This window comes from Oleispirillum naphthae, from assembly GCA_027864655.1.
Classification (GTDB): domain Bacteria; phylum Pseudomonadota; class Alphaproteobacteria; order Rhodospirillales; family Rhodospirillaceae; genus Oleispirillum; species Oleispirillum naphthae.
Genome location: JAQAZG010000002.1, coordinates 1 through 54,373, shown reverse-complemented (window position 1 = coordinate 54,373; position 54,373 = coordinate 1). Strand labels below are relative to the sequence as shown.

The 54,373-nt window shown below is 69.8% G+C and carries 56 protein-coding genes (1 of these 56 cut by a window edge); 30 read left to right on the top strand and 26 right to left on the bottom strand.

Going from position 1 to position 54,373, the window contains the following annotated elements; genetic code table 11:
• Window positions 1-995, bottom strand: the 5' portion of a protein-coding gene (locus tag O7R11_RS02475) for an MFS transporter (RefSeq protein ID WP_337995902.1). The gene continues 253 nt to the left of window position 1, outside the view; only the first 995 of its 1,248 coding nucleotides appear in the window; it begins with the start codon at window positions 993-995; the stop codon falls past the left edge of the window.
• A 231-nt stretch (window positions 996-1,226) separates the two neighbouring features.
• Between O7R11_RS02475 and O7R11_RS02470 the strand changes: the two genes are divergently transcribed.
• Entirely contained in the window at window positions 1,227-2,471 is a 1,245-nt protein-coding gene (locus O7R11_RS02470; protein ID WP_337995901.1) for a class I SAM-dependent methyltransferase, read from the top strand.
• 433 nt (window positions 2,472-2,904) lie between these two features.
• Here the strand turns inward: O7R11_RS02470 and O7R11_RS02465 are convergent, their stop codons facing one another.
• Entirely contained in the window at window positions 2,905-3,654 is a 750-nt protein-coding gene (locus O7R11_RS02465; RefSeq protein WP_337995900.1) for a sulfite exporter TauE/SafE family protein, read from the bottom strand.
• 140 nt (window positions 3,655-3,794) lie between these two features.
• Here O7R11_RS02465 and O7R11_RS02460 point away from each other — a divergent pair, with 140 nt between their 5' ends.
• Window positions 3,795-4,685, top strand: a complete 891-nt coding sequence (locus O7R11_RS02460) for a LysR family transcriptional regulator (protein WP_337995899.1) — start codon at window positions 3,795-3,797, stop codon at window positions 4,683-4,685.
• Between the two features lie 17 nt (window positions 4,686-4,702).
• Here the strand turns inward: O7R11_RS02460 and O7R11_RS02455 are convergent, their stop codons facing one another.
• The 4 genes from O7R11_RS02455 to O7R11_RS02440 are packed head-to-tail and all read right to left on the bottom strand — an operon-like array spanning window position 4,703 to window position 8,305.
• Window positions 4,703-5,365: a histidine phosphatase family protein gene (locus tag O7R11_RS02455; RefSeq protein ID WP_337995898.1), complete on the bottom strand. Its 663-nt coding sequence runs from the start codon at window positions 5,363-5,365 to the stop codon at window positions 4,703-4,705.
• 7 nt (window positions 5,366-5,372) lie between these two features.
• A complete protein-coding gene (gene rsmD / locus O7R11_RS02450) occupies window positions 5,373-5,936 on the bottom strand; it encodes a 16S rRNA (guanine(966)-N(2))-methyltransferase RsmD (RefSeq protein ID WP_337995897.1) in 564 nt (187 codons plus the stop codon).
• Window positions 5,933-6,874, bottom strand: a complete 942-nt coding sequence (locus O7R11_RS02445) for a pseudouridine synthase (RefSeq protein ID WP_337995896.1) — start codon at window positions 6,872-6,874, stop codon at window positions 5,933-5,935. The genes rsmD and O7R11_RS02445 overlap by 4 nt, the downstream gene beginning before the upstream one ends.
• Before the next feature lie 12 nt (window positions 6,875-6,886).
• Window positions 6,887-8,305: a hypothetical protein gene (locus O7R11_RS02440; protein WP_337995895.1), complete on the bottom strand. Its 1,419-nt coding sequence runs from the start codon at window positions 8,303-8,305 to the stop codon at window positions 6,887-6,889.
• A 123-nt stretch (window positions 8,306-8,428) separates the two neighbouring features.
• On the opposite strand from O7R11_RS02440, the gene O7R11_RS02435 reads away from it, so the two are divergent.
• The 8 genes from O7R11_RS02435 to rsmA are packed head-to-tail and all read left to right on the top strand — an operon-like array spanning window position 8,429 to window position 16,796.
• Complete coding sequence (locus O7R11_RS02435) at window positions 8,429-8,881, top strand: nucleoside deaminase (protein WP_337995894.1); 453 nt, start codon at window positions 8,429-8,431, stop codon at window positions 8,879-8,881.
• Window positions 8,882-8,904: 23 nt separating this feature from the next.
• On the top strand, window positions 8,905-9,399 hold the full coding sequence (locus tag O7R11_RS02430) for a hypothetical protein (RefSeq protein ID WP_337995893.1): 495 nt from the start codon (window positions 8,905-8,907) through the stop codon (window positions 9,397-9,399).
• The gene (locus O7R11_RS02425; RefSeq protein ID WP_337995892.1) at window positions 9,396-10,103 is read left to right on the top strand and encodes a YfbR-like 5'-deoxynucleotidase; all 708 of its coding nucleotides are present in this window, start codon (window positions 9,396-9,398) and stop codon (window positions 10,101-10,103) included. The genes O7R11_RS02430 and O7R11_RS02425 overlap by 4 nt, the downstream gene beginning before the upstream one ends.
• A gap of 31 nt (window positions 10,104-10,134) precedes the next feature.
• Window positions 10,135-11,283 (top strand): LPS export ABC transporter permease LptF, encoded by a 1,149-nt coding sequence (gene lptF, locus O7R11_RS02420; RefSeq protein WP_337995891.1) that lies wholly within the window; start codon window positions 10,135-10,137, stop codon window positions 11,281-11,283.
• The gene (locus O7R11_RS02415; protein WP_337995890.1) at window positions 11,280-13,676 is read left to right on the top strand and encodes an LPS-assembly protein LptD; all 2,397 of its coding nucleotides are present in this window, start codon (window positions 11,280-11,282) and stop codon (window positions 13,674-13,676) included. Before lptF ends, O7R11_RS02415 begins: the two co-directional genes overlap by 4 nt.
• A 38-nt stretch (window positions 13,677-13,714) precedes the next feature.
• Entirely contained in the window at window positions 13,715-14,974 is a 1,260-nt protein-coding gene (locus O7R11_RS02410; protein ID WP_337995889.1) for a peptidylprolyl isomerase, read from the top strand.
• Entirely contained in the window at window positions 14,971-15,978 is a 1,008-nt protein-coding gene (pdxA, locus tag O7R11_RS02405) for a 4-hydroxythreonine-4-phosphate dehydrogenase PdxA (RefSeq protein WP_337995888.1), read from the top strand. Before O7R11_RS02410 ends, pdxA begins: the two co-directional genes overlap by 4 nt.
• Window positions 15,975-16,796, top strand: a complete 822-nt coding sequence (rsmA, locus tag O7R11_RS02400) for a 16S rRNA (adenine(1518)-N(6)/adenine(1519)-N(6))-dimethyltransferase RsmA (RefSeq protein WP_337995887.1) — start codon at window positions 15,975-15,977, stop codon at window positions 16,794-16,796. The genes pdxA and rsmA overlap by 4 nt, the downstream gene beginning before the upstream one ends.
• A 181-nt stretch (window positions 16,797-16,977) precedes the next feature.
• Here rsmA and gmk read toward each other — a convergent pair whose 3' ends face one another.
• Both gmk and O7R11_RS02390 read right to left on the bottom strand, forming a co-directional pair.
• Window positions 16,978-17,646: a guanylate kinase gene (gene gmk, locus O7R11_RS02395; RefSeq protein ID WP_337995886.1), complete on the bottom strand. Its 669-nt coding sequence runs from the start codon at window positions 17,644-17,646 to the stop codon at window positions 16,978-16,980.
• 11 nt (window positions 17,647-17,657) lie between these two features.
• On the bottom strand, window positions 17,658-18,554 hold the full coding sequence (locus O7R11_RS02390) for a YicC/YloC family endoribonuclease (RefSeq protein WP_337995885.1): 897 nt from the start codon (window positions 18,552-18,554) through the stop codon (window positions 17,658-17,660).
• Between the two features lie 107 nt (window positions 18,555-18,661).
• Between O7R11_RS02390 and O7R11_RS02385 the strand changes: the two genes are divergently transcribed.
• Window positions 18,662-19,429 carry an SDR family NAD(P)-dependent oxidoreductase gene (locus tag O7R11_RS02385; protein ID WP_337995884.1) on the top strand — a complete coding sequence of 256 codons (768 nt, stop codon included), beginning with the start codon at window positions 18,662-18,664 and terminating at the stop codon, window positions 19,427-19,429.
• A 7-nt stretch (window positions 19,430-19,436) separates the two neighbouring features.
• Window positions 19,437-20,648: an MFS transporter gene (locus O7R11_RS02380; RefSeq protein ID WP_337995883.1), complete on the top strand. Its 1,212-nt coding sequence runs from the start codon at window positions 19,437-19,439 to the stop codon at window positions 20,646-20,648.
• Here O7R11_RS02380 and O7R11_RS02375 read toward each other — a convergent pair.
• The 6 genes from O7R11_RS02375 to fabD all read right to left on the bottom strand — a co-directional run bounded on the left by O7R11_RS02375 (window position 20,617) and on the right by fabD (window position 26,417).
• A complete protein-coding gene (locus O7R11_RS02375; RefSeq protein ID WP_337995882.1) occupies window positions 20,617-21,480 on the bottom strand; it encodes an NAD(P)-dependent oxidoreductase in 864 nt (287 codons plus the stop codon). The two genes, O7R11_RS02380 and O7R11_RS02375, sit on opposite strands and share 32 nt — an antisense overlap.
• Window positions 21,481-21,717: 237 nt before the next feature.
• Entirely contained in the window at window positions 21,718-22,743 is a 1,026-nt protein-coding gene (gene mltG, locus O7R11_RS02370) for an endolytic transglycosylase MltG (RefSeq protein ID WP_337995881.1), read from the bottom strand.
• 7 nt (window positions 22,744-22,750) lie between these two features.
• Window positions 22,751-24,007: a beta-ketoacyl-ACP synthase II gene (gene fabF / locus O7R11_RS02365; protein WP_337995880.1), complete on the bottom strand. Its 1,257-nt coding sequence runs from the start codon at window positions 24,005-24,007 to the stop codon at window positions 22,751-22,753.
• A 156-nt stretch (window positions 24,008-24,163) separates the two neighbouring features.
• Complete coding sequence (locus O7R11_RS02360; RefSeq protein WP_337995879.1) at window positions 24,164-24,400, bottom strand: acyl carrier protein; 237 nt, start codon at window positions 24,398-24,400, stop codon at window positions 24,164-24,166.
• A 199-nt stretch (window positions 24,401-24,599) separates the two neighbouring features.
• Window positions 24,600-25,349, bottom strand: coding sequence for a 3-oxoacyl-[acyl-carrier-protein] reductase (gene fabG, locus O7R11_RS02355; protein ID WP_337995878.1), 750 nt, complete (start codon window positions 25,347-25,349; stop codon window positions 24,600-24,602).
• 123 nt (window positions 25,350-25,472) lie between these two features.
• A complete protein-coding gene (fabD, locus tag O7R11_RS02350; RefSeq protein ID WP_337995877.1) occupies window positions 25,473-26,417 on the bottom strand; it encodes an ACP S-malonyltransferase in 945 nt (314 codons plus the stop codon).
• A 223-nt stretch (window positions 26,418-26,640) separates the two neighbouring features.
• Here fabD and rpsF point away from each other — a divergent pair, with 223 nt between their 5' ends.
• From rpsF to O7R11_RS02290, 12 genes are all read left to right on the top strand, one after another.
• A complete protein-coding gene (gene rpsF / locus O7R11_RS02345; RefSeq protein WP_337995876.1) occupies window positions 26,641-27,141 on the top strand; it encodes a 30S ribosomal protein S6 in 501 nt (166 codons plus the stop codon).
• Entirely contained in the window at window positions 27,138-27,374 is a 237-nt protein-coding gene (gene rpsR / locus O7R11_RS02340; RefSeq protein ID WP_337995875.1) for a 30S ribosomal protein S18, read from the top strand. Before rpsF ends, rpsR begins: the two co-directional genes overlap by 4 nt.
• A 127-nt stretch (window positions 27,375-27,501) precedes the next feature.
• On the top strand, window positions 27,502-28,074 hold the full coding sequence (rplI, locus tag O7R11_RS02335) for a 50S ribosomal protein L9 (RefSeq protein ID WP_337995874.1): 573 nt from the start codon (window positions 27,502-27,504) through the stop codon (window positions 28,072-28,074).
• A gap of 311 nt (window positions 28,075-28,385) precedes the next feature.
• Complete coding sequence (locus tag O7R11_RS02330; protein WP_337995873.1) at window positions 28,386-29,888, top strand: replicative DNA helicase; 1,503 nt, start codon at window positions 28,386-28,388, stop codon at window positions 29,886-29,888.
• Window positions 29,889-29,893: 5 nt separating this feature from the next.
• The gene (gene alr / locus O7R11_RS02325) at window positions 29,894-31,036 is read left to right on the top strand and encodes an alanine racemase (protein WP_337995872.1); all 1,143 of its coding nucleotides are present in this window, start codon (window positions 29,894-29,896) and stop codon (window positions 31,034-31,036) included.
• On the top strand, window positions 31,033-31,806 hold the full coding sequence (locus O7R11_RS02320; RefSeq protein ID WP_337995871.1) for an MlaE family ABC transporter permease: 774 nt from the start codon (window positions 31,033-31,035) through the stop codon (window positions 31,804-31,806). Before alr ends, O7R11_RS02320 begins: the two co-directional genes overlap by 4 nt.
• A 7-nt stretch (window positions 31,807-31,813) precedes the next feature.
• Entirely contained in the window at window positions 31,814-32,590 is a 777-nt protein-coding gene (locus O7R11_RS02315; RefSeq protein ID WP_337995870.1) for an ABC transporter ATP-binding protein, read from the top strand.
• 242 nt (window positions 32,591-32,832) lie between these two features.
• Complete coding sequence (gene radA / locus O7R11_RS02310; RefSeq protein ID WP_337995869.1) at window positions 32,833-34,227, top strand: DNA repair protein RadA; 1,395 nt, start codon at window positions 32,833-32,835, stop codon at window positions 34,225-34,227.
• Window positions 34,224-34,901, top strand: coding sequence for a CvpA family protein (locus O7R11_RS02305; RefSeq protein ID WP_337995868.1), 678 nt, complete (start codon window positions 34,224-34,226; stop codon window positions 34,899-34,901). The genes radA and O7R11_RS02305 overlap by 4 nt, the downstream gene beginning before the upstream one ends.
• A gap of 7 nt (window positions 34,902-34,908) precedes the next feature.
• Complete coding sequence (gene purF / locus O7R11_RS02300; protein WP_337995867.1) at window positions 34,909-36,387, top strand: amidophosphoribosyltransferase; 1,479 nt, start codon at window positions 34,909-34,911, stop codon at window positions 36,385-36,387.
• Window positions 36,384-37,097 carry an SDR family NAD(P)-dependent oxidoreductase gene (locus O7R11_RS02295; protein ID WP_337995866.1) on the top strand — a complete coding sequence of 238 codons (714 nt, stop codon included), beginning with the start codon at window positions 36,384-36,386 and terminating at the stop codon, window positions 37,095-37,097. The genes purF and O7R11_RS02295 overlap by 4 nt, the downstream gene beginning before the upstream one ends.
• Before the next feature lie 167 nt (window positions 37,098-37,264).
• On the top strand, window positions 37,265-37,900 hold the full coding sequence (locus tag O7R11_RS02290) for an extensin family protein (RefSeq protein ID WP_337995865.1): 636 nt from the start codon (window positions 37,265-37,267) through the stop codon (window positions 37,898-37,900).
• Window positions 37,901-38,034: 134 nt separating this feature from the next.
• Here O7R11_RS02290 and O7R11_RS02285 read toward each other — a convergent pair whose 3' ends face one another.
• On the bottom strand, window positions 38,035-38,613 hold the full coding sequence (locus O7R11_RS02285; protein ID WP_337995864.1) for a Fic/DOC family protein: 579 nt from the start codon (window positions 38,611-38,613) through the stop codon (window positions 38,035-38,037).
• Window positions 38,613-38,819 (bottom strand): hypothetical protein, encoded by a 207-nt coding sequence (locus O7R11_RS02280; protein ID WP_337995863.1) that lies wholly within the window; start codon window positions 38,817-38,819, stop codon window positions 38,613-38,615. Before O7R11_RS02280 ends, O7R11_RS02285 begins: the two co-directional genes overlap by 1 nt.
• Window positions 38,820-39,015: 196 nt before the next feature.
• Here O7R11_RS02280 and O7R11_RS02275 point away from each other — a divergent pair, with 196 nt between their 5' ends.
• The gene (locus O7R11_RS02275) at window positions 39,016-39,720 is read left to right on the top strand and encodes a hypothetical protein (protein WP_337995862.1); all 705 of its coding nucleotides are present in this window, start codon (window positions 39,016-39,018) and stop codon (window positions 39,718-39,720) included.
• Window positions 39,721-39,824: 104 nt separating this feature from the next.
• Here the strand turns inward: O7R11_RS02275 and der are convergent, their stop codons facing one another.
• From der to O7R11_RS02225, 10 genes are all read right to left on the bottom strand, one after another.
• Window positions 39,825-41,213, bottom strand: coding sequence for a ribosome biogenesis GTPase Der (gene der / locus O7R11_RS02270; RefSeq protein ID WP_337995861.1), 1,389 nt, complete (start codon window positions 41,211-41,213; stop codon window positions 39,825-39,827).
• 229 nt (window positions 41,214-41,442) lie between these two features.
• Complete coding sequence (locus O7R11_RS02265) at window positions 41,443-42,774, bottom strand: PQQ-like beta-propeller repeat protein (protein ID WP_337995860.1); 1,332 nt, start codon at window positions 42,772-42,774, stop codon at window positions 41,443-41,445.
• 2 nt (window positions 42,775-42,776) lie between these two features.
• On the bottom strand, window positions 42,777-43,517 hold the full coding sequence (locus O7R11_RS02260; protein ID WP_337995859.1) for a tetratricopeptide repeat protein: 741 nt from the start codon (window positions 43,515-43,517) through the stop codon (window positions 42,777-42,779).
• 117 nt (window positions 43,518-43,634) lie between these two features.
• A complete protein-coding gene (locus O7R11_RS02255; RefSeq protein ID WP_337995858.1) occupies window positions 43,635-44,189 on the bottom strand; it encodes a thioredoxin family protein in 555 nt (184 codons plus the stop codon).
• A gap of 10 nt (window positions 44,190-44,199) precedes the next feature.
• Entirely contained in the window at window positions 44,200-45,093 is an 894-nt protein-coding gene (locus O7R11_RS02250) for an LpxL/LpxP family acyltransferase (protein WP_337995857.1), read from the bottom strand.
• Window positions 45,094-45,103: 10 nt separating this feature from the next.
• Window positions 45,104-46,075, bottom strand: coding sequence for a tetraacyldisaccharide 4'-kinase (gene lpxK, locus O7R11_RS02245; RefSeq protein WP_337995856.1), 972 nt, complete (start codon window positions 46,073-46,075; stop codon window positions 45,104-45,106).
• Complete coding sequence (locus O7R11_RS02240) at window positions 46,072-47,349, bottom strand: 3-deoxy-D-manno-octulosonic acid transferase (protein ID WP_337995855.1); 1,278 nt, start codon at window positions 47,347-47,349, stop codon at window positions 46,072-46,074. Before O7R11_RS02240 ends, lpxK begins: the two co-directional genes overlap by 4 nt.
• A complete protein-coding gene (locus tag O7R11_RS02235) occupies window positions 47,346-48,071 on the bottom strand; it encodes a lysophospholipid acyltransferase family protein (protein ID WP_337995854.1) in 726 nt (241 codons plus the stop codon). Before O7R11_RS02235 ends, O7R11_RS02240 begins: the two co-directional genes overlap by 4 nt.
• A 268-nt stretch (window positions 48,072-48,339) precedes the next feature.
• On the bottom strand, window positions 48,340-49,368 hold the full coding sequence (locus O7R11_RS02230; protein ID WP_337995853.1) for a glycosyltransferase family 4 protein: 1,029 nt from the start codon (window positions 49,366-49,368) through the stop codon (window positions 48,340-48,342).
• Window positions 49,369-49,372: 4 nt separating this feature from the next.
• Window positions 49,373-50,218, bottom strand: coding sequence for a UDP-2,3-diacylglucosamine diphosphatase (locus O7R11_RS02225; protein ID WP_337995852.1), 846 nt, complete (start codon window positions 50,216-50,218; stop codon window positions 49,373-49,375).
• A 206-nt stretch (window positions 50,219-50,424) separates the two neighbouring features.
• Between O7R11_RS02225 and O7R11_RS02220 the strand changes: the two genes are divergently transcribed.
• The 5 genes from O7R11_RS02220 (at window position 50,425) to O7R11_RS02200 (ending at window position 54,144) form a co-directional block, all read left to right on the top strand.
• A complete protein-coding gene (locus O7R11_RS02220) occupies window positions 50,425-51,309 on the top strand; it encodes a diacylglycerol/lipid kinase family protein (RefSeq protein WP_337995851.1) in 885 nt (294 codons plus the stop codon).
• Window positions 51,310-51,392: 83 nt separating this feature from the next.
• Window positions 51,393-52,031, top strand: coding sequence for a S24 family peptidase (locus tag O7R11_RS02215; protein ID WP_337995850.1), 639 nt, complete (start codon window positions 51,393-51,395; stop codon window positions 52,029-52,031).
• 107 nt (window positions 52,032-52,138) lie between these two features.
• Window positions 52,139-52,516: a helix-turn-helix domain-containing protein gene (locus O7R11_RS02210; protein WP_337995849.1), complete on the top strand. Its 378-nt coding sequence runs from the start codon at window positions 52,139-52,141 to the stop codon at window positions 52,514-52,516.
• 90 nt (window positions 52,517-52,606) lie between these two features.
• On the top strand, window positions 52,607-52,858 hold the full coding sequence (locus tag O7R11_RS02205) for a hypothetical protein (protein WP_337995848.1): 252 nt from the start codon (window positions 52,607-52,609) through the stop codon (window positions 52,856-52,858).
• A 113-nt stretch (window positions 52,859-52,971) separates the two neighbouring features.
• The gene (locus O7R11_RS02200; RefSeq protein WP_337995847.1) at window positions 52,972-54,144 is read left to right on the top strand and encodes a M23 family metallopeptidase; all 1,173 of its coding nucleotides are present in this window, start codon (window positions 52,972-52,974) and stop codon (window positions 54,142-54,144) included.
• Window positions 54,145-54,373 lie beyond the last annotated feature (229 nt).

Sequence of the window (54,373 nt, the reverse complement as noted above, 5' to 3'; positions counted from 1 at the left end):
AGCTCCTGCCCGTAGACGATGATCGCGGGAAACGCCGAGGCGAGGATGAGGCCGATGACCACGGAGAGGATCGGCGTCCAGAACAGGTTGGCGTAGGGCAGCATCAGGGTGAACGGCAGCACGCCGAGGATCGAGCACCAGATCACCATCTTGCGGCCGAAGCGGTCGCCCACCGGCCCGCCGATCAGGGTGCCCACCGCCACCGCGCCGAGGAAGACGAAGAGATAGACCTGCGAGGCGCGCACCGAAACGTGGAACGTCTCCATCAGGTAGAAGGTGTAGTAGCTGCTCAGGCTGGCCATGTAGACGTTCTTGGAGAACACCAGCATCGCCAGCAGGCCGAGGGTGAGCAGCACCTTGCGCTTCGGCAGCACCAGGCTTTCCACCGCCGCCGCGGGCTTCTTCGCCGCGTTGGCGCGCGCCACCTGGTACCAGTCGCCCACCCGCCACAGCACCACCGCGGCGATCAGCGCCGCGGCGCAGAACCACGCCACCGAGCCTTGCCCGTTGGGCACCACGATCAGCGCGGCCAAGAGCGGCCCGAGCGCGGTGCCGGAATAGCCGCCCAACTGGAAAACCGACTGCGCCAGGCCGAAGCGCCCGCCCGACGCCATGCGCGCGACGCGCGACGACTCGGGGTGGAAGACCGAGGAGCCGATGCCCACCACCGCCGCCCCGGCGAGCAGCAGGCCATAGCTCGACGCGGTGGCGAGCAGCAGCAGCCCGGCGAAGGTGGAGCCCATGCCCAGCACCAGGGAGAACGGCTGCGGCTTGCGGTCGGTGTAGAAGCCCACCCACGGCTGCAACAGCGACGCGGTGAGCTGGAAGGTGAGGGTCAAAAGGCCGATCTGGCCGAAATCGAGGCCGTAGTCCGCCTTCAGCATCGGATAGATCGCGGCCAGCAACGACTGCATCATGTCGTTGAGCATGTGACAGAAGCTCAAAGCCAGAAGCACCGCGACGGCGGCGCCTCCGGCGGCGGCGGGCTGGCGCACGGCGGCCTCCGGAAGAAAAATGGGCGGATCGTATGCAATACTGCTGTCACAATGCGGCCCGCCTGTCCACGGGAAATCGAGGGCCGCACCACGGTGCGGCCTGCGCATGGTAAAAATGCAACGAACGGTTTGCATACCGGCGCGGCAAGGCGCATATGCTTGATCACAAGGGATAAGGGCAAGAGGGGACCGAACGCCGTATTCGGGCTTTCCGGTGCGAAGGAGGCCGGTATGTTGTTTGAACTGTTCCTACGTCGTTTGATCCGGTTGGGCGACCTGACGGTGACCAGACCCGACGGTTCGTCCTTTCACATCGCGGGCGGCCCCATCGCCGCCCTGCCCGCCGCCGACCGTCCGGCCCCTGTGCATCTGCGCTTTTCCGACCCGCGGGTCGTCCGCCGCCTGCCCTGGCACCCGGCGCTCGCCTTCGGCGAGGGATTCATGGACGGCGCCATCACCCTCGAGGAAGGCACGCTGCGCGACCTCGTGGCGCTGTTCATAATCAACTTCGAACGGCTGCAGGACTCGCCCCGCGTGCGCCTCTCCGGAGTGCTCGCCCGCCTGGTGCGGCGGGCGCACCAGAACAACCCGGTGAAGCGCTCCAAGGCCAACGTCGCCCACCACTACGACCTGCCGCCCGAGCTCTACGACGCCTTCCTCGATGCCGACCGGCAGTATTCCTGCGCCTACTACCCCACCGGCAACGAAACCCTGGAGCAGGCCCAGGCGGCGAAGAAACGCCACATCGCCGCGAAGCTTCTGCTCCAGCCGGGGCAGCGCGTGCTCGACATCGGCTGCGGCTGGGGCGGCATGGCGCTGACGCTGGCGAAGGACTACGGCGCCGACGTCACCGGCATCACGCTGTCCGAGCACCAGCTCGCCATCGCGCGGCAGCGCGCCGAGGCCGCCGGACTGTCGGACCGCGTCCGCTTCGAACTCGTGGACTACCGCCAGCTCAAGGGCCGCTACGACCGCATCGTCTCGGTCGGCATGTTCGAGCACGTCGGGGTGCGCTTCTACCGCACCTTCTTCCGCGCCGTGCGCGAGCACCTCGCCGACGACGGCGTGGCGCTGCTGCACACCATCGGCCGCAGCGAGCCGCCGGGCGACACCAACGCCTGGATCCGCAAGTACATCTTCCCCGGCGGCTACATTCCCGCGCTCTCCGAGGTGATGGCGGCGGTGGAACGCGAACGCCTGGTGCTGTGCGACCTCGAAGTGCTGCGCCTGCACTACGCCGAGACCCTCAAGCACTGGCAGGACCGCTTCCAACGGCACCGCGCCGAGATCGCCGCGATGCTCGACGAGCGCTTCTGCCGGATGTGGGAGTTCTACCTCGTCGGCTCGGAGATGTCGTTCCGCCACGAGAACATGGTGGTCTTCCAGTTACAGCTTTCCCGCTCCAAGACCGCGGTGCCGGAAACCCGCGACTACATGTGCGCCTTCGAGGCCAGCCACCCGCTGCCGATGCCATGAGTCCGCGCGGGACGTCGGCCATCTTCAGCGACCAGAACACCGTCTTGGCGTTCACCTCGTGCGGCTCGTTGTGAATGGTCTCGCCCGATGCGCAGGCGGCCTCGGCCAGCCGGGCAATCTCGTCATCGCAGCATTCGCCGGAAAAGACCTCGGTGACGGCGTCGACATGGCCCGCCATCACCTCGGAGGCCCGCGCCTTCAGCGTCTTGACGACGACCTTGCCCAACAGGACCAGGGCGTGCCGGCCCAGGCGTGCGGTCTCTTCTCCCAGGGTGTCGATGGCGCCGGCGCCCCGAACGTATCGGGATGGAAAAATCGCAGTTGTCGGCATGGCTGCATCCTCTGCAAAGAAGGCCGACCGCACCGACCGGGCCGATGCGCCGTGCGCGGCATGGCGGCAGGCGAAGACGGAACATACACGCGGAATCGCCGGTCAGAACACCTGACGCAGCGCCATCTCCGCACCCAGCGCCAGAAGGCAGGCGAGGAATCCGCGGCGGAACGCCACTGGTCCGATTCTGCCGCGGAGAACCTGACCCGCCCACATGCCGCCGAGCGCGGGAAGAACCGCAAACGCGGAAAGCGCCAGATTGTCGAGCCGAAGGCTGCCGTGCGCGCCGAGTCCGGCGGCCAGGGCGATGGTGGAGACGGTGAAGGAGAGCCCCAACGCCTGGATCAGTTCGTCCTTTTCGAGTCCGAGGGCCTGAAGGTAGGGGACCGCCGGAATCACGAATACGCCGGTCCCGCCGGCGACCAGCCCCGTCGCCGCGCCGACGGCGGGGGAGAGCCACCGCTCCCAACGCGCCGGGATGCGGAGCTGGCGGGCGAGAAGCGTATAGCCCGCATAGACGACGAGCGCGCAGCCGAGCGCCGCCGTGGTGAAGCGGGCATCGCCCCCGGCAAGCCAGGAGGACCCCGCCAGCGTGCCCGCGACGACCGCAAGCATCATCGGTCCGAGTCTGCGCAGAAGCGGGGAAAAACCAGGCCCGGCGAGAAGCTGCCAGACATTGGTGACGAAGGATGGAACCAGCAGCAGGCTCGCGGCGGCCAGGGGGGAGATCAACGCGCCGAGAATGCCCATCGCCATCGTCGGCAACCCCATGCCGGTCACGCCCTTGACGATGCCCGCCGCGAAAAAGGTCGCGGCGATGGCGGCGAACGGAAACGGTGGCTCCTCGAACATGCGGCGGGTCCCTCCCTGCGATGGCGGCGGCAAAATCCGGACGCCCCTCACGATACGGAAGCCGGGTGCGCCGACAATGCGGATGATCCGTCATCTGCCTTCGTCTGGACCGAAGGCAGATTCGGCGGTATCCTGACCGCATGCGCTTCGACCTGACCGATCTTCGCCTGTTCCTCGCCGTGGTGGATGCCGGCAGCATCACCCACGGCGCGGCGGAGGCCGGACTTTCCCTGGCGGCGGCGAGCGAACGGCTGCGCGATATGGAGACGGTCGGCCGGGTCGTGCTGCTGGAACGCGGGCGGCGGGGCGTGACGCCGACCGAAGCCGGGGAGACGCTGGCGCATCATGCCCGCGCCATCCTTCAACAGATGACGCGGATGCGCGGCGAACTGGGGGAATACGCAAAGGGCGTGCGCGCCACCGTTCGCGTCCTGGCGAACACCGCGGCGATGACCGAATTCCTTCCCGACCGCCTGTCCCTCTGGATGGCCGAGAATCCGCAGACCGACCTCGACCTGAAGGAACGTCAGAGCGGCGAGATCGCCCGGAGCATCGCGGCCGGTCTTGCCGACATCGGCGTCCTCTTCGAGACGGCCGGAACCGAAGGACTGACGCTGCGGCCGTTCGCGGTCGACCGGCTGGTCGTGGTGGCCGCGCACGGCCACGACCTGGCCGCGATGGCGCGGGTGCGCTTCGCCGACCTGCTCGACCGGCATTTCATCGGCCTCGCCGCAGGCGCGCTGCAGGACCATATCGACGCGCGGGCGGCGATGACCGGCGCCCGTCTCAAATTCCGCGTGAAGCTGCGCACCTTCGACGGCATTTGCCGGGCCGCGGGCAACGGCGCGGGCATCGGCATCGTCCCGGAAGCCGCCGCCCGCCGCTGCCGGAGATCGGCGCGGATTGCCGTGATCCGCCTTGCCGACGCGTGGGCGACACGGCGGCTGTCGGTCTGCGCCCGCAGCGAAGAGGAATTGACGCCGCCGGCGGCAAGCCTGTTCCGGCACCTGGCGGCGAATCCGGTTTCCTGAATTCCGGGCAGATCGCCTCAGATCCGCACGCGCCGCCCGGCGTCGCGGCAGCCGTAGCGCGCGAGGAGGCCGGGCTCGGCGGGCAGCGGCGTCGCGCCGCCGTCCGCCAGGAGGATCGCGGTGGATTGCGGGTCGTCGTAGGCGAACACCGCCTGCGGCTCCGCGCCGGTGCAGATGCCCCGCAGCACCCGCCCGCAGCCGCCGTGCGCCATGACGATCGCCGTCCGGTCTGCCGTCAGGCCGTGCAGCCAGTCCCGCAGCCGCTCCGCCACCGCGGCGAAGCTCTCGCCGCCGCCGGGAATGGCGAAGCTCCAGCGGTCGGCCGCCTCCATTTCCTTGTCCTCGCGATAGCGCACGCCGACCTCGGCGCTGGTCAGGCCCTCCCAGCGCCCGTAGGCGCGCTCCATCAGCCGCTCGTCGAAGCGCACCGCCTCGTACGGCAGGCCGAGTTCCTCGCAGAGAATCGAGACGGACTGCCGCGTCCGGGGCAGCGGGCTGGACCACACCCGGCAGAGGGAGAGATCGCGCAGGCGCGGCCGCAGGGACTGGGCGATGGCGCGGATCTGCCCCACTCCGGTCAGGGTCAGCGGCGAATCCTGCTGTCCCTGGTAGCGCGCGACGCGGTTCCATTGGGTCTCGCCGTGGCGCAGCAGAACGATCTCCGGGAAGGCGGCGGTCATGGCGGCGTCACTCCGCGCGGTAGCGGAGGAAGGCGACGGCGGCCTTGCCGTAGATGCGGTGATCGTCCTCGGCGAAGCCCTCGGGCCAGGCGGGGCGGTCGGCGGCGGCGGTTTCCACCACCGCCAAAGCGCCGGTGCGCAGCCAGCCCGCCGCGGCGGCGGAGGAAAGCGCGGCGGCGGCGATGCCGAGGGCGTAGGGCGGATCGAGGAAGACCAGGCCGCACGGCACGTCGGCGCGCGGCAGGTGGGTGGCGTCGGCGGCGAGCACCGCGGTTTCCGCCTGCGCCTTCATGCCCCTGATGTTGGCGGCGAGCGCGGCGAGCGCGGCGGGGGCGCGCTCGACGAAGGTGACGTGCGCCGCGCCGCGGGACAGCGCCTCCAGCCCCAGCGCGCCGGTCCCGGCGCAGAGGTCGAGCACCCGCGCGCCGGTGAGCGAGAAGTCGTGCGGCGGGTAGCGGTGCAGCAGGATGTTGAACACCGATTCCCGCGCGCGGTCGGAGGTGGGGCGCACGTCCTCCCCCGCCGGGGCGGCGAGGAGGCGGCCACGGTACTTGCCGCCGACGATTCTCATGGCTTGCGCGGCCCCTTGCCGCGTTTGCCGCGTTCGTCGCCCTCGGGGTCGAAGCGGTGCGGCCTGGGCAAGCGCCGCTTGCGCGCGCCGGGCCGCGCCTCGGCGGCGGGGGTCTCGGCCTTTTTGCCGGGCGGCGGCGGCGCGCCGTCGCGCTCGCGGCGGCGGCGTTCGCGGCCCGCCTCGGCGGCGGAGGGCAACTGCGCGCGCACCGCGCCGCCCAGGGTCTCGCGCAGCACCTTGGGCGGAATTTCCGCCGCGCCGCCGGGCGGCAGGTCGCCCAGGGTGAAGGGGCCGTAGTGCACCCGGATGAGGCGGTTGACGGTCAGCCCGATCGCCTCCATCAGGCGGCGGATCTCGCGGTTCTTGCCCTCGGTGAGGGTGACCTCCAGCCAGGCGTTGGCCCCCTGTTGGCGTTCCAGCGTCGCCTGCACCGGGCCATAGCGCACGCCGTCCACGGCGATGCCCGCGGCGAGGCGCTCCAGGTCCTCGGCGCGCGGCGCGCCGTGCACCCGCACGCGGTAGCGCCGCGACCACGCGTTGGCGGGGAGTTCCAGCTTGCGCGCCAGTCCGCCGTCGTTGGTGAGCAGCAAAAGCCCCTCGGAATTGAGGTCGAGGCGGCCCACCGAGATCACCCGCGGCAGGCCCGCGGGCAGGTTGTCGAACACCGTGGGGCGGCCCTCCGGGTCCTTGTGGGTGGTGACCAGGCCGATCGGCTTGTGGTAGCGCCACATCCGCGGCGGCGTCTTCTCCGGCAGGGGCGCGCCGTCCACCGTCACCACGTCGCCGGGGGAGACCAGGGTCGCCGGGGTCTCGACGCGGCGGCCGTTGAGCGCCACCCGCCCCGCGGCGATGCGCGTCTCCGCCTCGCGGCGGGAGCACACGCCCGCGCGCGCCATCACCTTGGCGATGCGCTCGCCCTTCTCCGGGGTATCGGTCATCGGGGCCTCCGTTCAGACGCCGCCGCGGCGCGGCGCGGGCGCTTCCGCCAGTTCCGGCGCATTGCCGTGGCCGGGCATCGGGCCGCCCGCCACCGCACCGGCGGAACGCGGCGGCAGGGCGGCGGAAAAACGCGTCCGCACGGGCGGCGCGGGCATTTCGGCGGCGAAGCGCGGCGCGGCCGTCTGCGGGCGCAGGCTGCCCGCGGCGCGGTCGGCGGGCACCTGGGTATAGGCGATCTCCAGCGCCGCGGCGGCTGCGGCGGCGCTCGCCGCGGGCAGCGGCGCGGCGGCGGGCAGGTCCGGACCGCCGCTCCACCCCCAGGGGACGAGGACCGGCGCGCCCGCATAGTCGGCGGAGGCGTCGGCGCGGGCGGCCATCGCATCGCGCAACGCCGCGGCGCGCGCGGGCGCGCCGAGGGGCGGCGCCTTGGCCGGTTCCGCGCCCGCAAGCCCGGCATCCACCCACGGCAGGACGAGGCCGCCGCCCGGCAGCACGGCATGGGCGAGCGCGGCGCGGATATCCTCCGCCGAGGGTTCGGCGCGGCGCACCGCCACCGGGGCATGGCCCTTCGGGTCCGGCTTGCGCGGAATGGAGAGCGGCGACAGGGCGCGGGCGGGCGCGGCGGCGCGCACCACCTCGGGCGTCAGGGAGGCGAAGCGCGCCAGTTCGCGCGTAAAAGCCTGCGACAGGCGGCGGTGCAGCGCGCCCACCGACGCCGCGGCGCGGCCGGGGCGCGGGTAGAACAGGCCGGGATTGCTCGCCGCCGCATCGGGGAAGACATCCGCCGCCGCCGCTTCCGGCGTCCTGGCCGCGGCGCGCAGAAGCTGCACCGCGCCCTGCGCGCCGAGGAAGTGGGCGATGTAGAGTTCCTCCGGCGTCACCTTGCGCCTCAGCGCGCGGCGCAGGGTCCCGCGGTTCTCGCGGGTGTATTCGGCGGCGAGGTGCGCGGCAAGCTCCGGGTCGTGGCGCAGGTTGAGGATCAGCCGCCCGGCATCGCCGGCGGGCACCGAAAGCCCGCCCCTGGGCGAGCGGACGATCAGCGCCGCAAGCTCGCCCTGGCCATAGGCCGCGCCGTGGCGCGCGAACAGATCGAGCCAGGTCTGGCGGGTGAACTGAAAGATCCCCGCGGCGCTGGAGGACGGCGCATCGGCGAAGGAATCGAAACCGCTTTCGCGGTAGGCCTTGGCGAGCAGGTAGGGAAAGGCGACGCCGCTGCTGCGGCTGGCGGCGCGGATCGCGGACAGCACCCGCGCCTCCACCAGGGTGCCGCCCACATCCACGTCGCCGTCGGGGGTGACGAAGGCGAGGTCGGCCGCGGCGAAGGCGTTGCCCATCGCCGAGGCCGGAACGCCTGCGGCCAACGCCGCGAGCAACGCCGCGGCGAAGGCACCCTGTCGTCGTGCCCTGTTCATGGGAATCAGATTAAGCATCGGTTGGTTAGTATTTCCCTAAGCGCGCGCCTGTTCGCCGTCTTGACCGCGCGGCCTCGCTTGCCGCACTGTGACCGCATGCATACGACCGAGTCAACGCCGATTCCCGCCGCAGCGGACTACATGGACCGGGCCCTCGCGCTGGCCCGCGCCGCCGCCGCCGCGGGCGAGGTGCCGGTCGGCGCGCTGGTGGTGGAGGCCGCCACCGGCCGCGTGCTCGCCGCCGCCGCCAACCGCACCGAGGCCGACGCCGACCCCACGGCCCACGCCGAGATTCTCGCCCTGCGCGCCGCGGCCGCCGCCACCGGCGCGCCGCGCCTGCCGGAGTGCGACCTCTACGTCACCCTGGAACCCTGCGCGATGTGCGCCGCGGCGATCGCCTTCGCACGCATCCGCAGGCTCTATTTCGGCGCCTTCGACCCCAAGGGCGGCGCCGTGGACCACGGGCCGCGGCTGTTCTCGCAGCCCACCATCCACCACGCGCCCGAAGTGGTGGGCGGGGTGCGCGAGGCCGCTTGCGCCGCCCTGCTCAAGGACTTTTTCGCGGCGCGCCGCGGCGGCGCGGAGAGCGGTTGATCCGCCGCCGGAAAGCCGCGATCATGACCCCCATGCACAACCTCGGACGCCCCAAGATGCCGTTTGCCTTCCGCCTGCCGCTCGCCCTCGCCTGCGCGGTCGCGCTCGCCGCGCCCGCCGCCGCCGCCGAGGGCGGCGGCGCCGCCAAGACCGCCTTCGGCCCCGGCGAGCGCGAGTTGCAGCTTGCGCCGATGTGGGTGCCGGTGGCCGGGCTGAAGCCGCGGCGGCCGGGCATTCCCGCCTATCGCCCGCTGACCCTGGTCCTCACCTCGGAGGACGGCGGCATGATCGCGATGTGCCACAAGCTGCCCTACCTCACCGAGGCCTTCCTCTTCGAACTCTTCCGCGAGGACATTCCGGGGAAGGGCGGCCACATGGACACCACCGGCCTCGGCGAACGCCTGCTCGCCGCCGCGTCCGCCGCCGCCGGCCCCGGCGTGGTGAAGGCGGTGCAGGCGGTGGACGGCACGCCCTACCCCTCGAAGAGCAACCAGGACATCCTGGCGTTGTGCCAATGACCGAACCGCGCGCCCCGCTTCTGACCGCATCGGCGCGCCGCGCCCTGGACGAACAGGCGCCGCGCACCTGGCAGCGCATGCTCTCCGGGCGCAGCCTCAACCTGATCGACCCCTCGCCCTTGGACATCGACATCGCCGACATCGCGCTCGGGCTGTCGCGCAACGCCCGCTGGAACGGCCAGACCAACGGCGACCACGCCTGGTCGGTGGCGCAGCACGCGCTCTTCGTCGTCGATATCCTGGCGCGCGCGCGGCCGGAGAGTCCCTCCTGGGTGCTGCTCGCCGCGCTTCTCCACGATGCGCCGGAATACGTCACCCACGACCTGATCACCCCCTTGAAGGCCGCGGTCGGCGACGTCTTCCGCGAGATCGAAACCCGCCTGCAGGAGGCGGTGCACCTCGCCTTCGGACTGCCCGCGCGGCTGCCGCGCGGCATCAAGGCGCAGATCAAGCAGGCCGACCTCGTCGCCGGGGCCACCGAGGCGGTGCAGCTCGCCGGGTTCACCGCCGAGGAGGTGAAGGGCCTTCTGCGCATCAAGGCCGCGCCGCTCGCCGGCGTGGTTCTCGAACCCTGGCCGTGCGCCGCCGCCGAGGCCGCCTTCCGCAAGCGTTTCGACGCGCTCTACCGCAGCCACCGCCACGGCCGCGCGCAAACCGCCGGGAAAGCCGAAACCCCGCCCCCTTCCGGAGAATTCCGGTTCTAATGTCGCGGCGCTGCCTCTATACTCCGCCGCCATGATGCGGGGCATAACACGCTATATCCTGAAGCAGCTGACGATCGGCATGGTGCTGGTCACCGTCGGCATGTCCGTGCTGCTGTGGCTCAGCCAGTCGCTGCGCTTCATCGACCTGATCGTCAACAAGGGCCTGTCGGTCGTCCTCTTCCTCAAGCTCACCTCGCTGCTGCTGCCCGGCTTCCTCATGGTGGTGCTGCCGATCGCGGTGTTCACCGTGGTGCTGTTCGTCTACAACAAGCTCGCCTCCGACCGCGAACTGGTGGTGATGCGCGCCACCGGGATGAGCCAGTGGGACCTCTCCAAGCCCGCGCTCGTCCTCGCCGCGCTGGCGATGGCGCTGTCTTGCGCGCTCTCTCTGTGGATCGCGCCCGCCTCGGTGAAGACCTTCCGCGAGATGCAGTGGACGATCCGCCAGGACGTCACCCATCTGGTGCTGAAGGAGGGCGAGTTCACCGACATCGGCGACGGCATCGTGGTCTTCGTCAGCGACCGCGACGCCGACAACGTGCTCACCAACGTGCTGATCTCGGACTCCAGCATGCCCGGCAAGGCGATCACGGTGATGGCGGAAAAGGGCGCCCTGGTCTCCGGCTCGGCGGTGCCGCGCATCCACCTGATCAACGGCAACCGCCAGGAATACGACCCGGCGACGCACGCCTTCACCATCCTCTATTTCGACTCCTACACCGCCGAGTTCGGCGATTCCCACCCCTCCGACGAGGTGCGCTTCCGCGACGCGCGCGAGCGCACCCTGACCGAGCTGTTCACCGAAACCACGGCGGACTCCGGCAAGGGCGGAATTCCCCTCAAGCCCATGGACATCCGCCGCTTCCGCGTCGAAGGGGTGCAGCGCCTGCTGTTGCCGCTGCAGGCGGTGGGCTTCGCCCTCCTGGCGCTCGCCGGGTTGCTCGGCGGCATGTTCAACCGCCGCGGCCAGGGCCTGCGCATCGCCGCCACCGTCGGCGTGATGGTGATTTTCCAGGCCGCGGCGCTCGGCATCAACAACCTCGCCGGGCGGTCGCTGCTGTTCCTGCCGCTGCTGCCGTTCTTGACGCTTCTGCTGATTGTTATTCCCGCCTACCTTTTGTACCCTGTGCACCGGCGCGCCCGCGAAGCGGGCCTTTCAACCGGGGTGACGGGATCGTGAACTTTTCCAGCCGATTGGCGGCCCTGCCGGTGCTCCTCCTGTCCGCCTCCCCGGCGTTCGCCGCGGACCCGACGTTCGCCTCGGCCTATGCGGAAGGCCCCCTCGGCCCCACCGCGCTGATCGACCCGGCCGCGCCGCCGCAGCCGCCCGCGGAAACGCAAGGGCAGCCCGGAGAGGCGCAGGAGCAGGCGCAGACCGCCGCGCCCCGCAACGACCGGGGGCCCGACACCGAGGCGCCGGTGGCGCTTGCCGCCGACGAGGTCACCCACGACAAGACGCTGAACATCGTCACCGCGCGCGGCGACGTGGAGATCGAGCAGGCGGGCTACGTCCTCTATGCCGACACGGTGAGCTACAACGTCGGCCAGGACATCGTCACCGCCACCGGCAACGTCTCGCTGATCACCCCCCAGGGCGACGTGATCTTCGCCGACTTCATGCAGCTCACCGACAAGATGAAGGCGGGCGCGATGCGCGACCTCCTGATGGTCGCGAGCGACCTGTCGCGCACCAAGGCGCGCGGCGCGAAGCGCTCGGTGGGCAAGGCCGGGCAGCAGGTCAACGAGCTGGACCACGGGGTCTACAGCCCCTGCGACGTCTGCGCCGGCAAGAAGGACCCGCTCTGGCAGATCAAGGCCGCCGAGGTGATCCACGACGAAGGCACGCACGAGGTGGTCTACCACGACGCCTGGATCGACATGTTCGGCTACCCCGTCGCCTACACCCCCTATCTCTCCCACGCCGACCCGACGGTGAAGCGGCGCAGCGGCCTGCTCTACCCGAGCTACGGCAACTCCTCCACCCTCGGCACCTTCGTCCGCACCCCCTACTACTGGGTGACCTCGGAGAATTCCGACGTCACCCTGACGCCGATGCTGACCTCGGACATGCCCTCGGTGATGATCGCGGAATACCGCCAGAACCTCGCCGACGGCAGCTTCATCCTCGACGCCAGCGGCCGCATCGGCGGCGAGACCCCGGGCTACAGCTACACCGACGACTACGGCGTCCTGCATCAGAGGCCGGAGCGCGACGGCGACCGCGGCCACCTCCGCCTGCGCAGCGAATGGGACATCAACGACACCTGGCGCTCCACCACCGACCTGCGCGCCGTCTCGTCGGACACCTACCTCAGGCGCTACAAGCTGGACAACCGCACCGACTACATGACCGGCAAGAACGCCCCGCGCCTCGAGGACGGCTCCTTCCTGACCAGCCGCGCCACCCTGGAAGGATTCGCAGGCGACGACTACGCCCGCATCGAGGCCGTGGCCTTCCGCGAGTTGCGCGCCCTCACCGACCCGGTGAAGAACCCCTTCGCCCTGCCGCGCGCAAGCTGGAGCCACACCGGCGAGCCCGGCGTCAAGGGCGGCTACTGGACCACCCAACTCTCCACCGCGGCGCTCACCCGCACCTCCGGCACCGACAGCTACCGCATCTCCGGCGACGCCATCTGGACGCTGCCCTACGTCGCGCCCTCGGGCGAGCACTACACCCTCACCACCGCGCTGCGCACCGACGTCTACGAGGTGGACGACTATCTGAAGACGGACGGCAGCACGTTCACCGGCACTGCCGGCCGCATCGTCCCCGAGGCGTCGCTGCGCTGGAGCTGGCCGTTCGCCAGCGCGGGCGAATACACCACCCAGGTGATCGAGCCGGTGGTGGTGGGATCGATCTCGCCGCGCGGCGGCAACCCCACCACCATCCCCAACGAGGACAGCCGCGACCTCGACTTCGACGACACCCAGGTGCTCTCCGCCAACCACTTCATCGGCCGCGACCGCATCGAGACCGGACCCAGGGCATCCTACGGGGTGAACTGGAACACCTACATGACCGGCACCTCGAACGTCTTTTCGGCCTTCCTCGGCCAGACCTGGCGGGCATACCGCGATGCGGTGTTCGACGAAACCACCTCGGGTATCCGCGAGGGCCTGTCCGACTACGTCGGCCGCCTGCGCTACCAGTACGGCAACAACTTCTTCGCCAACTACCGCTTCCGCCTGAACCAGAGCGACTTCGATGTGGTCGGCAACGACATCACCGTCGGCGGCGGCGGCGAAGCCTTGCGGCTCTCCATGAGCTACATCAACGACCGCCGCCTGGTGCAGCAGTACGACAACCTCACCGAGGATGTGGAGCAGGTCGCCTTCTCCGCCATGGCGTACCTCACCCGGGACTGGTCGTTCGGCGTCTCCACCAGCCACAGCCTCACCGGCGACGCCGGACCGCGCGCCCTCTCCTCGTCGGCGATCTACGAAGACGAATGTTTCCGGCTGCGCTTCACCGGAAGCAAGGACTACACTTCCGACCGCGACGCAGAGAGCGGCTGGTCCGTCCTCATGATGCTCACCTTCAAGACCATGGGCGACACTCAGTTCAGCCTCTAGACAGAAAACGGGCAGACGCGATGAAACCTCTTGCGACCATGAAACGTTGGGTAGCCGCCCTCACCGGGGCCCTCTTCGCCGTCATCGCCGCGCCGCACCCGGCCCCGGCGCAGGACGCCCTGCGCATCGCCGCCGTGGTCAACGACGACGTGGTCTCGGTCTTCGACCTCGCCACCCGGCTGCGCGTCGCTCTGTTCTCCTCGCGGCTGCCCGACACCACGGACAACCGCCGCCGCCTCGCGCCCACGGTGTTGCGCAGCCTGATCGACGAGCGCCTGCAGACGCAGGAGGCCAAGCGCCTCAGCGTCGCGCTCTCCGACGACGATCTCGCCCACTCCATCGCCCAGGTCGAAACCGGCAACCGCATGCCCGCGGGCGGGCTGAAGCGCCTCGCCGCCGAGCTCGGCGTCCCCTACGACACCATCACCGAGCAGATCCGCGCCCAGGCGCTGTGGGTCAAGGTGGTCGGCCGCCTCTACAACGCCAAGAGCAATCCCTCGGCGGAGGATATCGCCGAACGCAAGGCGCAGCTCGCCGCCACTCTCGGGCGGCCGCAGTACCACGTCTCGGAAATCTTCCTGCCGTTCGATGCGGGGCAAAACGAGGCCGACCTCCTGGCCCTCGCCGGCAAGCTGGTGGAGCAATTGCGCAACGGCGCGCCCTTCGCCCAGGCGGCGCACCAGTTCTCGCGCAGCCCCACGGCGGCGCGCGGCGGCGACCTCGGCTGGGTGCCGCAGGGCCAGCTCGAACGCGAACTCGACGCCGCGCTGGGGCAGATGGCCCCGGGCGACGTTTCCACGCCGATCCGCACGACGAGCGGCTATTACATCCTGCACCTGGAGCAGCGCCGCGTCGTCACCACCCCGGACGCCGGAGAGACCCGCTACCGCCTGTCGCAGATCAAGCTGCCGATCTCCGGAAACAAGGCGCTCTCCCCCGCCGACCGCGACAAGGTGGTGGACTACGTGCGCGCCTCGCTGCGCGGCTGCCCGGCCTTCGACGCCTACGGCAAGACGCTTTCCACCCCCGGCACCGGCCCGCTCGGCACGCTGCTGCAGAAAAACCTTCCCGCCGCGCTGGCCGCCACCGTCACCGCGCTGCCGGAGGGCGAGCCGAGCGCCCCCCTGGACCTCGGCGGCGTCGCCACGCTCTTGATGGTGTGCGAACGCACCGCGCCCTCGGCCCTGCCCGACGACGAGAATATCCGCAGCATGCTGCGCCTGGAACGCCTGGAACGCGCCGCCGAGCGCCACCTGCGCGACCTGCGGCGCACCGCGGTCATCGACATCCGGATATGACCGCGCCGCCGCTCGCGCTCAGCATGGGGGAACCCGCGGGGATCGGCCCGGACCTGATCCTCGAGGCGTGGCGGCGCGCCCGCGGCGGGGCGATCCCCGCCTTTGCCGCGATCGCCGACCCGGCGGTGCTCGCCGCCCGCGCGCGGCGCCTCGGGCTTTCCCTGCCGATCCGGCCCATCGCGGCCCTGGCGGAGGCGGCGGAGGTCTTTTCCGCCGCGCTGCCGGTGCTGCCGGTGACCGCGGCAAACCCGGAAGTCATCGGCGTGCCCGACCCCGCCAACGCCGCCGCCGTCACCGGCGCGATCCGCCGGGGGGTGGAACTCTGCCAGGCCGGGGAGGCCGCCGCCCTGGTCACCGCGCCGATCCACAAGGCGGCGCTCGCCGCCGCCGGATTCCCCCACCCCGGCCACACCGACTACCTCGCCGAACTCGCCGGGCCCGGCTGCCGCGCGGTGATGATGCTCGCCTGCGACGCGCTGCGCGTGGTGCCCGCCACCGTGCACTGCGCGCTCGCCGAGGTGCCCGCCCGCCTCGCCGCGCTGCCGCTCGCCGAAATCGCACGCATCGTGCTCGCCGCGCTTGCCCGCGACTTCGGCATCGCGCAGCCGCGCCTCGCGGTCGCCGCGCTCAACCCGCACGCCGGGGAGGACGGCCTGATGGGCGACGAAGAGGAGGACCTGATCGCCCCGGCGATCGCCGCACTCGCCGCCGAAGGCCACGCCGTCGCGGGCCCCTTCCCCGCCGACACCCTCTTCCACGCCGAGGCGCGCGCCCTCTACGACGCGGCGCTCTGCATGTATCACGACCAGGCGCTGATCCCGATCAAGACGCTGGACTTCCACGGCGGCGTCAACGTCACCCTGGGGCTGCCGTTCATCCGCACCTCGCCGGACCACGGCACCGCGCTCTCCCTCGCCGGGACCGGGCAGGCCCGCCCCGACAGCCTGATCGCGGCGCTGCGCATGGCCGATGCGATGGCGCGGGCACGCGCGGGGGCGGCATGAGCGACACCCTGCCGCCGCTGCGCGAGGTCATCGCCGCGCACGGCCTGCGCGCGAAAAAGAACCTCGGCCAGAACTTCCTCCTCGACCTCCACCTCACCGCGCGCATCGCCCGCGCCGCCGGGCCGCTCGATGCGGGGACGATCATCGAGGTCGGCCCCGGCCCCGGCGGGCTGACCCGCGGCCTCCTCTCCGAAGGCGCGGAAAACCTCGTCGCCATCGAGCGCGACGACCGCTGCCTCCCCGCCCTCGCGGAGATCGCCGCCGCCTACCCGGGCCGTCTGCGGGTGATCGCGGAAGACGCGCTTTCCATCGACTACGCCGCCCTCGGCCCCGCGCCGCGGCGCATCGCCGCCAACCTGCCCTACAACATCGGCACCGTGCTGCTCACCCGCTGGCTGGCGAACCCGCACGACTTCGCCAGCATCACCGTGATGCTGCAAAAGGAGGTGGTGGACCGCATCACCGCCCCGCCCGGCGGCAAGGACTACGGCCGCCTCTCGGTGCTCTGCCAGTGGCTGTGCGAAACCTCCGCCCTGTTCGAGGTCCACCCCGCCGCCTTCACCCCGCCGCCCAAGGTCACCTCCGCCGTGCTCCGCCTCGAACCCCGCGCCGAACCGCTCGCCCCCGCGCCGCGCACCACCCTGGAACGCGTCACCGCCGCCGCCTTCGGCCAGCGCCGCAAGATGCTGCGCGCCGCGCTGAAGCCCCTGGGCGGTGCGGAGCTGTGCCTCGCGGCGGGAATCGACCCCGAGGCGCGGGCGGAAACCATCCCGGTCGAGGGCTTCTGCGCCCTGGCGCGGGCGCTGGCGGAAAACTAGAACTTTGCGAGGGGTCTTGGACCCCTCGCGCACCCCATAACTTTTGGTTTTTGCACGCAGCGCGAGAGAGCCGTCACGCGGCGTGACGGTCGATGGCCGCTGCGCGGCGAAAAACAAGGTAAAGGGGTCCGGGGACCGAGTCCCCGGCGGGTCCAGGGCGGAGCCCTGGCCTGGTGTTACCCTACATCTGGTCGCGCAGGGCGCCGATGAAGTCGGACATGCCGGTGAGGCGGGCGCGTTTCTGGCGTTCCGCGTTGAGGATGGTGAGCGCCTGGCGGGTGCTCGCCGCCGCATCGCGGTTGATGATGATGTAGTCGTACTCGATCCAGTGGCTCATTTCGTCCGCGGCCTTGGCCATGCGGCCCTGCAACACGGTTTCGCTGTCCTGCGCGCGGGAGCGCAGGCGGCGCTCCAGCTCCGCCATCGAGGGCGGCAGCACGAAGATGCGCACCAGGTCGTTGGACATCTTTTCTTCCAGCTGTTGCGCGCCCTGCCAGTCGATATCGAACAGCACGTCGCGGCCCATGGCGAGCCAGTCCTCCACCGGCTTCTTCGGCGTACCGTAGTAGTTGCCGAACACCAGGGCGTGCTCCAGCAGTTCGCCCTTGGCGACCATCTCGTCGAAGCGCGCCTTGTCGATGAAGTAGTAGTCGCGCTTTTCCTGCTCGCTCGGCCGCTGCGGCCGGGTGGTCACCGAGATCGAGGCGGAGATCAGCGGATCGGCGGCCAGGAGGTTGCGGGCGATGGTGGTCTTGCCCGCCCCCGACGGCGAGGACAGCACCAGCAGGAGGCCGCGGCGGCTGACCAGGGAAGCGGGGGAAACGCCCCCGGCGTTTGGCGAGGACGACATGGACAGGCCCCTTATTCGATGTTCTGGATCTGCTCGCGCAGACGGTCGATCGTGGTCTTGAGGTCGAGGCCGATGGCGGTGAGCTCCGCATCCGCCGACTTGGAGCAGAGCGTGTTGGCCTCGCGGTTGAATTCCTGGCAGAGGAAGTCGAACTTCCGCCCGATGCCCTGCCCCTGCGCCATCAGCGCGCGCGCCGCGGCGATGTGGCTGGTCAGGCGGTCCAGCTCCTCCCGCACGTCGAAGCGGGTGATCAGCAGCGCAAGCTCCTGCGTCAGGCGCTCCTCCGGCAGCTCGGCGGCGTCCAGCAGCTCGGCGAGCTGGCGGGCAAGGCGCTCCTTGCGGGTGTCGGCGCGGGCCGAGGCGGTGGTTTCGGCGCGGGCGATCAGGTCCGCGATGGCGTCCACGTGCTCGGTGACGACGGCGGCGATGCGCCCCCCCTCCTCCGCCCGGGCGGCGGCGAGCGCCGCGACGGCGCGGGAAAAATCGGCGAGCAGTTGCGTGTGCAGCGCCGCCTCGACGGTGGCGTCGGCGGGGGTCTCCGCGGCCTCGACCACGCCCTTGACCTGCAGCAGGCCGTCGAAGGCGGGCGGCTCCACCTGGCCGGGGAAGCGGGCGCGCATCTCGGTGGAGGCGGCGATCAGGGTCTCCAGCCAGGCGGCGTTGAGCGACAGGCCGGAGGAGGCGGCGGCGCGGGCGACGGAGAGCGAAACGCTCACCGAGCCGCGCGAGAGAACCGCGGCCAGCGCATCGCGCAGCGGCTTTTCCATCGGCTCGAAGCCCGAAGGCAGGCGGAAGCGCGCGTCCAGACCCTTGCCGTTGACGCTGCGCAGGTCCCACACCCATTCGGTGCCGCTCCCGGCGTCGCGTCCCTCGACCCGGGCGAACCCGGTCATGCTGTGCAAGGTCACTGAATCGTCCCCCGTTTGCGTATCCCATGGCGAAATCGCGTTTCAGGGTTATAACCGTGAAAACGACGCTCTGTCACGTTCCAGACGACGATAAAAGGACGCCAGCCGTGCCGCACGCCCCCACCACCATCGTCATCACCGGCGCTTCCGGCGGCCTCGGCCGCGCGCTCGCCCGCGCCTATGCCGCGCCGGGCCGCGCCCTGCACCTGTTCGGCCGCGATCTCCAGCGCCTGGAGGAGACCGCCATCGCCGCCGCCGCGGCGGGGGCCACGGTGCGCACCCATGCGGCGGACGTGACCGACGCGCACGCCATGGCCGAAGCGCTCACCGCCATCGACACCGCCGCGCCGATCGACCTTCTCATCGCCAACGCGGGAATCTCCGCAGGCACCCACGGCGGGCCGGAAAGCCCGGAACAGACCCGCGCCGTCTTCGCCGTCAACCTCGACGGCGTGCTCAACACCGTGCTGCCGGTGCTGCCCGCGATGCGCGCCCGCGGCCGCGGCCAGGTGGCCATCGTCTCCTCCATCGCCGGGTTCCGCGGCATTCCCGGCGCGCCCGCCTATTGCGCCTCCAAGGCCGCGGTGCGCGCCTGGGGCGAGGGTCTGCGCGGCGAGGCGGCGGCGGACGGCGTGGCGGTCAACGTGATCTGCCCCGGATTCGTCCGCACCGCGATGACCGGGGCCAACGGCTTTCCCATGCCGTTCATCATCTCCGCCGAGCGCGCCGCGCGGATCATCCGCAAGGGCCTGGCGCGCAACCGCGGGCGCATCGTCTTTCCCCTGCCGATGCTGCCCATCGCCTGGATGCTGCGCGCCCTGCCCGACTCCTGGCTCGACGCGCTCGCCCGCGCGATGCCGCGCAAGGGGAGCTGACCCCCGCATGTCCGCCGCCTCTTCCTCCGTGCGCCCGGTGGCGCTGCTTTCCGCCGCCGCCTTCGCCTCCGCGGCGACGGCGCGCCTCGCCGACCCGCTGCTGCCGCTGCTCGCCGAGAGCTTCTCGGTCGGCGTCGCCGACGCCTCGGCGGTGGCCACCTACTTCTCCCTCTCCTACGGCTTCTGCCAGATCATCTATGGGCCGATCGGCGACCGCCTCGGCAAATACCCGGTGATCGCCGTGCTCACCCTGGTTTCCGCCGCGGCGAGCGCCGCCGCGGGCTTCGCCGACAGCCTCGCGGCGCTGATCTGGCTGCGCCTGCTGGGCGGCGCCAGCGCCGCGGCGATCATCCCGCTGTCGATGGCCTACATCGGCGACACCGTGCCCTACGAGCGGCGCCAGCCGGTGCTGGCGCGCTTCCTCTCCGGGCTGGTTCTCGGGGTCATCGCCGGGCAGGCCTGCGGCGGCATCCTCGGCGAGCACGTCGGCTGGCGCGGCACCTTCCTCGCCCTCGCCGCGGTCTATCTCGTCGTCGCCGCCGCGCTGTGCGCCGAGCTCTTCTCCGGCCGGGTGGAGATCACCCGGCGGCGGACCACCCTCGCCGAGATCGCCCTCTCCTTCGGCCGCCTCGCCGCGGCGCGGCCGGTGCGCATCATCCTCGCCACCACCTGCTGCGAGAGCCTGCTCTTCTACGGCGCCTTCACCTTCCTCGGCGCCTACCTGCGCGGCTTCTACGGCCTGTCGCTCACCGCGGTCGGCGGCATGCTCGCCGCCTTCGGCAGCGGCTCCATGCTCTATTCGTTCTCCGCGGGGGCCCTGCTGCGCCGCTTCGGCCAGCGCGGCATGGTGCGCGCGGGCGGCGTGGTCATCGCCGTGAGCTTCTGCGCCATCGCGCTCGCGCCGCCGCTGCTTCTGATGCTGCTGCCGATCGCGGGCAGCGGCTTCGGCCTCTACCTGGTGCACAACACCCTACAGACCCGCGCCACCCAGATGGCGCCGGAGGTGCGCGGCCTCGCCGTCTCGATATTCGCCGCGTCCTTCTTCATCGGGCAGTCCTCGGGCGTGGCGCTCGGCGGCATGGTGGTGGAAAGCTTGGGCTACGCCCCGCTGTTCGCCGGCGCCGGGCTTCTGCTCGCGGTGCTCGCCGCGCGGTTCTCCCGCACCGTGGACCCCCGCGCCGAGCGCCCTACCCCCGCAGCGCCTGGAGGATCGCCATGATGTCGAGGTCGCCGAAGCCGTGCGCCTCGGCGCGGCCGTAGCTTTCCTTCGCGGTGGCGGTGACCGGCAGCACCGCGCCCACCTCCGCCGCTTCCGCCACCGCGAGGCGGAAGTCCTTGGCCATGTGCTTGAGCGGGAAGGCGGCGGAGAAGTTGCCCGCGGCGATCGCCGGCAGTTTCAGCTTGACGATGGGGGAGGCCACCGCCGCCTCGCCGAGCATTTCGAGCAGCATGTCGCGGGGCAGGCCGCTCTTCTCGCCCAGCACCACCGCCTCGGCCAGCGCCTGCAAGGTGAGGCCGAGCACCATGTTGACCGCGAGTTTGGCCCGCGCGCCCTGCCCGGCCCCGCCGAAGTGGAACGCCCGCTTGCCGAGCACGTCGAAGATCGGACGGCAGCGGTCGAACGCCTCCGCCTTGCCGCCGACGAGGATGACCAGCGCGCCCTCGGTGGCGGGCTTCACCGAGCCGGAGACCGGCGCGTCCAGAACCTCGACGCCCCGTTTTTCCAGGCGCTCCGCCGTCGAGCGGCTCGCCCCCGGCGAGATGGTGCCCATGTTCACCACCGCCTGCCCGGCGCGCAGCCCCTCGGCCACGCCGCCGGGGCCGAACAGCACCGCCTCCTGCGCCGCGTCGTCGGAGAGCATGGTGACCACCACGTCCACCTCCGCCGCCAGCGCCGCCGGGCTTGCCGCCGACGGGCAGTCGAGCAGCGCCAGCCGCTCCGGCGTGCGGTTGTAGGCGAGCAGCGGATACCCCGCCGCAATCAGATTGGCGGCCATCGGCACGCCCATGTGGCCGAGGCCGATCCAGCCGATCTTCGGTTTCGTCATCATCCTGTATCCTTCAACAAACCACATCCCTCGCCCGCCAGGAAAACCCCGCGGCGGCGGCGGGGCAAGGGGAAAAACCAGGCCGGGCTCTGCCCGGACCCGCAAAGGGCCGGAAGGCCCTTTGATCCCATAACCGGTTTTCGCCGCGCAGCTGCTATAACCGCCACGCGGCGTGACGGCTCTATGGCGCTGCGCGCAAAAACAAGTCAGGGGGTCCGGGGACCGAGTCCCCGGCGGGGCTCAGGGGGCGGAGCCCCCGGCCTGGTTTTTCCCCGCCTTCTTCGCGGCCTTCTGGATGGCGCGCCATTTGGCGACGTTGCGGGTGTGTTCGGCCAGGGTTTTGGAGAACACGTGGCCGCCGCTGCCGTCGGCGACGAAGTAGAGGTCGGCGGCATCCGCCGGGTGGGCGACGGCGGCGAGCGCCGCGGCGCCGGGCAGGCAGATCGGCGACGGCGGCAGGCGGTCGATGACGTAGGTGTTGTACCGGGTTTCGGAGTCGAGGTCGCCGCGGGTGAGGCCGCGCTCCAGGGTTCCGTTGCCGCCGGAGAGGCCGTAGATCACCGTCGGGTCGGATTGCAGGCGCATACCGATTTTGAGGCGGTTGAGGAAGACGGCGGCGACCTGGGGACGTTCGGCGGGGACGGCGGTTTCCCGCTCGACGATGGAGGCGAGGATCAGCGCCTCCTCCGGCGAGGCGAGCGGCAGGTCCGGGGCGCGGCCCTCCCATGCCGAAGCCAGCGCGCGGTCCATCGCCGCGCTCATCCGCTTGAGCAGCGCGGCGCGGCTTTCGCCCAGGGTATAGGCGTGGGTTTCCGGCAGCAGGCTGCCTTCGGGCAGGGTTTCCGGCACCGCGCCTTCCAGCCCCGGCGCGGCGGCGACCAGCGCCAGCGCCTGCTTGACGGTCAGCCCCTCGGGGATGGTGAGGCGGCGCTGCACCACCGCGCCCGCGGCGAGCATGTCGAGGATGCCCTGCATCGAGACGCCGGGCGGGAAGGCGTATTCCCCGGCGCGCAGGGCGGTCTGCTGCCCGGAGAGGCGCACGCCGATGCGGAACAGGCGGGGGTCGTCGATGGTTCCGGCCTCGGCGAGCAGCCGCGCGATGCGCTCCACCCCCGCGCCCTTGGGCACGACCGCCGTGGTGGAGGAAGCCGAAGGGCCGGGGGCGAAGAACGCCTCCCGGCCCTTGACGTAGGCCGCCGTCCCGGCGAGCGCGGCCAGCGCGATGAGCGCGACGGCGGCGACCCCGAGGCGGCGCAGAAGAGGCATGACGCGCCTACACGCGCGTCATGATCAGCGAGGCGTTGGTTCCGCCGAAGCCGAAGGAGTTGGACTGCACCACATCGACCTTGCGCTCCTTGGCCTGCAAGGGGACGAGGTCGATATCGCAGCCTTCCGACGGCTGGTGCAGGTTCAAGGTCGGCGGCACCACCTGGTCGCGCAGGGCGAGGACGGAGTAGATCGCCTCCACCGCGCCGGCGGCGCCCAGGAGATGGCCGATCGACGACTTGGTGGACGACATCGAGAGGGTGTAGGCATGCGCGCCGAACACCGACTTCACCGCGGCGCATTCGATCTCGTCGCCGAGCGGCGTGGAGGTGCCGTGCGCGTTGATGTAGTCCACCGCCTCGGCGGGGAGGCCGGAATTCTTGATCGCCATGCTCATCGCGAGCTTGGCTCCGCGCCCTTCGGGGTGCGGCGCGGTGATGTGGTAGGCGTCGCCGGAAAGGCCGTAGCCCTTGATCTCGCCGTAGATCTTCGCGCCGCGCTTCTTCGCGTGCTCGTAGTCCTCGAGCACCACGACGCCCGCGCCCTCGCCCATGACGAAGCCGTCGCGGCCCACATCCCACGGACGGGAGGATTCGCTCGGGCGGTCGTTGTAGGAGGAGGACAGCGCCTTCGCCGAGGCGAAGCCCGCGATGCCGAGGCGGCACACCGCCGCCTCCGCGCCGCCCGCGACCATCACGTCGGCATCGCCGAAGATGATCAGGCGCGCCGCGTCGCCGATGGCGTGCGCGCCGGTGGCGCAGGCGGTCACCGCCGAGTGGTTCGGCCCGGTGAAACCGTATTTGATCGACACGTGGCCGGAGGCCAGGTTGATCAGGCTGGAGGGAATGAAGAACGGCGACACGCGGCGCGGGCCGGACTTCTCCATCACCATGGAACATTCGCTGATGCTGTGCAGGCCGCCGATGCCGGACCCGATCATCACGCCGGTGCGGGCGCAAAGCTCCTCGTCCGTCGGCTTCCAGCCGGAGTCCTCCACCGCCTCCTCGGCGGCGGCGAGCGCATAGACGATGAAGTCGTCCATGCGGCGGCGCTCCTTGGCGGGGGCCACGCTGTCCAGGTCGAGCTCGCCTTCGCCGGTTCCCATCGGCACCATCGCCGCGACCTGCACGGCCAGATCCTCGACCTCGAAACGGTCGATCCGGCGGAATCCGTTTTCGCCCGCGATCAGACGCGTCCAATTCCGCTCGACACCGCGGCCCAGCGGCGTCAACAGCCCCATGCCGGTGATGACTACTCGCCTCATGTTCATCCACCCATTGTCGTTGCAGGGAAGATCACGCCCGTCCCCAATACTTCAGGCGCGGCCCCTCGGCGTGGCGCGCTCATCTCGGCGCGCGCCAGGGACAAAGCGTTCGCGGTCATCCCGGATATCCCGGGATGACCGCCACGCGCCTCAGGCTCAGCCTTCGGCCTTGGTAATGAAGGAAATCGCGTCCTTGACCGTGAGAATCTTCTCGGCGGCGTCGTCCGGGATTTCGATTCCGAATTCTTCTTCGAACGCCATCACCAGTTCGACGGTGTCCAGGCTGTCGGCGCCCAGGTCGTCGATGAAGCTGGCGTTCTCGGTCACCTTGTCTTCCTCGACACCCAGGTGCTCGACGACGATCTTCTTCACGCGTTCGGCGACATCACTCATTGGCTTGTCCTCGGTCTTTATCTCGTTGCTTCGGTTTATCACTGAAACGGGACCGGTGTCCCGGCGAAACCCTCTTTTCTGCGGGGCTCCGCGGCTTTTCCCGCCGCGCCGCCCCGCGCCCAAGTGGCCCGTTCACTACCACACTTTCCCAGGGAAGGCCAGAAGCGGGAAAACCCCGTCCCGCCCCGCCCGGGGCCTGCTAGATCATCGCCATGCCGCCATTCACATGAATGGTCTGGCCGGTGACGTAGGCGGCTTCTTCGGCCGCCAGGAACGCCACCGCGGCGGCGACGTCTTCGGGCGAGCCGAAACGGCCCGCCGGAATCGATGCGAACATGCGCTGACGCTGTTCCTCGTTCAGCACCCCGGTCATCGCGGTCTCGATCATCCCCGGCGCGACGCAGTTGACCGTGATGCCGCGGGAGGCGAGCTCCTGCGCCAAGGCCTTGCTCATGCCGATCAGCCCGGCCTTGGAGGCCGCATAGTTGGCCTGGCCCGGGTTGCCGGTGACGCCGACCACCGAGGAGATGGCGATGACGCGGCCGAAACGGCGCTTCATCATGCCGCGCATCACCGCGCGGGTGAGGCGGAAGGCGGCGGTGAGGTTGACGTCGATCACCGTCTGCCAGTCGTCGTCCTTCATCCGCATGGCCAGCCCGTCGCGGGTCAGCCCGGCGTTGTTGACCAGGATGTCGATCCTGCCGAGCGCGGCCTCCGCCTCCGCCGCCAGGCGGTCGGTCGCCGCCGGGTCGGAGAGGTTGGCGGGCACCACGCAGGCGCGGCCCGGATGCGCCGCCCCGATCTCCGCGGCCACCGCATCCAGCGCCTCGCGGCGCGTGCCGGAGAGCGCCACCTTCGCGCCCATCGCGGCAAGGGCCTTGGCGATGGCCGATCCGATGCCGCCGGACGCGCCGGTCACCAGCGCGCACTTATCGGTTAAGTCGAACATGTGTCAGGACTCTTTTTGATTTTTGACTCAGGGACCACTCCGCCGGCGCCTCCCAACGCCCGGACGGCACGCACAAAGAAACCGCCCGGCGCGGGATACGCGACCCGGGCGGTTCCGTAATGATCAGGCCGCGACCACTTTCGCGAATGCGGCGATTTCGTCCAGGCTGCCCACCGGCAGGCCGTCCATCTCGCGGTCGATGCGCCGGGCAAGACCGGAAAGCACGCGCCCCGAGCCGACCTCGACCAGCGAGGAGACGCCGTGGCTCTTCATGAACTGCACGCTCTCGCGCCAGCGCACCGAGCCGCACACCTGCTCCACCAGGAGCTTGCGGATCTCCTCCGGGTCGTCGGTGGCGCGCGCCGTGACGTTGGCCACCACCGGCACCGACGGGGCGCGCATCTCGACGCCCGCAAGCGCCTCGCGCATCGTCTCCGCCGCCGGGCGCATCAGCGCGCAATGGAAGGGCGCGGACACCGGCAGCAGCACCGAACGCTTGACGCCGAGCTTCTTGGCGATCTCGATGGCGCGCTTCACCGCGCCGACGTGGCCGGACACCACCACCTGGCCGGGGGCGTTGTCGTTGGCCGCTTCGCAGATCTCGCCTTCCGAGGCTTCCTGCGACAGGGTGCGCGCCTGCTCGGCATCGAGGCCGAGGATCGCCGCCATCGCGCCCATGCCGAAGGGCACCGCCTTCTGCATCGCGCGGCCGCGGGTCCTCAACAGACGCGCGGTATCGCCGAGCTGCAGGGCGCCCGCAGCGCACAGCGCCGAATATTCACCCAGGGAATGACCCGCCACATAGGAGGCGGCATCCGGAAGCCGCACCCCGTATTCCTTGTCGAGAACCCGGATGATCGCCACGCTCACCGCCATCAGGGCGGGCTGCGTGTTCTCGGTCATCATCAGGTCCTGTTCGGGACCCTCGAACATGATCTGCGTCAGTTTCTGCTCGAGTGCGTCCTCGACCTCGGCGAACACCTCGCGGGCGACCGAAAACGTCGCCGCGAGTTCCCTGCCCATACCGACGGCCTGAGAACCCTGCCCCGGGAAAACCACTGCGCGCATGCGCTTACTCCTCTATCCATGGCCGGAAAACCGGCTCCCTCGCCGTCAAAAGAAGCACAACCCCCCCCAATGTCAAGCGCCCCTTGCATCGCCGCAAAAGATGTGTATAGTCCGCCACCTCACAACTCCTTGCCGATCATGGGATCGGCTATGCCTAGAGAAACGCCGGTGAAACAATGTTTCAGGCGATATCCGGGAAGAGAGAAGCCATAGGGAGTCTATAATGTCGTTGTACGAAAGCGTGGTCATCGCGCGCCAGGACATCAGCGCCACCCAGGTGGAAGCCCTGGCCGACCGTCTGGCCGAAATCCTCTCCGCCGGCGGCGGCGAGGTCAAGAAGCGGGAAATGTGGGGTCTGCGCAACCTCTCCTACCGCATCAACAAGAACCGCAAGGGGCACTACGTCCTCTTCAACATCTCCGCTCCGGCGGCCGCGGTGGCCGAGTACGAGCGCCAGATGCGGATCAACGAAGACATCCTGCGCTACATGACGGTGCGCGTCGAAGCCCTGGAAGAAGGGCTCTCGGCGATGATGCAGCCGCGCAACGAGCGCGGCGACCGTGGCGACCGCGGCGACCGCGGCCCGCGCGGCGATCGTGGTGACCGCGGCGACCGTGGTGACCGCGGCGACCGCGGCGACCGCGGCGACCGTGGCGACCGTGGCGGCCGCCGCTTCGAGCGCGACCGCGCCCCCGCTCCGCAGCAAGCCGAAGGAGACGCATGATGACCGCTCCGCGCCGTCCGTTCTTCCGCCGCCGCAAGACCTGCCCGTTCTCCGGCGCCAACGCGCCGAAGATCGACTACAAGGACGTGAAGCTGCTCGGCCGCTTCATCTCCGAACGCGGCAAGATCGTGCCCAGCCGCATCACCGCGGTCTCGGCGAAGAAGCAGCGGGAACTCGCCCGCGCCATCAAGCGCGCGCGCTACCTGTCGCTTCTGCCCTACGTGATGAAGTAAGTCCCGCACGGGACCACACCCACCCCGCGGACCGCGCCCTCGCGCGCGGTCCGCTCTTCGCATTCCTAACGGACCGCGGCGGACCCCCGCCCGGGGCCGGACGAACAGAACCTTAAGGATCAAGACCATGGAAGTCATTCTGTTGGAACGCATCGAACGCCTCGGCCAGATCGGCGACGTCGTCAAGGTCAAGCCGGGCTACGCGCGCAACTTCCTGCTGCCGCAGAACAAGGCCATGCGCGCCACCAAGGAAAACCTCGCCTACTTCGCGACCCAGCGCGTCCAGATCGAGGCGAACAACCTCAAGCGCCGCGAGGAAGCCGCAGCGGTCGCCGCCAAGATGAACGGCCTGCGCCTGATCATCGTCCGCCAGGCGGCGGAAAGCGGCCAGCTCTACGGCTCGGTCACCGCCCGCGACATCCGCGACGCGATCAAGGAAGCGGGCTTCTCCGTCGAGAAGTCGCAGGCGATGCTCCACCAGCCGATCAAGGTGATCGGCACCTACGCCGTGCCGTTCTCCCTCCACCCCGAGGTGAAGGTGGACGTCGCCGTGATCGTCGCCCGCTCCGCCGAGGAAGCCGAACGCGCCGCCGCCGCGGCCGCCCCCGTGGAAGCCGCCGCCGAGGAGGAAGCCGCCGCCGAGGAAACCCCGGCCGTTGAAGCTCCCGCCGAAGAGGCCGAAGAGCCGAAGGCCGAGTAACCCTCCGCCTCCGCGCAAAAATCCCGCCGCCGCCCGAAACCGGGCGGCGGCTTTTCCATGTGCGGGAAAAACCAGGCCAGGGGCGCCGCCCCTGGACCCTGCCGGGGACTCGGTCCCCGGACCCCATGCCTGGCTCTTGCCGCGCAGCGGCCATCGACCGTCACGCCGCGCGATGGTTCTATGGCGCTTCGCGCAAAAGAAGAAACATCTGGGGTCAAGGGGCCGCCCGGCCTGGTGTTATTCCCGCTATCCACAGGGGTGTGGATGCCTTCGCCCCCCGCCCCTCCGAAGCCGCGTGCTAGGGTGTGCGGATGAGCCAGATCAGCGATCCGATATTCTCCGAAGTTGCGCATGCCACGGCCCGCGCGGTGCGGCAGCCGCCTTACGATGTCGAGGCGGAGCAGGCGCTTTTGGGGGCGATTCTCAACAACAACATGGCGATCGACAAGGTGATCGACCTGTTGAAGCCGGAGCATTTCTCCGACGGCACGCACCGGCGGATTTACGAGCTGTGCCTGTCGATGTACGGGCACGGCGACACCGCCGACCCGATCACCCTGCGCCGGGTGATGGGCGGCACGCCGGAGCTGGAGCGCGTCGGCGGCGGCGGCTATCTGGACCGGCTGGCCGCCTCGGTGGTGGGCATCATCAACGCCGAGCAGTACGGGCGGCTGATCTACGAGCTTTACATCCGCCGCCAGTTGATCGGGCTGGGCGAGGACGTGGTCAACGAGTCCTTCGACGACACGCTGGAACTGAATGCCGACCAGCGCATCGCCAAGACCGAGGAATCGCTCTATCAGCTCGCCACCACCGGCGAGACGGCGCGCGGCTTCACCCCGTTCAAGACGGCGCTGAAGCTGTCGCTGGAGATGGCGGATGCGGCGCACAAGGCGAGCGGCCTGTCCGGCGTCACCACCGGGCTGATCGACCTGGACAACCTGTTGGGCGGGCTGCACAACTCCGACCTCATCATCCTCGCCGGACGCCCCGGCATGGGCAAGACCGCGCTCGCCACCTCGATCGCCTACAACGCCGCCTACGCCAAGTCGGAGGACCCCGACGGTCCGGGCGCGGTGACCGCGTTCTTCTCGCTGGAAATGTCCGCCGAGCAGCTGGCGACGCGTATCCTCTCCAACGAGGCGCAGATTCCCGGCCACAAGATGCGCACCGGCAAGATGACCCAGGACGACTTCAACAAGCTCGGCGCGGCGGTCGGCGCGCTGGAGAAGGTGCCGTTGTTCATCGACGACACGCCGGGCCTGACGGTGGGGGCGATCCGCACCCGCGCGCGGCGTCTGCAACGCCAGGCGAACCTCGGCCTCGTCGTCATCGACTACCTGCAACTGCTCTCCCCCGGCGTCTCGTCGCGGCGGGAGAGCAACCGCGTGCAGGAGCTTTCGGAGATGACCCGCGGCCTGAAGATCCTGGCGAAGGAACTGAACGTGCCGGTGCTGGTGCTCTCGCAGCTTTCGCGCGCGGTGGAAAGCCGCGACGACAAGCATCCGCAGCTTTCGGACCTGCGCGAATCCGGCTCCATCGAGCAGGACGCGGACATGGTGATCTTCGTCTACCGCGAGCACTATTACAAAAAGGCCAAGCGCCCGCAGAAGAAGGACGGCGAGGACGAGGGCAGGCACGCCCGCGCCCTCGAAGAGTGGGAGGACGGGCTTAAGGCGACCGAGTTCAGGGCCGAGGCCATCGTCGCCAAGCAACGCCACGGCCCCACCGATACGGTTGTGCTGCACTTCAATGGGGAGTACACAACCTTCGGCAATTGGACCGACGACGACCACCTTCCCTACGGAGGATAACTCCCGTGGTTTCCGCCCCCGTTCCGGCGGCCCTGGCGCGCGCCGGGGCCGTTCTCACCATCGATCTCGCCGCCGTCGCCGCCAATTGGCGTTCCCTCGTCGCCCGCGCGCCGGGGGCGGAGGTTTCCGCCGTGGTCAAGGCCGACGCCTACGGCCTGGGGGCCGCGCCGGTGGCCCGCGCGCTGGCCGCCGCGGGGTGCAAGACCTTCTTCGTCGCGCACCTGGAGGAAGGGGCCGCCCTGCGCGACGCCCTGCCCGAGGCGCGCATCTTCGTGCTGCACGGGCCCAACCCGGGCACCGAGGCGGAGTTCGCCGCCTTCGGCCTGATCCCGGTGCTCAACGACATCGTGCAGGTGAAAAACTGGGCCGCCTTCGCCAAAGCCTGCGGCGCGGCGCAGCCCGCGGCGATCCAGGTGGATACCGGGATGACCCGCCTCGGCCTGTCGCGCGCCGAGTTCGACGCGCTGACCGCCGACAAAACCGCCATCGCCGCGATCGCCCCCGCCCTGCTGATGAGCCACTTCGCCTGCGCCGACACCCCCGCGCATCCGCAGAACGCGCAGCAGATCGAACGCTTTTCCGGCTTCGTGCGCAGCCTGCCGGGGGTGAAGGCGGCGCTTTCCGCCTCCTCGGGCATCTTCCTCGGCCCCGCCGCGCACTTCGGCCTGGTGCGGCCGGGCATCGCGCTCTACGGCGGCAACCCCACCGAGGCGGCGGAAAACCCGATGAAGCCGGTGATCCGCCTGTCCGCCCGCGTCGTCCACGTGCAGGACATCGACGCGCCGCAGCGCGTCGGCTACGGCGCGACCTATGCGGCGCCGGGGCCGGGCAGGCTCGCCACCGTGGCGATCGGCTATGCCGACGGCTTCCTGCGCAGCATCGGCACCGGCGCGGCGGAAACCCCGGTGTTCGCCGACGCCAAGGGCGCGAAAGCCCGCCTGGTGGGCCGGATTTCCATGGACCTCGCCACCTACGACATCGGCGCAGCGCCCGCCGGAAGCATCGTGCCGGGTGACACCATCGACGTTATCGGTAAATATGCCAGCATCGACGGTCTGGCGAAGGCGGGGGGCACCATCTCATATGAGTTGCTGACCCGGCTTGGCCCGCGTCTCCACCGGATTTACACGAACGGCGCCGCACCATGAATTTTCTCGCCTTGATCGGAGGGGTTTTCCTCGGTTTCCTCGGCGCCGTCGGACGGCTGGCGCGGTTCGCCGCGATCGCCGTCTCCCACATGGTCCGGCCGCCGTTCTACCCCCGCCAGGTGCTGCGCCAGTTCCTCGATATCGGCTACTTCTCCCTGCCGGTGGTCGGCCTGACCGCCCTGTTCGCCGGGATGGTGCTGGCGCTGCAAAGCTATAGCGGGTTCTCCCGTTTTCAGGCCGAGGGCGCGGTGGCGATGGTGGTGGTGCTGTCGATCACCCGCGAACTCGGCCCGGTGTTCGCCGGGTTGATGGTCGCAGGCCGCATCGGCGCCTCGATGGCCGCGGAAATCGGCACCATGCGCGTCACCGAACAGGTGGACGCGCTGACCACGCTGTCCACCAACCCGTTCAAGTACCTCGTCGCGCCGCGCCTGCTCGCCGGGCTGCTGATGATGCCGCTTCTGGTGCTGGTCGCCGACATCCTCGGGGTGTTCGGCGGCTACGTGATCGGCGTCGGCAAGCTCGGCTTCAATTCCGGCAGCTACCTCGCCAACACCTGGGACGTGCTGGAAACCCTCGACGTGGTCTCCGGCCTGGTCAAGGCCGGGGTGTTCGGCTTCCTCATCGCGCTGATGGGCTGCTACAACGGCTACCACTCCAAGGGCGGCGCGCAGGGCGTCGGCATGGCGACCACCAACGCCGTGGTCTCCGCCTCGATCCTGATCCTGATTTCCAACTACATCGTCACCGAAATCTTCTTCGCCCGCTGAGGCCGCGATGACCGAAACCGCCCCGAAAATCCGCCTGCGCGACGTGCACAAACGCTTCGGCCCCAAGGCCGTGCTGAACGGCGTCGATCTCGACATCGCGGCGGGCGAATCCGTCGTGGTGATCGGCGGCTCCGGCTCCGGCAAGTCGGTGCTGATCAAATGCATCCAGGGCATCCTGCGGCCCGAATCCGGCTCCATCACCGTGGACGGCGAGGAAGTCGTCGGCATGGGCGGCCGCCAGATCGAACGCGTCAACGCCAAGATCGGCATGCTCTTCCAGAGCGCGGCGCTGTTCGACAGCCTGCCGGTGTGGGAGAACGTCGCCTTCGGCGCGCTCCAGGCCAAGGGCATGGACCGCAAGGCCGCCTTCGACCTCGCGGTCGAAACCCTGTCCAAGGTCGGCCTCAATGCCGACGTCGCCGAACTCTGGCCCGCCGAACTCTCCGGCGGCATGCAGAAACGCGTCGGGCTGGCCCGCGCCGTCGCCACCGAGCCGGAGATCATCTTCTTCGACGAACCCACCACCGGGCTCGACCCGATCATGGCCGACGTGATCAACGACCTCATCGTCACCTGCGTCAAACGCCTGGGGGCCACCGCCGTCACCATCACCCACGACATGGCCTCGGTGCGCAAGATCGCCGACCGCGTCGCCATGCTCTACCAGGGCAAACTGATCTGGGTCGGCCCGATCGCCGATATCGACAAATCCGGCAACCCCTACGTCGAACAGTTCATCAACGGCCGCGCCGACGGCCCGATCACCATGGACCTGCGGCGATGAGGCTGCTCCGCGGCCCGCGAAAGATAAAACTTTGCGGGGGGACTCGGTCCCCCCACACCCCCCATACCTTTTTTCGCCGCGAAGCGGCAGACAATGCATTTGTCGCCACCGCCACGGGCTTATGGCGCTCCGCGCAAAAACCAGGGTTAAGGGAGGTCCGGAGGGACCGGGTCCCTCCGGGAAGTTTTATTTTTTCCGTGGGCGCGGCGGCGAGGCCCTGCGCATCTTCCGGAGGCTGAGGCATGGCGAAGGCGGCGGCCCGGTACGTTTGCCAGTCCTGCGGTGCGGTTTACGGCAAGTGGGCGGGGCGGTGCGAGGCGTGCGGCGCGTGGAATTCGATCGCCGAGGAGGCGGTTCCCGCGACGCCCCAGGGCAAGGCCCTGGCGGGCGGGCGCAAGCTGGATTTCGTGCCGCTTTCGGGCGAGGGCGCGCCGGAGCCCAGGCGCGCCACCGGCATCGGCGAGCTGGACCGGGTTTCCGGCGGCGGCCTGGTGGCGGGATCGGTTCTGCTGGTCGGCGGCGACCCCGGCATCGGCAAGTCCACGTTGTTGTTGCAGGCCGCGGCGGCCTTGGCCAAGGGCGGCGCGCGGTGCGTCTATGTGTCCGGCGAAGAGGCGGTGGAGCAGGTGCGCCTGCGGGCGCGGCGGCTCGGGCTTTCGGACGCGCCGGTGGAGCTGGCCGCGGCGACCGGGCTGAAGGACATCGTCGCCAGCCTGGACGCGCCGCAGGCCCCCGACGTGGTGGTGATCGATTCGATCCAGACGATGTATCTGGACACCCTGGATTCCGCGCCCGGCACGGTGACGCAGGTGCGCGCCTGCGCCAACGAGCTGATCCGCCTGGCGAAGCGCCGCGGCTTCGTGCTGTTCCTCGTCGGCCACGTGACCAAGGAGGGCACGCTGGCCGGGCCGCGCGTGGTCGAGCACATGGTGGACACCGTGCTCTATTTCGAGGGCGAGCGCGGGCATCATTTCCGCATCCTGCGCGCCACCAAAAACCGTTTCGGCGCGACCGACGAGATCGGCGTGTTCGAAATGACCGACGCCGGGCTCTCCGAGGTGGCCAATCCCTCCGCGCTTTTCCTCGCCGAGCGGCGCGGCAACGTGGCGGGAAGCTGCGTCTTCGCCGGGCTGGAGGGCTCGCGCCCGCTGCTGGTGGAAATCCAGGCGCTGGTCGCGCCCACCGCCTACGGCACGCCGCGGCGCGCCGTGGTGGGGTGGGATTCCGGGCGGCTTTCGATGCTGCTTGCGGTGCTGGAGGCGCGCTGCGGCATTGCATTCGGCGGCCATGACGTTTATTTGAACGTCGCAGGCGGATTGAAGATCACCGAACCCGCGGCGGACCTGGCGGTCGCCTGCGCGGTGCTTTCGTCGGCCTCGGGCGTTCCGGCGCCGCCGGATGCGGCGGTGTTCGGCGAGATCGGGCTTTCCGGCGAGGTGCGCGCCGTGGCGCAGCCGGACCTGCGGCTCAAGGAAGCGGCGAAGCTGGGCTTCGCCTCCGCCCTGATGCCGCGGCGGATCTCCGGCGCGAGCCGCAGGACGCCCCCGCCCGCGGGCCTGGCGGTCAAGGAGATCGGCCACGCCCAGGATATCGCCGGGTTGTTCCCGGTGACGGAGAACCGAGGAGAGAGCGGTTGAGCAACCTGCCCCTGCCGATGGTCGATCTGGTGGTGTTCGCGGTGGTGATCCTCTCCGCGCTGTTCGCCACCCTGCGCGGCTTCACCCACGAGGTGTTCTCCATCGCCGGATGGCTCGCCGCGGTGCTGGCCGTGGTGTTCGGCCTGCCGGTGGTGCGCCCCTATGCCCGCGCCATGGTGGAAAACCGCATGATCGCGGATGCCGGGGCCTCCGTCGTCCTCTTCCTCGCGACGCTGTTCCTCGCCGCCATGGTCACCCGCACCTTGAGCCGCGGGGTGAAGGGCAGCGCGCTCAGCCCGGTGGACCGGGCTCTCGGGTTCGTCTTCGGCGCGGTGCGCGGCGCGCTTTTGATCGTGCTCGCCTATCTGGCGATGATCTGGCTGCTCGACCTGTCCGCGCCGCCCACCTGGATGCGGGGGGCGAAGACCACGCCGTGGATCGTCACCGGCGCCGACGCGCTGAAGGGCATCGCCCCGGCCTCGCTGTTCGAAACCGAGATCGGCCGCGCCGCCACCCGGACCAAGAATACCGCCCAGGACGCCATGGCGGTGGAAAGGACCCTGAAATCCTGGAGCGCCCCGGCGCCGAAGCAGCCGGAGAGCACTTCCTCTTCCAGCGGCTACGCCGACGACCAGCGCCGCGAGATGAACCGCCTGATCGACGCCAACCGTTAAGGTACCCATGATGACCCCCTGCGCGCACCTGAGCACCCAGCCCTTCGACGACGACCACCTGAAGGAGGAATGCGGCGTCTTCGGCGTCTTCGGCACCGACGACGCGGCGCGGCTCACCACCCTCGGCCTGCACTCCCTGCAACACCGCGGGCAGGAGGCGGCGGGCATCGTCGCCCGCGACGGCGAGCGCTTCAACGCCCACAAGGGCATGGGCCACGTCGCCCCCAACTTCAGCTCCGAGGCGGTGATCAACGGCCTCGCGGGCAACTCGGCGATCGGCCACGTGCGCTACTCCACCACCGGCGAAACCATCCTGCGCAACGTCCAGCCGCTGTTCGCCGAGTTCGAGAGCGGCGGCTTCGCCATCGCGCACAACGGCAACCTCACCAACGCGATGACGCTGCGCCGCAGCCTGATCAAGCGCGGCTGCCTGTTCCAGTCCACCTCCGACACCGAGGTGATCGTCCACCTCATCGCCACCAGCCTGGAATCCTCGATCCCGAAGCGGGTGATCGACGCGCTGCGCCAGGTCAAGGGCGCATACTCCCTGGTGATGCTCTCCACCGAGGCGGTGATCGGCGTGCGCGACCCCGCGGGGGTGCGGCCGCTGGTGATCGGCAAGATGGGCGACGCCTTCGTCCTCGCCTCCGAGACCTGCGCGCTGGAAATCATCGGCGCGGATTTCCTCCGCGACGTGGAGCCGGGCGAGGTGGTGATCATCGACGAGGCGGGCCTGCACTCGCAGAAGCCCTTCCCCGCCCTCCCGCAGCGGCTGTGCATCTTCGAATACATCTACTTCGCCCGCCCCGACAGCCTGATGGACGGCAAGGGCGTCTACGAGGTGCGCAAGGCGATCGGCGCAGAGCTGGTGCACGAAAAGCCGGTGGAAGCCGACCTGGTGATCCCGGTGCCGGATTCCGGCGTGCCCGCGGCGATCGGCTATGCCCAGGCCTCGGGCATTCCCTTCGAACTCGGCATCATCCGCAACCACTACGTCGGGCGCACCTTCATCCAGCCGACGGATTCCATCCGCCACCTCGGGGTGAAGCTGAAGCACAGCCCCAACTCCCAGATCATCAAGGGCAAGCGCATCATCCTGGTGGACGATTCCATCGTCCGCGGCACCACCTCGAAGAAGATCGTGGACATGATGCGCCACGCCGGAGCCTCCGAGGTGCACATGCGCATCTCGTCTCCGCCCACCGTGTTCCCCTGCTTCTACGGCATCGACACGCCGGAACGCGAACACCTGATGGCGGCGCGCATGACCGAGGCGCAAATGGCGCAGGCGATCGGCTGCGACAGCCTCGCCTTCATCTCCATGGACGGCCTCTACCGCGCCGTCTGCGGCGCGGCGCGCGCGGCCGAGCACCCGCAGTACTGCGACGCCTGCTTCTCCGGCGACTACCCGCTGGAGCTCACCGACCACGACCACGGCCTGCTCTCCCGCCCGAGCGTTCTGGTCGAACGCGGCGGCAAGAAATGACCGCCGCGGCCCGGCCGCTCGCCGGACGCGTCGCCCTGGTCACCGGGGCGTCGCGCGGCATCGGGCGGGCCGCGGCGAAAGCCTTCGCCGAGGCCGGGGCCACGGTGGTGGCGATGGCCCGCACCGAGGGCGCGCTCACCGAACTCGACGACGAGGCGCAGGCCCTCGGCCTGCCGCCCCTGGTGCTGGCCCCCGCCGACATCGCCGACGGCGCCAAGGTGGACGCCGTGGCCGCCGCCATCGCCGCGCGCTTCGGCCGCCTCGACATCCTGCTGCACGCCGCCGCCATCCTCGGCACGCTCAGCCCGATGGCCCACATCGACCCGCCCGAGTTCGAACGCGTGGTCGCCACCAACCTCACCGCAAGCTGGCGCATCCTCCGCGCCGCCGACCCGCTGCTGCGCCGCGCCGAGGCCGGGCGCGCCGTCTTCCTCACCTCGGGCGCGGCCCACGGCGTCGCCTACTGGGGAGGCTATGCCGTCTCCAAGGCCGGACTGGAGGCGATGATCCGTACCTACGCCGAGGAAATCGCCAAGACCCCGGTGCGCGCCAACCTGTTCGATCCCGGCGCGGTGCGCACCCGCATGCGCGCCGCCGCCTTCCCCGGCGAAGACCCGATGACCCTGCCCCCGCCGGAAAGCCTCGCCCCCGCCCTCCTCCAACTCGTTTCGCCGTCCTGCACCCAGAACGGCTGCCTGATCCGGGCATGACCCGGGCCGCGCCGGAAAAACAAAAACTTTGCGAGGGGTCTCGGACCCCTCGCGCACCCCATAAGTTTCCGGTTTTTCCGCGCAGCGGGATAAACCCGGTCCCTGCCCCAACTCGGCTTTATGGCGCTACGCGCAAAAAGTTATGGGGTCAAGGGGACCGAGTCCCCTTGCGGGTCCGGGCAGCGCCCGGCCTTGTTGCCGCCCTGGCCCTGCTGCTTGCCGCCTGCGCATCCCCGCCGCCGCCCGCGTCGAAGCTGCCGGAGCGATGCCTCGACCGCCTGGCGACCTACGACATGGATTTCGCGCCCGCGCCGGATTTTTCTTCCGGCGGCTGCACGGTGCGGAATGCGGTGAAGGTGAGCCGTTTCGGGCGGGCGAAGCTGTCCTCCCCGGCGCTGATGACCTGCGCGTTGGCGGAGAAGCTTTCGGCCTTCGAGGGGGTGTTTTTGCAGCCCGCGGCGGAGCGCATCCTGCATAGCCCGGTGGCGGTGATCCACCACTACGGCACCTACGCCTGCCGCCAGCGCACCGGCGGCACCCAGATGAGCGAGCACGCCAAGGCCAACGCCATCGACATCGGCATCTTCGAACTGGCGAACGGCGACAAGGTCTCGGTGACGCGCCACTGGAACGGCGCGGGCGACAAGTCGGAATTCCTCAAGAGCATCGGCCAGGGCGCGTGCACCCAGTTCAAGGGCGTGCTCGGGCCGGATTCCGACAAGGCCCACTACGACCACTTCCACCTCGACATGGGCACCTGGGCATTCTGCCGCCTCAAATTCACCGACCCGCGCAAGCGTTAGAAAAAACCAAAACCTCGTGGAGGGACTCGGTCCCTCCACTCCTCCCATAACTTTGGTTTTGCGCGAAGCGCCATAAGCCTGCGGCGGTGGCAACAGGCATGTCGCCTGCCGCTACGCGGCGAAAAACGAAACCGTTATCGCATCAGCAGGCGTATCTGCTCCCGCAGCGGCGCTTCGTCGCCATGAAAGCTCGCGACCATTGCGGCAAGGATGGCGTCCCGGTCGAGCCGGGAAAGATCGAGAGGATGCCCCGCATGTTCCGCCAGCATCGCCATGAAGAGCATCTGCGTCCGCCCGTTGCCCTCGCGGAAGGCATGCACGGCGTTGAGTTCGGCAAGAAAATGCGCCGCCTCGACAAGGAAGCCCTCGCGGGAGAGGCCGCGCAACAGGTTCTTCCCGCGCAATTCCGCAAACGCCCGATGCATCTGTGCGTCGATATGTTCGGGATAGCAGAATACGCTCTCGTCTTTTTCGATCCGCACGGTGCGAACGCGGCCGGCCCAGGCATAGACGTCGTGGAATAGGTGGCGGTGCACGGCCTTGTAGTGGGTATAGCTCAAGCGGCCGGAAGGCAGCGGCTCGTCGGCACGCTGATGGGTGATTTCGGCCTCGAAATCCTGCAATCGCCCGGCATCGCGGATGCCCAGGCGATTTCTCAGGACCGTGGTTCCCGGATAGCAGTACGGATCGGGAATGGCCGCATATTCGGCCATCACTTGGTCTTGAGGCTATGCGCCTTGATGATCTCGGCGCGGCGCTGCGCGGGGGAGAGGCCCTTGCGGTCGAATTCGGCAAAGCGACCCTGCGCATCCCGCGACAGGCGAATGCCCTCCACCGCGCTGACGCTGGTGAAGGCGGAACGGCCCACGGTGACGCTGACGAAGCGCCCACCCGAGGAGGTTCCCTTGGATGACTTCATGCTCTTGCTCATCGCATCACCATACCATGCCCGCCGAATCCCGTCACGGCATCCTGCTCAAGCCGCTCAAACGGAGAAGAAACAGCAAGTTAGGCCCTGCGATAAGCCTCGTCTCCAAAGCGCGCTAAATTTGATGGCAATCAACCAAAAAGTGTGCATCAATGCGTGATCAAATAAAATCTAGGAGGGTGGCAAAATGTTATACTTCAACTCCAAAGAACTCCCAAAACCTCAAAATAAATATGTATCGTGGATAGATATAATGGGAATACAAGAGAAAATGTCCCGTTCTCTTGCAGAGTCTGCAAATTTTATATCAAAATTCCACATGGCTGTATCTAAAAACATCAATGATGACATATTAATATACCCTATAATGGACGCTGTTTATGCAACATCTACAAAAAGAACATCGATGACAGATTTTATAAATGCCCTGTTTTCTGATATGTTCTCTGAATTTTCAAATGAGCCAAAGGAAATTTATAAATTCATAATACGATGTTCCCTAGCTTTCGGTCCTGTTATACACGGAAAAGATATACCAGACAGTGCATTCCAAAAAACGGCGGGCACGATAGATAAAAATAATTGGATAGAGATGAAATATAGAGAATCAATACTTCTCGGCATCCCCATGATTCAAGCCCATCAGTCTGAGAGACACGCGCCACCATTTGGTGTATTTATTCATGAATCAGCAAGATCATTTGCTCAAGGAAGCACTAATCCGATCCCATTATCTTGGCACAAATGGTTCGACGATGCAGATGGGTGCAATAAACACAAAGAAGTAGAAAAATATTTCTCATGGTGTCGTCAAAATTCATTCCGCATTGGATATGCAGAAGAAAAAATAGATTTACATGACAAGATGGCGAAACAGTACTTTTGTGGCTAAACATCCAAATGTAGGATGTTGCACGCTTAGGCGCTGCGCGCAAAACCCAAAAGTTATGGGGTGCGCGAGGGGTCCAAGACCCCTCGCAACGTTTTTCCCTTCCCCTACTCCTTCCCGGCGTAGGGGTTCTTGCCCTGGCGCAGGTGGAGGCGGATCGGGATGCCGTCGAGGCCGAAGGCGTCGCGCAGGCCGTTGACCAGGTAGCGGGCGTAGGAGTCCGGCATGTCGGCGGCGCGGGAGACGAAGGCGACGAAGGTCGGCGGGCGGATTTTCGCCTGGGTGATATAGCGCACCCGCAGGCGGCGGCCGAGGCCGCCGAGCGGCGGTGGGTGGCGTTCGGTCATTTCCTTCAGCCACTCGTTGAGCGGCCGGGTGGGGACGCGGCGGTTCCAGGTGTCGTAGATGGAAAAGACGGTTTCCATCATCCGGTCCATGCCGTGGCCCTTGAGCGCCGAAACGGTGACGAAGGGGATGCCGCGCACCTGCGGCAGGGCGTTGGCGAGGCGGTCCTTGAGGCGTTCGAGGATTTCGCCCTTGTCGTCGGCGATGTCCCATTTGTTGACGATGACGACGAGGGCGCGGCCTTCGTCGATGACGTGGCGGGCGATGGTGAGGTCCTGTTTTTCCAGCACCGCGTTGGCGTCGAGCACCAGGGCGACGACGGCGGCCATGCGCACCGCGTTCAGCGTATCCTGGGCGGAGAGCTTTTCCAGGCTTTCCTCGATCCGCGCCTTGCGGCGCAGGCCCGCGGTATCGACCAGGGTGAGCGGCCTGCCCCGCCATTCGAAGGCGGAGGTGATGGCGTCGCGGGTCAGCCCCGCCTCCGGCCCGGTGAGCATGCGCTCCTCGCCGAGCAGGCGGTTGACCAGGGTGGACTTGCCGACGTTGGGCCGCCCGACGATGGCGAGGGAGAGCGGCCTGGCGGCGAGCACCGCCTCGTCGTCGCCGCTTTCCGCCGCGGCGGGTTCCGCATCCGGGTCGGCGGGCGGGTCGGCGGCGTCGGCATAGGGGCGCAGCGCCTCGTAGAGGCCGCCCATGCCCTCGCCGTGCTCGGAGGAGACCGGCACCGGCTCGCCGAGGCCGAGGCCGAACGCCTCGAACAGCCCGGGCTGGGAGACGCGGCCCTCGCACTTGTTGGCGACGAGGATCACCGGCTTGTCCTGGCGGCGCAGCAGGTCGGCGAAGTGGGCGTCCAAGGGCGTCACCCCGGCGCGCGCATCCACCATCATCAAAATGACGTCGGCGCTGCGCATCGCCACGTCGGTCTGGGCGCGCATCCGGCCCTCGGTGGTGGAGAGGTCGCTTTCGTCCTCCAGCCCGGCGGTATCGATCAGGCGGAAAAACAGGTCGCCCACCTGCGCGTCGCCTTCGCGGCGGTCGCGCGTCACCCCCGGCAGGTCGTGCACGATCGCCGTGCGGCGGCCGGTCAGGCGGTTGAACAGCGTGGACTTGCCGACATTGGGCCGGCCCACGATCGCCACGGTCAGGGTCATGTTTCGGTTCCGCTCCTTCAGCGGGGCTGCCGCCCCGCGCCCCACCCGGGGCGATGCCCCGGACCTCCTTCCTTTGTACGCGCAAAGCGCCGGAGGCACGCGGCGAAAAACTTAAGGGAGGTCCGGAGGGTATTGGAACCCCGGTCCCCGCAGGGGACAAATCGCCCCGGTGGGGCGATTTGAGGGTGGAAATCCCCCGGAGGAAAGACCCTCCGGAAAGTTTTTAACCTCAGCGGTAGGCCACGAGGTCGCCGCCGTCGGTGAGGAAATAGACGCTCCCTCCCGCCGCCACCGGCGGCACGGTCACGCCGTCGGGCAGCGACGCATAGCCCAGAACCTTGCCGGTATAGGGCGAGATCGACAGGGCATAGCCGTGCGAGCCCGCCACCAGCAGGCGGTCGGAGGCGAGCAGCGGCCCGGTCCAGATGATGCGGCCGCTGCGCTTTTCCGGCTTCTTCCAGGTGGAGAGCGGCGTCACCCAGAGGATGCGGCCGCGCTTCGCATCGAGCGCCACCACCTCGTTGTTGTTGGTGAGCAGGTAGAGGAAGTCCCCGGCGAGCCACGGCATATCGACGCCGCCGAACTCCTTTTCCCACACCCGGCCGCCGGTGCGCAGGTCGATGGCGGCGGCCAGCCCGGCGTTGCCGATGGCATAGACGCGGCCGTCGGCGATCACCGGCGGGGCCTTGACGTCGCCGAGCACCGAAAGGCCGGAGGTGCGCCGCCCGGTGGCGAGGCTGTCCTCCCACAAGAGCGAGCCGTTATCGACGCGCAGCGCCGCGATCGCGCCGGAGCGCATCGCCACCACCAGCACGCCGAGATCGGCCGCCGGGCTCGCCGCGCCGAGGAGGCCCGAGGGCTCCTCCGCGCCGACGTATTCCCACAGCTTCTTGCCGTCGCGCGCGGCGAAGGCGGCGACGCGGTTGCTCGCGGTGACCACGAAGACGCGGCCGCCGTAGACGGTGGGCGCGGCGCGCAGGGGCGCGTCCAGCTTCGCCTTCCAATAGAAGCCGCCGCTCTTCGCGTCGATCCCCCACAGCTCGCCGAGGCCGCTGGCGGCGAACAGGCGGCCGTTGTCGTAGGCGAGGCCGCCGCCGCGCACCACGCTGTCCTCGTCGTTGTCCGGGGTGAGGTCGAAGCGCCACAGGCGGGAGCCGTCCTTCGCATCGAAGGCGGTGACGTGGGCGCGGGAATCCATGGTGAACGCCGCGCCGCCGCCGATCACCGGGGTGGCGATGAGGTGGTCGTCGGTGCTGGAGCCCGCGCCGATGGAGGCGCTCCACACCGGGGCGATGGTCGCGCCGATGGAAAGGTGCTCCATGTCGTGATGGGAGAGGCCGCCGGTCTGCGGCCACTCGGCATTGGGCTGCGGCTTGGGCAGCGCGATCTTGGTCTTCGCCGCCTCGGCGTCGGGATGGATCTTGGTGTCGTGCAGCAGCACCGAGATGCGCGTGCCGGGCAGCGGCGGCCCTTCCGGCTCGCCGAACCAGTCGCCGCCGCATGCGGCGAGCAAGGGCAACGCCCCCAGCATCGCCGCCGCCGTGAGAAGCCCCTTGCGCATGCTCAGCCCCCTTGCTTCGCCGCGGCGTCGCGCGCGAACACGGTGCGCAGCGCCTCGGTCATCGCCCGCTGGTCCGGCGGGGTATCGGGATCGTCGAGAATCTCCTTGAGCGCGTCGGCGGCGCGGCCCGGCTCGCCGCCGCGCGCCATGGCGAGGGCGGAAAGCTGCAGCGCGACGTGACGCCACGGGTGCCCGGCGGCGGTGAGCGGCGCCAGCGCCGCCTCCAGCGCCTTGGGGTCGTCGCCGTCCATGCCCGCCAGGGCATCCTGCACCACCGCGAGGTCGCGGTAGGCGGGCAGCGTGCCCGCATCCTTGCCGACCGCGCGGATGAGGGCGCGGGCTTCCTCGTGCTTGCCCTGGTCCAGCAGCAGGGCGGCGTGCTGCAACCGCGCCAGCGTGCGGTAGCCGGCGTTGCCCTTGGTCTCCAGCCCGGAGAGCAGGCCGATCGCCTTGGCCGGGTCGGACGCGGCCAGCGCCGCCTCCGCCGCGTCGAAGGCGGCGGCCTGTTCGGCGCGCTCGCTTTCCTGCATATACTTGTGGACCTGATAGCCCGCCACGGCGAGCACCACCGCCACCGCAGCGCCGATCATCCAGAGGCCGTAGCGCTTCCACAGCGACAGCATCCGGTCGTGCCTGAGGTCGTCATCGACCTCGCGGAAGAGGCTGTTCTGCGCGGCGGCCTCTTGCTCGAGACGGCGCTTTTCTTCGGCTTGCTTGTAGAGTTCAGGAGACTTCGGCGACATCGGGAAAATCCGGCATGAAAAAACGGAAAAACGGCGCGCACGAATGCCTCCGCGCGAGCGGTCCGCGCCTACAATAGGGGGACTTCGCGGTGAAGTCCATGGGAGAGAAAACGCGCCTCAGCCCCGCCACTTGATCGAGCAACCGAGGCTCGGGATCTGCTCCCCGGTCTCCTTGCCCGCGGCGATGGCGCGCATCGCCTCGAACAGCTCGCGCTTCGCGCCCGCGGGCGCGGGTTCCATGCGCGAGGCGTCCAGCCGCCCGCGGTAGCGCAGCCGGAGCGCCCGGTCGTAGCCGAAGAAATCCGGCGTGCACACCGCGCCATAGGCGCGCGCCACCGCCTGGGATTCGTCGTAGAGATAGGGGAAGGGAAACTTGTGGCGCGCCGCGAAGGCCTTCATCGCCGCGGGGTCGTCCTCCGGATAGACGGAGACGTCGTTGGACATGATCGCCACCGCCTTCACCCCCAGGGGTTCCAACTCGCGCATGTCGCGCACGATGCGGTCGATCACCGCGCGCACGAACGGGCAGTGGTTGCAGATGAACATCACCACGGCGCCCTCGTTGCCGCGCACGTCGGCGAGGCTGATGCTCTCGCCGGAGACCGCATCCGGCAGCAGGAAGTCTGGGGCGGAGGTTCCGAACGGGCCGAGCGGCGGCGACAGGGTGACCATACGCGTCTCCTCATGCGGCGGGGGTGGGCTTCGGCCAGCGGCGGTGCACCCACAGCCACTGGTCCGGGTGTTCGCGCACCCAGGATTCGATGGTGCGGTTGACCCGCATCATCGCCGCGCGTTCGTCGGCGGCGCGGTCGCCGGTGTCCTCGACGGTATATGGGGGGTAGAACTCGAGACGGAAATGCGCCCCCCCGGTGCGGATGGCGCGCAGCGCGACCACCGGGCAGCCGTAGCGCAGGGCGAAGGCGCCGAGCGCGGACGCGGTCATCGCGTCGCGGCCGAAGAACGGCGCGGCGATGCCGTCGTTCATCTTCTGGTCCAGCATCATCGCCAGGTGACCGCCCTTCTTCAGCAGCGCCATGGCGCGCTTCGCGCCCGCCGCCCCCTTGGGCAGCAGTTCGCCCTCGACGAAGTCCCGGCTCTCGCGGAACAGCCCCTCGATGCGGGGGTTGTTGGCGCGGCGGTAGATGCGGTGCAGCGGCATGCCGGCGACGCGCGCGCCGATGCAGGTGAGTTCCCAGTTGCCGGTATGCGCGCTCCAGAACAGGCCGGGCAGGCCGTCGTCGCGCAGCGCCTCGACGTGCTCCAGGCCGACGATCTCGACCCGGCCCTGTTCCACCATGTGCACGATGTGCGGCATCTCGAAGAAGGTGCGCCCCAGGTTGTCCCACATCCCGGAGAGGATTTTTGCGATCTCGGCTTCCGGCTTCTCGGGAAAGGCGGCGCAGAGGTTGTCCCGCGCCACGCGGTGCAGCGGCAAGAGCGGACCGATCAGCCGCGCCAGCCGCCCGCCGAGCGCCGAGGCGGCGTCCACCGGCAGCAGGCGCACGCCGTGATAGACCAGCGCGGCGAGCGCGGCGGTGAGCGGGTCGAGGATAGTGCGGGCGAACCAGCGGGACATCGCGGCCTCCTCAACTGCCCAGGGCGGCGCGCAGCAGGCGCTGCGGCGGCTCCGGGTCGTCCCAGGCGATCTCCACCGCCAGCACGTCCACCTGCTGGCGCTGGTCCGGCGGCAGGCGCATCGCATCCTTCTCGGTGGTCACCGGGATGGCGCGGCGGCGATAGGCCTCGTCGAGGATCGGCTGGATGTCGGCCTGGCTGTAGGGATGGTGGTCGGTAAAGGCGATGCGCCGCACCACCTTGGCGCCGAGGGCGGCAAGCGTCGCGAAGAACTTCTCCGGCCGCCCGATCCCGGCGAAGGCCACCACCTCGCGGCCCGCGAACTTTTGCGCATCCGCCCGCGGCGCGATGCGCGCGGAAAACACCGGCAGGCGCTTCGCCAGCCGCGGCGCGAGGTTCTGCGCGTCCGTGCCGATCAGCACCACCGCGTCGGCGCGGGCGAGGCCCACGCGCACCGGCTCGCGGCACGGCCCGGCGGGCATCACTTTGCCGTTGCCGAAGCCGACCGCGCCATCGACCACGACGAGGGAAACCGTCTTGGCGAGGCGCGGATTCTGGAAGCCGTCGTCGAGGATCAGGCAGTCCGCGCCCGCGGCCACCGCCGCCTTGGCGGAGGCGACGCGGTCCGCGCCCACCCAGGTCGGCGCGACGGCGGCGAGCAGCAGGGGTTCGTCGCCCACCAGATCGGCGTCGTGGGAGTCGGGATCCACCAGCAGCGGCCCAGTGGCGGAACCGCCGTAGCCGCGCGACAGATAGGCGGGCTTGCGCCCTTCCGCCGCGAGGAAGCGCCCGAGCCACAGCGCCACCGGGGTCTTGCCGGCGCCGCCGACGGTGATGTTGCCGACGCAGAACACCGGAACCGGCGCGCGCCAGGGGGTGGTTGCGGCGCGGCGCAGCCACCCGGCCAGAGCCACCAGCCCGCCCAGGGGCTCCAGCAGGCGGGCGAGCGGTCCGCCTTCGATCCAGAAATCCGGGGGCGTCATCGCCCGCCCTCCAGGCGGTCGAGCAGCGGCGCGAGGCCATCGACGACGCGGGCGACGCTGCCCGCCTCGGCGACGGCGAAGGCGGCCCCGGCGTCGGCCATCTTGCGGCAGCGGTCGAGCGCGCCCAGCATCCCCGCCAGCGCGCAGACCAGCCCCTCCTCGTCGGCGAAGCGGGCGGCCGCCCCGGCGGCGACCATGCGCTCCGCCATCACGCGGAAGTTGTCCATATAGGGACCGAACAGCACGGCGCAGCCCAGGCGCGCCGGTTCCAGCGGGTTCTGCCCGCCCTGGCCGATCCACGATTTGCCCATCGCCACCACCGGCACGGCGCGGTAGAACGCCCCCATCTCGCCCATGGTGTCGCACAGGTAGACGTCGGTGCCCGCCTCCGGCAACTCGCCGCGCGAACGGCGGCGCACCGCAAGCCCGAGACCGGCAAGCTCCGCCTCCGCCTCGTCGCCGCGCGAGGCGTGGCGCGGCGCGACCAGGGTCAGCAGGCCGGGAATGTCGCCGCGCAGGCGGCGGTGCACCCGCCCGGCGGAGGCGTCCTCGCCGGGGTGGGTGCTCGCCGCCATCCACGCCGGGCGCGGCCCGATGGCGGCGGCCAGCTCGGCCAGCGCCGCGGCGTCGGCGGGCAGGGGAGGCGCTGCGAACTTGAGGTTGCCGACGCAGGAGGCCGCCGCCGCGCCGAGCACGCGCAGGCGCTCCGTATCGTCCTCGGTCTGGCCGAACACCGCGTCGAACGCGCCGAACAGCCGCCGCGCCGTGCCCGGAAACAGCCGCCAGCGCGCGAACGAGCGCGGGCTCATCCGCCCGTTGACCAGCGCCAGGGCGCAGCCGGAGTCCTGGGTCGCGGTGAGCAGATTGGGCCAGATCTCGCTTTCCGCCCAGATCGCCAGGCCCGGCCGCCAGTGGGCGAGGAAGCGCTGCACGTACTTCGGCAGGTCCACCGGCACGAACTGGTGGATCGCGGTGCGCGGCAGGCGGCGGCCCATCATCTCCGCCGAGGTCACGGTGCCGGTGGTGAGCATCTGCGTCACCCCCGGCCAGCCCTCGCCGATCGCCTCGATCAGCGGCAGAAGCGAGATCGCCTCGCCCACGCTCGCGGCGTGCAGCCACACCACCGGCCCGGCGGGGCGCTCCGCCGAGGCGAGGCCCATGCGCTCGGGGAAGCGGTCGGCGGATTCCTTGCCGTGGGCGCGGCGGCGGCCGAGGAAAACCTGCACGAACGGCGAGAGCAGCCGGGTAGCGCCGCGGTAGAGGGGCAGGATCATCGCTTCGCCCCCCTGACGTCGCCGGGATCGGCGGGCGGGGTCGGCGCGTGCCCCATCAGGCGGTCGGCCTCGGCGGTGATCGCGTTGAGGCGCTCCTCCAGCAGCAGGCGGTAGGGCTCCAGGTTCTCCGCCTCGCGCGGCACCACCACCGGCTCGCCGAAGATATAGACGCCGCGGCTGAACGGCAGCGGCATCTGCATGCGGTCCCAGGATTTCAGGAAGCGGCAGCGCCGCGCCGAAAAGGCGATCGGCAGGATCGGCGCGCCGGAGGCATGGGCGAGCACGATGGTGCCCATCTGCACCCGCATGCGCGGGCCGCGCGGCCCGTCCGGGGTGATGCCGATGCGGTTGCCGCGCTTGAGGTCGTGGATCATCTCGCGCAGCGCCGCGGTGCCGCCGCGGGATGTCGATCCGGTGATCACGTTGAGTCCCAGGCGCTCCATCACCCGGGCGATCAGGCGGCCGTCGCGGTGCGACGAGATCAGCACGAAGGTGCGGCGGCGCACCACGCCGGGGAACGCCCACATCAACGACAGGCGCGCGTGCCAGAAGGCATAGACCGCCGCGCCGTCGCCGCGCATCGCGTGCGCCGCCTCGCGGTGCTCCTCGCCGATGGCGGAAACCCGCCCGGTCCACCGCGCGAAACGCGCGTACTGCGCGGCGAGCCAGTTGACGGCTTCCTGCGCGGCGGGGCCGCGCGTAACGTCTTTGATCCACAACATGCTTCAAGCCAACGGAAAACCACCCCGGTGGGGCGAAGATGCGCGAGACACGCTGCGGATGCAAGACAAACGCTGCCGGACCGTCTCCCCGTAAAACAAAAACGCCGCGAGGGGACTCGGTCCCCTCGCGCACCCCATGACTTGTTTTTCGCCGCGCAGCGGCAGGCGGCACCTTGGCTGCAACCTCCGTAGTCTTATGACGCTGCGCGCAAAAACCAAAACCAAGGGGAGGTGCGGAGGGTCCGCAACCCTCCGCGAGGTTTTGGTTTTACCCCGGCTGGGGGAAGGCCTTGGCCGGGTCGAAGGGGGAAAGGTTGTCGAGGAACTGTGCGGCGCTCGCCGCCCAGCTGCGGGAGAGGGCGAAGTCGCGGCAATCCGCGGCGGGAATGGCGAGCGCCGCCTGCGCGGCGCGGCCCAGGTCCTCGTCCATCACGCCGACGGCGCTGCCGTTGAGCACGTCCTGCGGCCCCGGCACCGGATAGGCCGCCACCGGCACGCCGGAGGCGAGCGCCTCCAGCAGCACCAGGCCGAAGGTGTCGGTGCGGCTGGGGAAGACGAAGACGTCGGCGGCGGCGTAGTGGCGGGCGAGGTCCTCCCCCGCGCGAGCGCCGGCGAACACCGCCTCGGGGAAGCGTTTTTCCAGCCCGGCGCGCTGCGGCCCGTCGCCCACCACCACCTTGGTGCCCGGCAGGTCGAGGGCGAGGAACGCCTCGATGTTCTTTTCCACCGCGACGCGCCCGACGTAGAGGCTGACCGGGCGCGGCAGGTGGTCGAACAGCGCCTTGCCGTACGGGCGGAAGAGATCGGTATCGACGCCGCGCGTCCACCGCCGGATGCTGCCCACGCCCCAGGCGGCAAGCTCCGCCTCGATGCCGTCGGTGGCGACCATCACCGCGCGCGACGGCTTGTGGAACCAGCGCACCGCGGCGTAGCCCCAGCGCACCGGCAGGCGGGTGCGGGCGTGCACGTATTCCGGAAACTTGGTGTGGAACGAGGTGGTGAACGGCAGCTTGCGGCGGCGGCAATAGGCGCGCGCGGCGAGCCCCAGCGGCCCCTCGGTGGCGATGTGGATGCAGGCGGGCTGCGCCGCCTCGATGAGGCGGGCGACCTTGCGCCGCGCGCCGATGGCGAGGCGGATTTCCGGGTACGTCGGGCAGGGGATGGAGCGGAACTGCTGCGGCGTGATGAAGGAAACCGGGTGGCCCTCCGCCTCCAGCAGGCGGGCGACCGTCTCGTAGGTCCGCACCACGCCGTTGACCTGGGGATACCAGGCGTCGGTCACCACCACGATACGCATGCATTCACACCTTTTCGGTTTGCCGTTCGGGCAGGCGCACCGGCGTCGCCGGGGCCTCGAGCAGGCCGTCGCGGATGGCCAGATCGCGGCCGCCGCCTTCGAGCCAGTGCACGATCTCGAAGCGGCCGTCGAAGTGCTCCACCAGCGCGGTGCAGCTCTCCACCCAGTCGCCGTCGTTGCAATAGAGGATGTCGCCGATCGCCCGCATTTCGGCGTGATGGATGTGGCCGCAGATCACCCCCGAAAGGCCGCGCTTCTTCGCCACCTCGGCCATCGCGGTCTCGAAGTTGACGATGAAGGTGACGGCGTTCTTCACCCGGTGCTTGAGGTAGGCCGAGAGCGACCAGTAGGGCAGCCCGAGGCGGCGGCGGCCCGCGTTGAACCAACGGTTGAACAGCAGCGCCAGGGTGTAGGCGGTGTCGCCGAGGAGCGCCAGCCACTTGGCGTAGGTGACGATGCCGTCGAACTCGTCGCCGTGCACCACCAGGAACTTGCGGCCGTCGGCGGCCTCGTGGATGGCGTGCTTGTGGATCGGGATGCGCCCGAATTCGAGCCCGGTGTAGCCGCGCAGGAATTCGTCGTGGTTGCCGGGGATCATCACCACGCGGGTGCCCTTGCGCGCCTTGCGGAGGATTTTCTGCAGCACGTCGTTGTGCGGCTGCGGCCAGTACCACGCCTTGCGCAGGCGCCAGCCGTCGAGGATGTCGCCGACGAGGTAGAGGGTTTCGCTTTCGGTGCGTTTGAGGAAGTCCAGGAGGTATTCCGCCTTGGAGCCGCGGGTGCCGAGATGAACGTCGGAAATCCAGATGGTGCGATAGCGGAAGGTGAGGGTGTTTTCCATCGCGGTCATCGAGGTTCCTGACATCCCTGGTGCGCGCGGCGCGGTGTTGCGGCGACTATTATGCCAACTCGCCATTGCCTTCCACTATTTTGACCAAGAGAAAATCGCTTTTCATATTTGTTTCACTTAAATGAAACCGTAATTTCATATTGAATGTTTATTTCAATAACGCGACTCGACTTCGATGCCGATTTCGTGAAGGATTTCCCCTCCGCATGCTCGTGATCTTCAATCCCACCGCCGGATGCCGCCGCCGTTCCCGCCTCGACCGGGTGCTGGCGGAGCTTGCCGCCGCGGGCGCGGCGGTGGAGCTTCGGCCCACCGCGCGCGCCGGAGACGCCGAGGCGATCGCCGCCGCGGCGACGCCGCCCGCCGACGGCCTGATCGTCGCCGCGGGCGGCGACGGCACCCTCGCCGAGGTGGTCAACGGCCTGATCGCCAACCCGGCGCGGGAGGCCTTCCGCCTCGGCCTCATCCCGCTGGGGACCGCCAACGTGCTGGCGCACGAGATCGGCCTGCCGGAGGATGCGGCGGGGATCGCGCGGGTGCTGCTTGCGGGCGCGCCGCGCACCGTGCACCCCGGCCGCATCCGCCGCGACGGCGAGCCGGACCGCCACTTCCTGATGATGGCGGGCGCGGGCTTCGACGCCGCGGTGGTGGCGGCGGTGACGCCGCGGCTGAAGCATTGGCTCGGCAAGGGCGCCTATGTGTGGCAGACGTTGCGCCGCGCCGCCGCCGGGCGCTGCCCCGGCCTCACCGTCAGCGCGGACGGCGTGGAGTTCGCCGCGCAGAGCGTGGTGGCGTGCAACGGCCGCCGCTATGGCGGGCCCTATGTGCTGGCGCCTGCGGCCGACCTCTCCGAGCCGTGGTTCCAGGTGGTGCTGCTCGCCCGGGCCGGGGGCTGGCGGGTGTTCCCCCAGGGCCTGCGCCTGATGCTGGGCCGCCTGGCCGCCGCGCCGGAGGTGCGGCTGACCGCGGCGCGGCGGGTTGCGGTTTCCGGCGCGGGCTGCCTGCAGGCCGACGGCGACGCGGCGGGTCCCCTGCCCGCGCTGATCGAGGCCACCGACATCCCCCTCGCCCTGATGACGCCGCACTCTTAGGTGGACGCCGGGGGAAATCCCCGTCACAATTCCCCGGAGTCCCGCGCCGGGACCCCGCCCCTTTCCTGCTCCGGACCGCACCGATGAGCGACATCGCCCGCCGCATCCAGGACCGCCTGACCGCACTCGGGCTTTCCGCGCACGCCGCCTCGGTGGCGGCGTTCGGGCGCGGCGACGCGATCCGCGACATCCTCAACGGCCGCGTCCGCCACCCCCGCGCCGACACCATCGCCCGCCTCGCCGCAGTGCTGCAAACCACCGAGGCGTGGCTGCTCGGCGGCGGAATCGCCGCCGCCGGGGCGCCGCGCGACGTGCCGGTGTTCCGCGCCAACCGCATCGAAGACGCCGCGGCGGGCGCGGAGGCCACCCTGCGCCTGGAGGACTCCGCGGTGGAATACGTCAACCGTCCGGCGGGGTTGACCGGGGCGCGCGGCGTCTATGCCTTCTTCATCGCCGACGACCGCATGGCGCCGCGCTTCGAAACCGGGGAGCTGGTCTACGTTTCGGCGGAGCGGCCGCCGCGGGTCGGCGACTATGTGCTCGCGGTGTTCCGCATCGCCCCCGACGCCCTGGAGCAGGCCTGCGTCGCCCGCCTCGCGGCGCGCGACGAGGCGACGGTGACGCTGTTGCGCTTCAACCCGCCGTGGCGCGAGGTGCTGGGCCGCGGCATCGTTTCGCGCCTGCACAAAATCCTCACTTTCAACGACATGGCCGGGCTCTGACGCCCTCAGGGGAAAAACGGGGGATTTTTCCCCTATTTTCCCGTTGACGCCGCCGCGGCCGCCGCTTAAGGTCGGAAGCTGTCGCCAACAACCCTCGCAGGCAAGCCATGGCCCGTTCCGCCAAGAGTTGCGGCCCCCACCCGGTCGATGTCGCGGTCGGCCGCCGCCTGCGCGCCTGCCGCCTCGCCGCCGGGCTGAGCCAGGAGCGCCTCGCCGCCACCCTCGGCATCACCTTCCAGCAGGTGCAGAAGTACGAAAGCGGCCTCAACCGCATCTCCGCCTCCCGGATGTGGGAAATCTGCACCGTCCTCGGCATTCCGGTGGAGGCGCTGTTCGCCGGCGTCGGCCAACCCGCGCCCGCGGCCTGCCCTGCCGCGATGGAGCGGGAGTTCGCCGACCTCGCGGCGAGCTTCTGCGGCATCGGCGACGCGCGGGTGCGCGCCGCGCTGCGCCGCATCAGCCGCGCCCTGGCCGCAGCGGCCTGACGCCCGATTTCCGCCCCACTTGCAGGCTTGCGCCGCCCCCACCCGGAGGGTATCACTGACGGGACAGCAACTTCAGACGAGGGGGAGGCCATGAACCGTCGCGCGTTCCTGTCTTCCACGATTGCCGGAAGCCTCGGCATGCTCGCCGCGCCCGCCGCGGCGCGCGCCTTCTCCGAGCAGTCCTGCACCGCTTCCGATCCCGCCTGCAAGGCGGTGGCCCAGCACGCCGAGCTGCGCGCGCGCATCGACGCCTATCTGCGCAGCAAGGGCCTTTCCGACGCCGAGCGCGCCGTGGCGATGGCGCGCGCCGTCTGCCCGTTCTGCGGCGGCCCGTTGTCGTAGGCCGCGCGCCCGGTGCGCCGTTTCCATAGTTCCGTCGTTTGTCAGAGTGAACCGCCGATGAGCATGTTGCCTCCCGACAGTCCGCAGGCCGTTTCCCCCGCGTGGGGACGGCGATGAGGCGCGGGCTCCTGCTCGCTTGCGCCGCGCTCGCGCTGTGCGCCGCCGCCCCGGCGGCGCGCGCCAACCCGGAGCGCCCGGCCGCCGCCGCCGCCGCGCCGCAGGTATTCACCCTGCAGCACGGCGAAACCCTGGACCGCCTGCTCGCCCGCCTCGACGTCCCGCGGGAGGACCGCGACGCCCTGCAGGGCGCCCTCGCCGGAACCGCGCCGCGCCCGCCGCGGCCCGGCGACCGCATCGCCGTCGGCCTCGGCCGCGGCGTCTCCGGCAATCCATCCGCGCTCCTCTCCCTGCACTACGAAACCGGCCCCCACGCCGACGTCACCCTGGTGGCGCGCGGCGACGGCGGCTATGCCGCCGCCTTCGGCGAGCCGCTGCGCGAGGGCCGCCGCCCGATGCGCTCGGTGCGTGGCACCGCCGGGCCGGACCTCGCCGCGACGCTCGCCGATATCGGCCTGCCGCCCGCGGTGATCGACGACATCGCCGAGGCGCTCGCCTTCGACCCCGACATGCCGGTCAACCCCGGCGCGGGAACCCGCTTCCGCATCGTCTATGCCGCGCCCTCCGAGCCCGGCGCCGACGACGCGGCGCTGATGCGCATTTCGCTTACCGACACCGCAGGGCGCGAACACCGCCTCGCCCGCTATGCGGTGCAGCGCGGCATCGCCGCCTTCGTCGCCCCCTCCGGCCACGGCACGATCGAACTGCCCAAGGGCGAACCGGTGCCCGGCGGCCGCCTCACCTCGCCCTGGGGCTGGCGCATCCACCCGGTGCTGAAACGCCCGCAGTTCCACAAGGGCGTGGACTTCTCCGCCCCCGCCGGGACCCCGGTGCTCGCCACCGCCGACGGCACGGTGGAATTCGTCGGGCGGCGCGGCAACTACGGCCGCCTCATCCGGATGCGGCACGGCGGCGGCATCGAGACCCTCTATGCCCACCTGCAAGGCTTCGCCGCCGGGCTCCGCACCGGCGGGCGGGTGCGCCAGGGCCAGGTGATCGGCTACGTCGGGCGCTCCGGCCTCGCCACCGGAAACCACCTCTATTACGAGGTCTATGCGGGCGGCCGTCAGGTCGATCCGATGAGCGGCGCCACCGCCCTGCCGCAGGCCCTTTCCGCCGCCCAGATCAAGCGCCTGCGCTCCGCCCAGGCCGAGGCCGCGCGCGACTGACGCGCCTTCCCTTCATTCCATAGGAAAACCCCGCCGTCCTTGCGGACGGCGGGGCTGCCGGGTTGTCCGGGCGGGAAGGATCAGACCTTCACGCCGAAGGCGATCGGCATCATCACCGACATCACGGCGATGGAGATGACGATACCGATGATGTTGTAGGTCATGCCCGATTTGAACATGTCGGGCACGCGGATCAGGCCGGAACCGAACACGATGGCGTTCGGCGGGG

What these genes read in the sequence shown, in the direction of transcription:
- O7R11_RS02470 (WP_337995901.1), top strand. Translation starts at nt 1,227, where the DNA reads ATGTTGTTTGAACTGTTCCTACGTCGTTTGATCCGGTTGGGCGACCTG.
- O7R11_RS02465 (WP_337995900.1), bottom strand. Translation starts at nt 3,654, where the DNA reads ATGTTCGAGGAGCCACCGTTTCCGTTCGCCGCCATCGCCGCGACCTTT.
- O7R11_RS02460 (WP_337995899.1), top strand. Translation starts at nt 3,795, where the DNA reads ATGCGCTTCGACCTGACCGATCTTCGCCTGTTCCTCGCCGTGGTGGAT.
- O7R11_RS02455 (WP_337995898.1), bottom strand. Translation starts at nt 5,365, where the DNA reads ATGACCGCCGCCTTCCCGGAGATCGTTCTGCTGCGCCACGGCGAGACC.
- rsmD (WP_337995897.1), bottom strand. Translation starts at nt 5,936, where the DNA reads ATGAGAATCGTCGGCGGCAAGTACCGTGGCCGCCTCCTCGCCGCCCCG.
- O7R11_RS02445 (WP_337995896.1), bottom strand. Translation starts at nt 6,874, where the DNA reads ATGACCGATACCCCGGAGAAGGGCGAGCGCATCGCCAAGGTGATGGCG.
- O7R11_RS02440 (WP_337995895.1), bottom strand. Translation starts at nt 8,305, where the DNA reads ATGCTTAATCTGATTCCCATGAACAGGGCACGACGACAGGGTGCCTTC.
- O7R11_RS02435 (WP_337995894.1), top strand. Translation starts at nt 8,429, where the DNA reads ATGGACCGGGCCCTCGCGCTGGCCCGCGCCGCCGCCGCCGCGGGCGAG.
- O7R11_RS02430 (WP_337995893.1), top strand. Translation starts at nt 8,905, where the DNA reads ATGACCCCCATGCACAACCTCGGACGCCCCAAGATGCCGTTTGCCTTC.
- O7R11_RS02425 (WP_337995892.1), top strand. Translation starts at nt 9,396, where the DNA reads ATGACCGAACCGCGCGCCCCGCTTCTGACCGCATCGGCGCGCCGCGCC.
- lptF (WP_337995891.1), top strand. Translation starts at nt 10,135, where the DNA reads ATGATGCGGGGCATAACACGCTATATCCTGAAGCAGCTGACGATCGGC.
- O7R11_RS02410 (WP_337995889.1), top strand. Translation starts at nt 13,715, where the DNA reads ATGAAACGTTGGGTAGCCGCCCTCACCGGGGCCCTCTTCGCCGTCATC.
- pdxA (WP_337995888.1), top strand. Translation starts at nt 14,971, where the DNA reads ATGACCGCGCCGCCGCTCGCGCTCAGCATGGGGGAACCCGCGGGGATC.
- rsmA (WP_337995887.1), top strand. Translation starts at nt 15,975, where the DNA reads ATGAGCGACACCCTGCCGCCGCTGCGCGAGGTCATCGCCGCGCACGGC.
- gmk (WP_337995886.1), bottom strand. Translation starts at nt 17,646, where the DNA reads ATGTCGTCCTCGCCAAACGCCGGGGGCGTTTCCCCCGCTTCCCTGGTC.
- O7R11_RS02380 (WP_337995883.1), top strand. Translation starts at nt 19,437, where the DNA reads ATGTCCGCCGCCTCTTCCTCCGTGCGCCCGGTGGCGCTGCTTTCCGCC.
- O7R11_RS02375 (WP_337995882.1), bottom strand. Translation starts at nt 21,480, where the DNA reads ATGATGACGAAACCGAAGATCGGCTGGATCGGCCTCGGCCACATGGGC.
- mltG (WP_337995881.1), bottom strand. Translation starts at nt 22,743, where the DNA reads ATGCCTCTTCTGCGCCGCCTCGGGGTCGCCGCCGTCGCGCTCATCGCG.
- fabF (WP_337995880.1), bottom strand. Translation starts at nt 24,007, where the DNA reads ATGAGGCGAGTAGTCATCACCGGCATGGGGCTGTTGACGCCGCTGGGC.
- O7R11_RS02360 (WP_337995879.1), bottom strand. Translation starts at nt 24,400, where the DNA reads ATGAGTGATGTCGCCGAACGCGTGAAGAAGATCGTCGTCGAGCACCTG.
- fabG (WP_337995878.1), bottom strand. Translation starts at nt 25,349, where the DNA reads ATGTTCGACTTAACCGATAAGTGCGCGCTGGTGACCGGCGCGTCCGGC.
- fabD (WP_337995877.1), bottom strand. Translation starts at nt 26,417, where the DNA reads ATGCGCGCAGTGGTTTTCCCGGGGCAGGGTTCTCAGGCCGTCGGTATG.
- rpsF (WP_337995876.1), top strand. Translation starts at nt 26,641, where the DNA reads ATGTCGTTGTACGAAAGCGTGGTCATCGCGCGCCAGGACATCAGCGCC.
- rpsR (WP_337995875.1), top strand. Translation starts at nt 27,138, where the DNA reads ATGATGACCGCTCCGCGCCGTCCGTTCTTCCGCCGCCGCAAGACCTGC.
- rplI (WP_337995874.1), top strand. Translation starts at nt 27,502, where the DNA reads ATGGAAGTCATTCTGTTGGAACGCATCGAACGCCTCGGCCAGATCGGC.
- O7R11_RS02330 (WP_337995873.1), top strand. Translation starts at nt 28,386, where the DNA reads ATGAGCCAGATCAGCGATCCGATATTCTCCGAAGTTGCGCATGCCACG.
- O7R11_RS02320 (WP_337995871.1), top strand. Translation starts at nt 31,033, where the DNA reads ATGAATTTTCTCGCCTTGATCGGAGGGGTTTTCCTCGGTTTCCTCGGC.
- O7R11_RS02315 (WP_337995870.1), top strand. Translation starts at nt 31,814, where the DNA reads ATGACCGAAACCGCCCCGAAAATCCGCCTGCGCGACGTGCACAAACGC.
- radA (WP_337995869.1), top strand. Translation starts at nt 32,833, where the DNA reads ATGGCGAAGGCGGCGGCCCGGTACGTTTGCCAGTCCTGCGGTGCGGTT.
- purF (WP_337995867.1), top strand. Translation starts at nt 34,909, where the DNA reads ATGATGACCCCCTGCGCGCACCTGAGCACCCAGCCCTTCGACGACGAC.
- O7R11_RS02295 (WP_337995866.1), top strand. Translation starts at nt 36,384, where the DNA reads ATGACCGCCGCGGCCCGGCCGCTCGCCGGACGCGTCGCCCTGGTCACC.
- O7R11_RS02285 (WP_337995864.1), bottom strand. Translation starts at nt 38,613, where the DNA reads ATGGCCGAATATGCGGCCATTCCCGATCCGTACTGCTATCCGGGAACC.
- O7R11_RS02280 (WP_337995863.1), bottom strand. Translation starts at nt 38,819, where the DNA reads ATGAAGTCATCCAAGGGAACCTCCTCGGGTGGGCGCTTCGTCAGCGTC.
- O7R11_RS02275 (WP_337995862.1), top strand. Translation starts at nt 39,016, where the DNA reads ATGTTATACTTCAACTCCAAAGAACTCCCAAAACCTCAAAATAAATAT.
- der (WP_337995861.1), bottom strand. Translation starts at nt 41,213, where the DNA reads ATGACCCTGACCGTGGCGATCGTGGGCCGGCCCAATGTCGGCAAGTCC.
- O7R11_RS02265 (WP_337995860.1), bottom strand. Translation starts at nt 42,774, where the DNA reads ATGCGCAAGGGGCTTCTCACGGCGGCGGCGATGCTGGGGGCGTTGCCC.
- O7R11_RS02260 (WP_337995859.1), bottom strand. Translation starts at nt 43,517, where the DNA reads ATGTCGCCGAAGTCTCCTGAACTCTACAAGCAAGCCGAAGAAAAGCGC.
- O7R11_RS02255 (WP_337995858.1), bottom strand. Translation starts at nt 44,189, where the DNA reads ATGGTCACCCTGTCGCCGCCGCTCGGCCCGTTCGGAACCTCCGCCCCA.
- O7R11_RS02250 (WP_337995857.1), bottom strand. Translation starts at nt 45,093, where the DNA reads ATGTCCCGCTGGTTCGCCCGCACTATCCTCGACCCGCTCACCGCCGCG.
- lpxK (WP_337995856.1), bottom strand. Translation starts at nt 46,075, where the DNA reads ATGACGCCCCCGGATTTCTGGATCGAAGGCGGACCGCTCGCCCGCCTG.
- O7R11_RS02240 (WP_337995855.1), bottom strand. Translation starts at nt 47,349, where the DNA reads ATGATCCTGCCCCTCTACCGCGGCGCTACCCGGCTGCTCTCGCCGTTC.
- O7R11_RS02235 (WP_337995854.1), bottom strand. Translation starts at nt 48,071, where the DNA reads ATGTTGTGGATCAAAGACGTTACGCGCGGCCCCGCCGCGCAGGAAGCC.
- O7R11_RS02230 (WP_337995853.1), bottom strand. Translation starts at nt 49,368, where the DNA reads ATGCGTATCGTGGTGGTGACCGACGCCTGGTATCCCCAGGTCAACGGC.
- O7R11_RS02225 (WP_337995852.1), bottom strand. Translation starts at nt 50,218, where the DNA reads ATGACCGCGATGGAAAACACCCTCACCTTCCGCTATCGCACCATCTGG.
- O7R11_RS02220 (WP_337995851.1), top strand. Translation starts at nt 50,425, where the DNA reads ATGCTCGTGATCTTCAATCCCACCGCCGGATGCCGCCGCCGTTCCCGC.
- O7R11_RS02215 (WP_337995850.1), top strand. Translation starts at nt 51,393, where the DNA reads ATGAGCGACATCGCCCGCCGCATCCAGGACCGCCTGACCGCACTCGGG.
- O7R11_RS02210 (WP_337995849.1), top strand. Translation starts at nt 52,139, where the DNA reads ATGGCCCGTTCCGCCAAGAGTTGCGGCCCCCACCCGGTCGATGTCGCG.
- O7R11_RS02205 (WP_337995848.1), top strand. Translation starts at nt 52,607, where the DNA reads ATGAACCGTCGCGCGTTCCTGTCTTCCACGATTGCCGGAAGCCTCGGC.
- O7R11_RS02200 (WP_337995847.1), top strand. Translation starts at nt 52,972, where the DNA reads ATGAGGCGCGGGCTCCTGCTCGCTTGCGCCGCGCTCGCGCTGTGCGCC.